This window comes from Janthinobacterium sp. PSPC1-1 (genome assembly GCF_049897625.1).
GTDB classification, from domain to species: domain Bacteria; phylum Pseudomonadota; class Gammaproteobacteria; order Burkholderiales; family Burkholderiaceae_D; genus Janthinobacterium; species Janthinobacterium tructae.
The window spans coordinates 171806-229476 of record NZ_JAFCWP010000008.1 but is presented as its reverse complement, the minus strand read 5'-3'; the positions used below and the strand labels follow the sequence as shown (position 1 = coordinate 229476).

General features: G+C 63.1%; 50 protein-coding genes and 1 tRNA gene (2 of these 51 running past the window's edge). 38 read left to right on the top strand and 13 right to left on the bottom strand.

Going from position 1 to position 57671, the window contains the following annotated elements; translation table 11 throughout:
- The 3 genes in view from ACP7EG_RS23145 to ACP7EG_RS23135 are tightly spaced (each overlapping or abutting the next) and all read right to left on the bottom strand, a layout consistent with a single transcriptional unit that may run on beyond the window.
- Window positions 1-173: the beginning of a TolC family protein gene (locus tag ACP7EG_RS23145; protein WP_426089464.1), read on the bottom strand. Its footprint begins 1105 nt before the window's first position; 173 of the gene's 1278 nt are visible here — the first part of the coding sequence; the start codon lies at window positions 171-173; its stop codon lies beyond the left edge, outside the window.
- Window positions 160-3264: an efflux RND transporter permease subunit gene (locus ACP7EG_RS23140; RefSeq protein ID WP_426089463.1), complete on the bottom strand. Its 3105-nt coding sequence runs from the start codon at window positions 3262-3264 to the stop codon at window positions 160-162. Before ACP7EG_RS23140 ends, ACP7EG_RS23145 begins: the two co-directional genes overlap by 14 nt.
- Window positions 3257-4381: an efflux RND transporter periplasmic adaptor subunit gene (locus ACP7EG_RS23135; RefSeq protein WP_426089462.1), complete on the bottom strand. Its 1125-nt coding sequence runs from the start codon at window positions 4379-4381 to the stop codon at window positions 3257-3259. Before ACP7EG_RS23135 ends, ACP7EG_RS23140 begins: the two co-directional genes overlap by 8 nt.
- 228 nt (window positions 4382-4609) lie before the next feature.
- Here ACP7EG_RS23135 and ACP7EG_RS23130 point away from each other — a divergent pair, with 228 nt between their 5' ends.
- Together ACP7EG_RS23130 and ACP7EG_RS23125 are read left to right on the top strand one after the other, a co-directional pair.
- Window positions 4610-5290 carry a response regulator transcription factor gene (locus tag ACP7EG_RS23130; protein ID WP_426089461.1) on the top strand — a complete coding sequence of 227 codons (681 nt, stop codon included), beginning with the start codon at window positions 4610-4612 and terminating at the stop codon, window positions 5288-5290.
- The gene (locus ACP7EG_RS23125) at window positions 5283-6680 is read left to right on the top strand and encodes a sensor histidine kinase (RefSeq protein ID WP_426089460.1); all 1398 of its coding nucleotides are present in this window, start codon (window positions 5283-5285) and stop codon (window positions 6678-6680) included. The genes ACP7EG_RS23130 and ACP7EG_RS23125 overlap by 8 nt, the downstream gene beginning before the upstream one ends.
- Here the strand turns inward: ACP7EG_RS23125 and ACP7EG_RS23120 are convergent.
- The 4 genes from ACP7EG_RS23120 to ACP7EG_RS23105 all read right to left on the bottom strand — a co-directional run bounded on the left by ACP7EG_RS23120 (window position 6672) and on the right by ACP7EG_RS23105 (window position 12413).
- The gene (locus ACP7EG_RS23120; protein ID WP_426089459.1) at window positions 6672-6980 is read right to left on the bottom strand and encodes a hypothetical protein; all 309 of its coding nucleotides are present in this window, start codon (window positions 6978-6980) and stop codon (window positions 6672-6674) included. The genes ACP7EG_RS23125 and ACP7EG_RS23120 overlap by 9 nt on opposite strands.
- Window positions 6980-7699: an MgtC/SapB family protein gene (locus tag ACP7EG_RS23115; RefSeq protein WP_426089490.1), complete on the bottom strand. Its 720-nt coding sequence runs from the start codon at window positions 7697-7699 to the stop codon at window positions 6980-6982. The genes ACP7EG_RS23120 and ACP7EG_RS23115 overlap by 1 nt, the downstream gene beginning before the upstream one ends.
- A 364-nt stretch (window positions 7700-8063) precedes the next feature.
- Window positions 8064-11177: an efflux RND transporter permease subunit gene (locus tag ACP7EG_RS23110; RefSeq protein ID WP_426089458.1), complete on the bottom strand. Its 3114-nt coding sequence runs from the start codon at window positions 11175-11177 to the stop codon at window positions 8064-8066.
- Window positions 11178-11180: 3 nt separating this feature from the next.
- The gene (locus tag ACP7EG_RS23105) at window positions 11181-12413 is read right to left on the bottom strand and encodes an efflux RND transporter periplasmic adaptor subunit (RefSeq protein ID WP_426089457.1); all 1233 of its coding nucleotides are present in this window, start codon (window positions 12411-12413) and stop codon (window positions 11181-11183) included.
- Window positions 12414-12807: 394 nt separating this feature from the next.
- On the opposite strand from ACP7EG_RS23105, the gene ACP7EG_RS23100 reads away from it, so the two are divergent.
- Entirely contained in the window at window positions 12808-15330 is a 2523-nt protein-coding gene (locus ACP7EG_RS23100) for a sensor domain-containing protein (RefSeq protein WP_426089456.1), read from the top strand.
- Here the strand turns inward: ACP7EG_RS23100 and ACP7EG_RS23095 are convergent.
- Complete coding sequence (locus tag ACP7EG_RS23095; protein ID WP_426089455.1) at window positions 15327-16289, bottom strand: endonuclease/exonuclease/phosphatase family protein; 963 nt, start codon at window positions 16287-16289, stop codon at window positions 15327-15329. The genes ACP7EG_RS23100 and ACP7EG_RS23095 overlap by 4 nt on opposite strands.
- A 37-nt stretch (window positions 16290-16326) precedes the next feature.
- Here ACP7EG_RS23095 and ybaK point away from each other — a divergent pair, with 37 nt between their 5' ends.
- From ybaK to ACP7EG_RS22985, 22 genes are all read left to right on the top strand, one after another.
- Complete coding sequence (gene ybaK / locus ACP7EG_RS23090) at window positions 16327-16818, top strand: Cys-tRNA(Pro) deacylase (protein ID WP_096237741.1); 492 nt, start codon at window positions 16327-16329, stop codon at window positions 16816-16818.
- Window positions 16819-16915: 97 nt separating this feature from the next.
- A complete protein-coding gene (plsY, locus tag ACP7EG_RS23085) occupies window positions 16916-17560 on the top strand; it encodes a glycerol-3-phosphate 1-O-acyltransferase PlsY (RefSeq protein ID WP_426089454.1) in 645 nt (214 codons plus the stop codon).
- Window positions 17561-17650: 90 nt separating this feature from the next.
- Entirely contained in the window at window positions 17651-18316 is a 666-nt protein-coding gene (locus ACP7EG_RS23080) for a DsbA family oxidoreductase (RefSeq protein WP_426089453.1), read from the top strand.
- Window positions 18317-18386: 70 nt separating this feature from the next.
- Window positions 18387-18677 (top strand): DUF427 domain-containing protein, encoded by a 291-nt coding sequence (locus tag ACP7EG_RS23075; protein WP_426089452.1) that lies wholly within the window; start codon window positions 18387-18389, stop codon window positions 18675-18677.
- A 37-nt stretch (window positions 18678-18714) separates the two neighbouring features.
- A complete protein-coding gene (locus tag ACP7EG_RS23070) occupies window positions 18715-19680 on the top strand; it encodes a DUF2157 domain-containing protein (RefSeq protein ID WP_426089451.1) in 966 nt (321 codons plus the stop codon).
- Window positions 19677-21338: a GDYXXLXY domain-containing protein gene (locus ACP7EG_RS23065; protein ID WP_426089450.1), complete on the top strand. Its 1662-nt coding sequence runs from the start codon at window positions 19677-19679 to the stop codon at window positions 21336-21338. Before ACP7EG_RS23070 ends, ACP7EG_RS23065 begins: the two co-directional genes overlap by 4 nt.
- 102 nt (window positions 21339-21440) lie before the next feature.
- Entirely contained in the window at window positions 21441-22673 is a 1233-nt protein-coding gene (locus ACP7EG_RS23060) for a metal-dependent hydrolase (protein WP_426089449.1), read from the top strand.
- Between the two features lie 111 nt (window positions 22674-22784).
- Entirely contained in the window at window positions 22785-24536 is a 1752-nt protein-coding gene (locus ACP7EG_RS23055) for a cation:proton antiporter (protein ID WP_426089448.1), read from the top strand.
- 92 nt (window positions 24537-24628) lie between these two features.
- Entirely contained in the window at window positions 24629-25537 is a 909-nt protein-coding gene (locus tag ACP7EG_RS23050; RefSeq protein ID WP_426089447.1) for an ion transporter, read from the top strand.
- A gap of 49 nt (window positions 25538-25586) precedes the next feature.
- The gene (locus ACP7EG_RS23045; RefSeq protein WP_426089446.1) at window positions 25587-26567 is read left to right on the top strand and encodes a 3-oxoacyl-[acyl-carrier-protein] synthase III C-terminal domain-containing protein; all 981 of its coding nucleotides are present in this window, start codon (window positions 25587-25589) and stop codon (window positions 26565-26567) included.
- A gap of 10 nt (window positions 26568-26577) precedes the next feature.
- A complete protein-coding gene (locus tag ACP7EG_RS23040; RefSeq protein WP_426089445.1) occupies window positions 26578-27615 on the top strand; it encodes an NAD-dependent epimerase/dehydratase family protein in 1038 nt (345 codons plus the stop codon).
- The gene (locus tag ACP7EG_RS23035; RefSeq protein ID WP_426089444.1) at window positions 27608-28438 is read left to right on the top strand and encodes an MBL fold metallo-hydrolase; all 831 of its coding nucleotides are present in this window, start codon (window positions 27608-27610) and stop codon (window positions 28436-28438) included. The genes ACP7EG_RS23040 and ACP7EG_RS23035 overlap by 8 nt, the downstream gene beginning before the upstream one ends.
- On the top strand, window positions 28435-29730 hold the full coding sequence (locus ACP7EG_RS23030) for a F390 synthetase-related protein (protein WP_426089443.1): 1296 nt from the start codon (window positions 28435-28437) through the stop codon (window positions 29728-29730). The genes ACP7EG_RS23035 and ACP7EG_RS23030 overlap by 4 nt, the downstream gene beginning before the upstream one ends.
- A complete protein-coding gene (locus tag ACP7EG_RS23025) occupies window positions 29727-30365 on the top strand; it encodes a phosphatase PAP2 family protein (RefSeq protein ID WP_426089442.1) in 639 nt (212 codons plus the stop codon). Before ACP7EG_RS23030 ends, ACP7EG_RS23025 begins: the two co-directional genes overlap by 4 nt.
- Window positions 30362-31477, top strand: coding sequence for a sterol desaturase family protein (locus ACP7EG_RS23020; protein ID WP_426089441.1), 1116 nt, complete (start codon window positions 30362-30364; stop codon window positions 31475-31477). Before ACP7EG_RS23025 ends, ACP7EG_RS23020 begins: the two co-directional genes overlap by 4 nt.
- A complete protein-coding gene (locus ACP7EG_RS23015) occupies window positions 31474-32589 on the top strand; it encodes a fatty acid desaturase family protein (protein ID WP_426089440.1) in 1116 nt (371 codons plus the stop codon). The genes ACP7EG_RS23020 and ACP7EG_RS23015 overlap by 4 nt, the downstream gene beginning before the upstream one ends.
- A gap of 66 nt (window positions 32590-32655) precedes the next feature.
- Window positions 32656-33213: a GbsR/MarR family transcriptional regulator gene (locus ACP7EG_RS23010; protein WP_096237725.1), complete on the top strand. Its 558-nt coding sequence runs from the start codon at window positions 32656-32658 to the stop codon at window positions 33211-33213.
- Complete coding sequence (locus ACP7EG_RS23005) at window positions 33210-33854, top strand: DUF4166 domain-containing protein (RefSeq protein WP_426089439.1); 645 nt, start codon at window positions 33210-33212, stop codon at window positions 33852-33854. The genes ACP7EG_RS23010 and ACP7EG_RS23005 overlap by 4 nt, the downstream gene beginning before the upstream one ends.
- Window positions 33851-35311, top strand: a complete 1461-nt coding sequence (locus ACP7EG_RS23000) for a TIGR01777 family oxidoreductase (RefSeq protein ID WP_426089438.1) — start codon at window positions 33851-33853, stop codon at window positions 35309-35311. The genes ACP7EG_RS23005 and ACP7EG_RS23000 overlap by 4 nt, the downstream gene beginning before the upstream one ends.
- Before the next feature lie 66 nt (window positions 35312-35377).
- Window positions 35378-36772, top strand: a complete 1395-nt coding sequence (locus ACP7EG_RS22995; protein ID WP_426089437.1) for an ethanolamine ammonia-lyase subunit EutB — start codon at window positions 35378-35380, stop codon at window positions 36770-36772.
- Between the two features lie 61 nt (window positions 36773-36833).
- The gene (locus ACP7EG_RS22990) at window positions 36834-38276 is read left to right on the top strand and encodes a pyridoxal phosphate-dependent decarboxylase family protein (protein ID WP_426089436.1); all 1443 of its coding nucleotides are present in this window, start codon (window positions 36834-36836) and stop codon (window positions 38274-38276) included.
- 11 nt (window positions 38277-38287) lie between these two features.
- A complete protein-coding gene (locus ACP7EG_RS22985) occupies window positions 38288-39520 on the top strand; it encodes an ATP-grasp domain-containing protein (RefSeq protein WP_426089435.1) in 1233 nt (410 codons plus the stop codon).
- Here the strand turns inward: ACP7EG_RS22985 and ACP7EG_RS22980 are convergent, their stop codons facing one another.
- On the bottom strand, window positions 39521-40456 hold the full coding sequence (locus tag ACP7EG_RS22980; protein ID WP_426089434.1) for a hypothetical protein: 936 nt from the start codon (window positions 40454-40456) through the stop codon (window positions 39521-39523).
- 83 nt (window positions 40457-40539) lie between these two features.
- Here ACP7EG_RS22980 and eutC point away from each other — a divergent pair, with 83 nt between their 5' ends.
- Window positions 40540-41328 (top strand): ethanolamine ammonia-lyase subunit EutC, encoded by a 789-nt coding sequence (gene eutC, locus ACP7EG_RS22975; protein ID WP_426089433.1) that lies wholly within the window; start codon window positions 40540-40542, stop codon window positions 41326-41328.
- Here the strand turns inward: eutC and tsaD are convergent, their stop codons facing one another.
- Window positions 41329-42369: a tRNA (adenosine(37)-N6)-threonylcarbamoyltransferase complex transferase subunit TsaD gene (tsaD, locus tag ACP7EG_RS22970; protein WP_426089432.1), complete on the bottom strand. Its 1041-nt coding sequence runs from the start codon at window positions 42367-42369 to the stop codon at window positions 41329-41331.
- 209 nt (window positions 42370-42578) lie between these two features.
- Here tsaD and ACP7EG_RS22965 point away from each other — a divergent pair, with 209 nt between their 5' ends.
- Window positions 42579-42986 (top strand): nitrite reductase (NAD(P)H) small subunit, encoded by a 408-nt coding sequence (locus ACP7EG_RS22965; protein WP_282409793.1) that lies wholly within the window; start codon window positions 42579-42581, stop codon window positions 42984-42986.
- 117 nt (window positions 42987-43103) lie between these two features.
- Here ACP7EG_RS22965 and ACP7EG_RS22960 read toward each other — a convergent pair whose 3' ends face one another.
- Window positions 43104-44165 carry a 3-deoxy-7-phosphoheptulonate synthase gene (locus ACP7EG_RS22960; protein ID WP_426089431.1) on the bottom strand — a complete coding sequence of 354 codons (1062 nt, stop codon included), beginning with the start codon at window positions 44163-44165 and terminating at the stop codon, window positions 43104-43106.
- Window positions 44166-44360: 195 nt separating this feature from the next.
- Between ACP7EG_RS22960 and ybiB the strand changes: the two genes are divergently transcribed.
- The 11 genes from ybiB to ACP7EG_RS22905 all read left to right on the top strand — a co-directional run bounded on the left by ybiB (window position 44361) and on the right by ACP7EG_RS22905 (window position 56884).
- Entirely contained in the window at window positions 44361-45353 is a 993-nt protein-coding gene (ybiB, locus tag ACP7EG_RS22955; RefSeq protein WP_426089430.1) for a DNA-binding protein YbiB, read from the top strand.
- A gap of 56 nt (window positions 45354-45409) precedes the next feature.
- Window positions 45410-46624: an NAD(P)/FAD-dependent oxidoreductase gene (locus tag ACP7EG_RS22950; RefSeq protein WP_426089429.1), complete on the top strand. Its 1215-nt coding sequence runs from the start codon at window positions 45410-45412 to the stop codon at window positions 46622-46624.
- A gap of 150 nt (window positions 46625-46774) precedes the next feature.
- Entirely contained in the window at window positions 46775-47380 is a 606-nt protein-coding gene (locus tag ACP7EG_RS22945; RefSeq protein WP_426089428.1) for an FxDxF family PEP-CTERM protein, read from the top strand.
- 155 nt (window positions 47381-47535) lie between these two features.
- A complete protein-coding gene (gene rpsU / locus ACP7EG_RS22940; RefSeq protein ID WP_008451879.1) occupies window positions 47536-47748 on the top strand; it encodes a 30S ribosomal protein S21 in 213 nt (70 codons plus the stop codon).
- A 194-nt stretch (window positions 47749-47942) separates the two neighbouring features.
- Window positions 47943-48395: a GatB/YqeY domain-containing protein gene (locus ACP7EG_RS22935; RefSeq protein WP_058049818.1), complete on the top strand. Its 453-nt coding sequence runs from the start codon at window positions 47943-47945 to the stop codon at window positions 48393-48395.
- 138 nt (window positions 48396-48533) lie between these two features.
- Window positions 48534-50330: a DNA primase gene (gene dnaG, locus ACP7EG_RS22930; protein WP_096237713.1), complete on the top strand. Its 1797-nt coding sequence runs from the start codon at window positions 48534-48536 to the stop codon at window positions 50328-50330.
- 464 nt (window positions 50331-50794) lie between these two features.
- Window positions 50795-53035 (top strand): RNA polymerase sigma factor RpoD, encoded by a 2241-nt coding sequence (rpoD, locus tag ACP7EG_RS22925; RefSeq protein ID WP_219132863.1) that lies wholly within the window; start codon window positions 50795-50797, stop codon window positions 53033-53035.
- Window positions 53036-53146: 111 nt separating this feature from the next.
- Window positions 53147-53225: transfer RNA gene (locus ACP7EG_RS22920), tRNA-Ile, on the top strand.
- A 560-nt stretch (window positions 53226-53785) separates the two neighbouring features.
- Entirely contained in the window at window positions 53786-55075 is a 1290-nt protein-coding gene (locus ACP7EG_RS22915; RefSeq protein ID WP_426089427.1) for a hypothetical protein, read from the top strand.
- A 435-nt stretch (window positions 55076-55510) separates the two neighbouring features.
- Window positions 55511-56092: a hypothetical protein gene (locus ACP7EG_RS22910; RefSeq protein ID WP_426089426.1), complete on the top strand. Its 582-nt coding sequence runs from the start codon at window positions 55511-55513 to the stop codon at window positions 56090-56092.
- A 456-nt stretch (window positions 56093-56548) separates the two neighbouring features.
- Entirely contained in the window at window positions 56549-56884 is a 336-nt protein-coding gene (locus ACP7EG_RS22905; RefSeq protein WP_426089425.1) for an FKBP-type peptidyl-prolyl cis-trans isomerase, read from the top strand.
- Between the two features lie 16 nt (window positions 56885-56900).
- Here ACP7EG_RS22905 and ACP7EG_RS22900 read toward each other — a convergent pair whose 3' ends face one another.
- Together ACP7EG_RS22900 and ACP7EG_RS22895 are read right to left on the bottom strand one after the other, a co-directional pair.
- Window positions 56901-57377 carry a DUF2726 domain-containing protein gene (locus ACP7EG_RS22900; protein WP_426089424.1) on the bottom strand — a complete coding sequence of 159 codons (477 nt, stop codon included), beginning with the start codon at window positions 57375-57377 and terminating at the stop codon, window positions 56901-56903.
- Between the two features lie 97 nt (window positions 57378-57474).
- Window positions 57475-57671, bottom strand: the end of a protein-coding gene (locus tag ACP7EG_RS22895) for a YjjG family noncanonical pyrimidine nucleotidase (protein ID WP_426089423.1). Its footprint extends 517 nt past the window's final position; the window shows 197 of its 714 coding nt (coding positions 518-714); its start codon lies beyond the right edge, outside the window; it ends in the stop codon at window positions 57475-57477.

Below are 57671 nucleotides of genomic sequence, written 5' to 3'. Positions count from 1 at the left end.
CGCAGGCCGGCGATGCCGATGCCGGCCTTGGCCGAGCCGATGCTCTCGTTCTGCGCTTTCAGCTCCAGGCTGTGCGTTTCCACGGCGCTCAGGTAGGTGTCGAAGGTCAGAGGCGCGGCGATGATGGCGGGCGAGATCAGGCAGCCGGCCAGGATCAAGTTAAAGCGTGTCATGGGATGCTCCATCAGTGTGGTTACGGCGTTGTTCCAGATGCGCCTCGATCAGGTAATACAGGGCCGGCAACAGCAGCAGGGTGAGTGCCGTCGCCGTCACCAGGCCGCCGACCACTACGGTGGCCAGCGGGCGCTGCACGTCGCTGCCCAGGCCGGTGGCCAGCATGGCCGGCGTCAGGCCCAGCGCGGCCACGGTGGCCGTCATCAGCACGGGACGCATGCGGTCGCGCGCGCCTTCGAGAACGGCATCGCGCAGGCTCTTGCCTTCGTCGGCGCGCAAACGGTTGATCTGCGCCAGCATCAGCACGGCATTCAATACCGCCACGCCGAACAGGGCGATGAAACCGACGGCGCTCGAGACATTCAAGGTCATGCCGCGCAGGTGCAGCGCGGCCAGGCCGCCCAGCATGGCCAGCGGCACGGCCAGCAAGACCAGGGCCGGCTGGCGCAGGTTGCGGAACTGGCCGAACAGCAGCAGGAACATGGCGCCCAGGGTCATCGGCAAGATGATGGCCAGGCGGCTCTCCGCGCGCTGCAGGTTTTCAAACTGGCCGCCCCATTCGACGCCGATGCGCTGGTGCTCGTCGGCGACGGTCCTGGCCACCAGCGGGCGCGCTTCGGCCAGGAAGCCGGCCAGGTCGCGTCCGCGGGCGTTCAGGCGCACGATGATGTGGCGCCGTCCCATCTCGCGCACGATTACGCTTTCGCCCGAAGTGGTGCTGATCTGCGCCACCTGCGCCAGCGGCACCTTGGCGCCGTTGGCAGCCGTCAGCATCAGTTTGGCGATGGCGTCCGGACTGGAACGTACCTCGGCGGGGAAGCGCACGGCGATGTCGTAGCTTTTCTCGCCCACGTACACCTGGCCGATGGGTGCGCCGCCGATACCGGTCGAGATCAGGTCGGCCACGTCGGCCGCGTTAATGCCGTAGCGGGCCGCCTTTGCCCTGTCCAGCTCCACCTTCAGGTTGGGCAGCGGCGGCTCCACGTCCACCGCCACGTCGGAGGCGCCACGGACTGTTTTCAGCGCTTGCGCCACCCTGCCGGCGATGCCGCGCACTTCGTCGAGGTCGTCGCCGAATATCTTCACCGTCAGGTCGCTGTGCGCGCCCGACAATTTATCCTGCACGCCGTCGATCATCGGTTGCATGAAGGCCACCGTGTAGCCGGGCATGCGCGCGAAGCGCTCGCTCATTTTGGCGATCAGCTGCTGCTTGTTCATGCCCGACTTCCAGCTTTTATAGGGATGCAGGCCTACGCTGACCTCGATGTGCGACGGCGTCCAGTAGTCGGTGCCGTCGTCGTTGCGCCCCGTTTGCGTGACGATGGTCGACACTTCCGGGAACTCCAGCGCGGCGCGGCGCAGTTCGCTGGCCATCTCGGATGCCTTGTCCAGGGTGATCCCGGGCGGCATCTGCACTTGCAGCCATAACGAGCCTTCATCGAGATAGGGCAGGAAGTCACGCCCGATGCTGCCGCCCAGCAGGGCCAACCCTGCCAGCGACGCGGCGCACACCATCGCCACCCAGCGTTTCTTGCCCACCATGCGCTCGAGGAAGCGGCCATATGCTGCCGCCAACTGTTCCAGCACGCGGTTATGGAAGGTGCGGCGCGGCTTGCGCAATGCCAGCCAGGCCAGGCCCGGTATCAGCACCAGCGCCACCACCAGCGCGCCCACGAGTGCCGCACCGACCGCATACGCCATCGGCGAGAACAGCTTGTATTCGATGCGCTGGAAGGCGAACAGGGGCAGGTAGGCGGCGATGATGACGGCCATGCCGAACATGATGGGGCGCGCTACCTGCAGGGTCGCCTCGATCGCGTCATGGATGGTGAGCGGGCGCTCCTGCTCGCGCTCGCGGCGGCGCAGCATGTTTTCCAGCACCACCACGGAGCCGTCGACAAGGATGCCGAAGTCGATCGCGCCCAGCGACAGCAGGTTGGCGGGAATTTTAAAATGGTGCATGAAGATGAAGGCGATCAGCAGGGCCAGCGGAATCGTCAGCGCCACGATGGCGGCCGCGCGCGGGCTGCCCAGGAACAGCAGCAGCACCAGGGCGACCAGCAGCATGCCTTCGCCCAGGGTGTAGCCCACCGTGTGCAGGGTGGCGTCGATCAGCGCGCTGCGATCCAGGTAGGCGACCACCTTGACGTCTTTCGGCAGCAGATTGTTATTCAAATCGTCCACGGCCGCATGGATGCCCGCCAGCGCCTCGGACGGGTTGAAATCCTTCAGCAGCAGGGTGATGCCTTCGATGGTGTCGGGATTGTTGTCCTTGCCGAGGATGCCACGCCGCTCCACGTTGCCGTAGGCGAGCTTGCCCAGGTCCTTCACCAGCACGGGTATGCCATTCTTGCTGCTGACGACCACGTTGCCCATGTCGTCCAGCGAATGCAGCAAGCCCACGCCGCGCACCACGTATGATTGCTGGCCGCGGTCGATGACGCTGCCGCCGCCGCTGATGTTGTTGGCGTTGATGGCGTCCTTCACCTGCGCCAGCGAGAGGCCGTAGCTATCCAGTTTTGCGGGATCGAGTTCCAGCATGAATTGCGTCGTCAGGCCGCCGAAATTGCTGACGTCGGCCACGCCGCGTACTTTTTGCAGGCGCGGGATGACCGTCCAGAACTGCAGCTCCGACAGCTCGCGCAAGGAGCGCGTTTTCGATTCCAGCGTGTAGCGGTAGATTTCGCCCGTGGGCGAAGTGTAGGGGTCGAGCCCCGGCTTGGCGTCGTACGGCAAGTTCACGCTGGCCAGGCGCTCCTGCAGCCGCTCGCGCGTGAAGTAGCCATCGCTGCCATCCTCGAACACGACCGTGATCAGCGACAGCGCGAACAGGCTGCGCGTGCGCAGCACATGCATGCCGGGCGTGCCCAGCAAGGCGCGCTCCAGCGGTATCGTGATCTGCTGTTCGATTTCCTCGGCGCCCAGGCCCGGCACCTGCGTGACGATCTGCGAGGTGACGTCGGCGATGTCGGGGTAGGCTTCGATGGGCAGCTGCTTCCAGCAATACACGCCGTACAGGGTCACGCACAACAGTACCAGCCAGACGATGCCGCGCCGCTGGCAGCAGGTGGCGATGAAACGATCAACCATTGAGCAGCACTCCTTCCTTGACGACGATGCGTTCGCCCGCCTTCAGGCCGGAGACGATTTCCACCTGGTCGCCCCGGCTGGCGCCCACCTGCACCACGCGCGCCTCAAAACGCAGCGGGCCGCGTTCGACCATCACGCGCGTCACCAGACCGCTTTGCAGCAGTGCCGCCGCGGGCACCATCAGGCCGTGCCGCGTGGCGCCGGCGAAACCGGCGTGGGCGAACATGCCCGGCTTGAAAATGCCGCTGCGGTTGTCGATGGCCACGCGCACCTTGACGGTGCGCGTCTCGCTATCGAGCACGGCGCCCACATAGGCGACCTTGCCCTCAAAATCTTTGCCGGGCCAGGCGTCGAGCGTGATGCGGGCCGCCTGGCCCACGGCCACCTGTGCCAGGTCCCTTTCGGCCACGTTGGCCGACAGCCACACGGTGGACAGGTCGGCCACCGTCATGACGGGCGCGTTGATATCGTTCCAGTAGCCGCCTTGGGCGCCGCTCATCTCGATCACGGTGCCGGCGATCGGCGAGCGCAGGACGTAGTCGCGGCGCGAGCCGCCGGCGCTGGCGCCGTACTGGGCCAGCTTGTCGGCGCTGGCATGCGCATCGCTGTTGGCCTGGTCGAAGGCCGCCTGGGCAGCCTCGTAATCCTTGTGCGCGGCGATCTCCGCCTCGAACAGGGTCTTCTGGCGCTGCAGTTCCTGGCGCGCCTGCAGCAGGGCGGACTTCGCCTTGCTATCGTCCGCGTGCGCGGCGCTCAGCTCCGCCGAATCCAGGGTGAACAGGGCATCGCCGGCCTTGACGCTGTCGCCCAGGGCGCGCTGCAGGCGCGTGATGCGGCCCGACAGGGGCGGCGTGATTTTCACCAGCTTTTCCGGCATGGCTTCGATGCTGCCCGGCGCATCGGTCTGCGTGGCGATTTCCTGTTCCTGCACGGGCGCGATTTGCAGGCGCTGGCGCAGTGGCGACGTTTTCGGCACCGTGATGGTGCCGTCGTCCTGGTGCATCGACTGGACGGGCGGCGTGGCCGCCGCCATCGGTTTGGCGCAGCCGGCCAGGGCCGAGCAGGCGAGAGCGAGGGCGCAGCTGGCGCCCAGGGCGTTGCGGGTGGTCGTGTTCATCCCGTGTTTCCTTGTTATTGATGGTGATGGGGCATGCGTGGATGCCGTGCCCAGGCGGGCGGTCAGAGGGGAGCGCGGGCAGCGATATGACAGCGCCGGAAAAGCATAGCAATGTCGTCCTGAAGAAGCTCCCAAGAACGCCTGAATCATTCTTCAGGTTCGGTCGCGCCAGGGCCTGGCGCGTTAAAATGCGCGTATGGAAAACATAGCGCTCGATGAAAGGCAGGCATGAGAATCCTTCTGGTGGAAGATGACCGCAAGGCGGCGCGCCTGCTGGCGCGGGGCTTGCAGGAAGAGGGCTTCGTCGTCGACGTGGCGCACAGCGCCGAGGAGGGCGAGGACGAAAGCTATGCGGTCGCTTACGACTTGATCGTGCTCGACTGGATGTTGCCGGGCAAACAGGGCATCGACTTTTGCCGCGATTTGCGCGCGCGCGCCATCCAGACGCCCGTGCTGATGCTGACCGCGCGCGACGCCACGGCCGACCGCGTGGCGGGCCTGAACATGGGCGCCGACGATTATCTGACCAAACCGTTCGAGTTCGAGGAACTGCTGGCGCGCATCCGCGCGCTGCTGCGCCGCTCCGACATCAGCCGCCCGCTGGTGCTGGCGCTGGCCGACCTGACGCTCGATCCCGTCAGCCACCAGGCGACGCGGGCCGGCGCGCCGCTGGTGCTCACGCCCAAGGAATATGCGATTCTGTTGATCCTGCTGCGGCACACGGGCGAGGTGGTCAGCCGCGCGCGCCTGGCCGAGCAGATCTGGCAGGCGGACCTGATCGGCATCGACAACCTGATCGATGTCCACGTGCGCAATCTGCGGGGAAAAGTGGATGCGCCCGGCCTGCCGCCCTTGATCCACACGGTGCGCGGACGCGGTTTCCGCCTGGCGGAAAACAACGGTGGCTAGCTTCCGCAAGCGCCTGCTGCGGGTGCACCTGGCCGTCATCCTTGCCATCGTCGCCTGTACCGCGCTGGCCGGCTACTGGGGCCTGTCGCGCGCCGTGCATGGCCAGCTCGATGCGGCCCTGCTGGCGCTGGCCGAGACGGAAATGGCCATGCTGCCGGCCGCGCCGCGCCAGCCCGTGCAGGTGCACGAGGTGGCGTCGGGCCTGGCGCCGCCTTCCCTGACGCGGCTCGACCGCCTGGTGCAGATCATCGATGGCGAAGGCCGCGTGCTGGCGCGCAGCCGCAACCTGGAGGCGGCGCAGCTGCCGGCGTCACCCATTCTGCTGGCGCGCCTGGCGGCTGGCGAGACCGTCTTCGAAACCCTGCCCAAGTTCGGCGAGGAGCCGCTGCGCATGGTTTCCATCCCCGTACCCGCGTCCGGTGCGCTCCTGGCGGTGCAGGTGGCCGGTTCGCTCGATGACGTCAACCACGTGCTGGCCGCGGCCACCGTGCTGTTTGGCGCCATGGCGCTGGCCTTGCTGGCCGCCGTTGGGCTGGCTGGCGAAATGCTCACGCGCCGCGTGCTGGGTGCCATCGACGACGTGGTGCAGCAAGCGCATTCGATCGGCGAAGCCAGCCTGCACCAGCGCCTGCCCCATCCCGGCACGCAAGACGAGATCGGCCGCCTGGTCGATACCCTGAACGCCATGCTGGAGCGCCTGGAACACGGCTACGATGCGCAGCGGCGCTTCACGGCCGACGCCTCGCATGAATTGCGCTCGCCCCTGTCGCGCCTGCGCACGGAAATCGAAATCACCTTGCGCCGCCCGCGCGACACGCCCGAGTATGTCGATGCGCTGGCGTCCTGCCTCGATGAAGTGCAGCGCCTGACGACCCTGGTGGAAGAACTCTTGATGCTCACGCGCCTGGACGTGGGCCAGGAGCGCAATGCCGTGGAAACCATTGCACTCAATCCGCTCGTGCGTGCGGCCGCGCAGCGCCTGGAAAAGGCGGCAGCGCAGCGCGGCATCCGCATCGTCTTCGATGCAGGCGTGGCCGTGCACGCGCGGGTGGCGGCCGGCCCGGTGGATCTGGTGCTGGCCAATCTGCTGGATAACGCCGTGAAGTTTTCACCGCCCGACAGCGTCATCACCGTCTATGTATCGCGCGAGGGCGAGCATGTGCTGGTGGGTGTGAGCGACGCTGGACCGGGCATCGGCGTGGAAGACTTGCCGCATCTGTTCGAACGCTTTTATCGTGGCGCCAGGGCGCGCGCGGGCGAGGCGCCCGGCTTCGGCCTGGGCCTGGCCCTGTCGCAAGCCATCGTGCACGCGTATGGCGGCAGTATCGAGGCGCAGAACCGCCCCGGTGGCGGCGCGCTGTTCCTCCTGCGCCTGCCCGCTTCAAACTGAGGGCAGCACGCCTTCCCAGCGCACCTGCCGCACTTGCGGCCAGGCGCCCGCGCGGTTGACGAAGCGCACCAGTACGGCGCGCTGCGCGGCCTGGCACAGCACCGTGGCGATCAGCTGCACCACCTGCCTGGCCTCGTCCCAGCTGCGCAGCATTTGCGACGGGGCCAGGCCCGCGCCCTTGAGTTCGGCCAGCAGCAGGCGCACCACGTGGTCGGCTTGCGCGGCCGGACAAGTGACGGTCAGGCGGTAGGTGGCCATGGCAGGACCGCGCCTGGCAAACCAATGGAAAAAATTTTTCATCACACTCCCCGCTCGGCGACAAATTCCGCGTTATTCACCAGCGCCCAGCGCACGGCCGAGACGCTGCCTTCCAGGCTGACCTGGCTGACGATCTGCTCCAGCAATCCCAGGCTGGACAAGGGCGTGAGCAGGTCGGCGCGCACTTCGATGCGCCCGGCCTGCGCCGCGTCCTCGCTGTGCAAGGATTGCAGCATCAGCGCCGGCATGCCGCTGATCAAGCGCAGCATCAGCTTGCGCACCTGCACTTCCTGCTCCGCCTCGCACACGGCCGTGACGCGGTAGATGCTTTCCGTCTCGATGCCCGCTTCGCTGCCGTGCGCATTGATGCGTTGCGCCAGGTGGCGCAGCACCAGGTTGGCGACCAGCACGAAGCCCGTGCCGATGGCCGCTTCCAGCGCGAAACCGAGGCCGCACAGCACTCCGATGGCGGCCGAGCACCACAGGGTGGCGGCCGTGTTCAGGCCGCGCACCGTCATCCCTTCACGCATGATGACGCCGGCGCCCAGAAAGCCGATGCCCGACACCACCTGCGCGGCGATGCGCAGGTGGCCATCGGGATCGCCTTCGAGCACGGAGACCATCACGAACAGCGAGGCGCCGACGGATACCAGCGCGTTCGTGCGCAGGCCCGCCATGCGCTGGCGCAGCTGGCGTTCGGCGCCGATCATGGCGCCCAGGCTCAATGCCGCGGCAACGCGCAGCGCAAAATCAAATACCACCATCAGTTTCTCCCGGCTGGGGAGGAACAGGCGAGTGCAAGGGCGAAGACAATTCGCCCCGAAAGGGGGCAGCAGGCGATAACGGTGGAACGATGAGGAGGGAAGTGGCAGCGAATGGACATCGCCGCTGGTAAAACCGCACCTTGCCATGGGCCAGGCGGGCGGAATGCGCGCGTCTTGCCTAAGGCCGATCGCCGATGGTCAATCGACTACTGTCACTGGAACAAGCACCCACGAGTCACTCCATATCATTGATAACGGGGGACAGTCTAGCCAGTGGGGCCGCTTTGGTCAACTGAAGCTCTCTTCAGGAAGCCGCCGCGTCGTCCCCGCCAATGCGGGGACGGTGAAGGCGACCGGTCTATCAGTGGGCGTGTGCTTTGCCATCGTCGGCGGATTCAGCATGTTCGCTGCCGCCGAAAAAGCGTGCGGCGCGCTTGCCCAGGCTGTCGAGGTAGGTGTAGGCGACGGGCACCACCACCAGCGTCAATAGCGTCGAGGTAATCACGCCGCCGATGACGGCGCGGCCCATGGGCGCTTGCGATTCGCCGCCGTCGCCCATGCCGATGGCCATCGGCAGCATGCCGAAGACCATCGCCAGGGTCGTCATCAGGATGGGGCGCAAGCGCACTTGCCCCGCTTCCATCAACGCTTCGAACTGTCCCAGGCCCTCGCGCTGGCGCTGGTTGGTGAAGTCCACCAGCAAAATCGCATTCTTGGTGACCAGGCCCATCAGCATGATGAAGCCGATCACGGAGAAGATGTTCAGGGTGCTGCCCGTAATCAGGAGAGCCAGCAGGACGCCGATCAGGGACAGCGGCAGCGACACCATGATGGCGATCGGCTGCAAGAAGCTGCCGAACTGCGACGCCAGCACCAGGTAGATGAAGATCACGGCGATCCCCAGCGCCATCATCGCGCCGCCCATGGTCTCGGCCATCTGCTGCGCATTGCCGGCCACGTCGAAGCGCACGCCGGGTGGCAGGTCGATGGACTTGATGGCCTTCTGCACGTCGGCGTCGACGTCGCCGGCAGGGCGGCCCTGCACGCCCGCATAGATGGCGACGCGGCGCTGCAAGGCCTGGCGTTTCAGCACTTGCGGGCTGGACGACGGTACGAATTCGACCACCTGGCGCAGCGGAATCATGACCGGCTTGCCATTCGCATCGAGCTTGCTGGACGCCAGCGACAGGTCGGCCAGGTCGGCCACTTTCTGGCGGCCCGACTTGGGCAGCTGCACGTTGACGTCATAGTTTTGCCCGTCGGACGCCAGCCAGTGGCTGACCGTGTCGCCCGCCACGAACGGACGCAGGGCATTGCCGATCTGCTGCACCGACAAGCCCAGGTCGCTGGCCAGTTCGTTGTTGATCTTCACCGTGGTCGACGGGTTGGCGCCTTCCTGGCTGTATTCCATGTCGGCCAGGCCCTTGATGGTGCGCATCTTGTCCATCAGGCGGTGTGCCACTGCATCGAGCTTGCCTTCGTCCGTGCCCAGGATGGCGATGAAGATGGGGCGGTTGCCGACCGACAGGGTGATGCCGGCAATCGGCGCCAGGCGTTCGCGGATCAGCTTTTCCAATTCCTGCTGCGAGCGGCGCTTGTGCGTCTTGATGTCCGTCAGCTTCAGGTTCACTTCGGCCGTGTTGCGGCCTTCCTCCGTGCCGATATTGGCCACCAGGCTGTCGATCTCGGGAAATTCCTTCAGGGCCGTTTCGATCTGGTGCACCTTGGAATCCGTGTAGGCGAGGCTGGAGCCGACGGGCGTCTTGAAGCGCAGGTTGACCCAGCCCTGGTCCGTTTCCGGGAACATTTCGCCGCCGATCATCGGCACGAGCATCAGGCTGCCCGCGAACAGCGCGACGGCGGTGGCCAGCGTGGTCTTGCGCCAGCGCAGGGCCACTTTCAATACCTTGCCGTACCAGACGTGCAGGTGGTCGATGCCCGTCTCGATCCAGGCCATGAAGCGGCCCAGCCACGGCACGTACTTGAAGCGGTCCTTGACGGGGTCGCGCCAGACGGACGACAGCATGGGGTCGAGCGTGAAGCTGACGAACAGCGAGACGAGAACGGCGACGGCCACGGTGATGCCGAACTGCAGGAAGAAGCGGCCGATGATGCCGTCCATGAAGGCGACGGGCACGAACACGGCGACGATGGCGAACGTGGTGGCCATCACGGCCAGGCCGATTTCATTGGTGCCGTCGTTGGCCGCCTTGTAGTGGTTCTTGCCCATGCCCAGGTGGCGCACGATGTTTTCGCGCACCACGATGGCGTCGTCGATCAACAGGCCAATGCACAGGGACAGCGCCATCAGGGTCAGGAAGTTCAGGGTAAAGCCGAACGCCTTCATGGCGATGAAGCTGGCCAGCACGGAGATCGGCAGGGTCAAGCCCGTGATGATGGTCGAGCGCCACGAGTGCAGGAACAGGAAGACGATCACCATGGTCAGCACGGCGCCTTCGATGATGGTGCGCTTGACGTTATTGAGCTGGCTTTGCACGCGTTCCGACTCGTCGTCCAGCACGCGCAGGGTGATATCGGGCGGCAGGGTCTTTTGCAGGTCCGCCGCCACTTTCAGGATGCCGGTGCCCACTTCGACCACGTTGGAGTCCTGCACCTTGGTGATTTCCATGGTCACGGCTTGCTGGCCGTTCATGCGCGAAATCGACAGTTCTTCCTGCTCGCCGTCGACCACGGTGGCCACCTGGTCCAGGTAGACGGGGCCGATGGCGCGGCGCGCGACGATGATCTTGCCGAATTCGCGCGCATCCTTGATCTTGCCTTCCACGCGCACCAGTTGTTCGGCCGCACCATGGCTGATGGAGCCGGCGGGCAAATTGGTATTCGTCGCCTGGATGGCGCGGATGACTTCATCGACGCCGATGCCCTGGGCATTGAGTTCGATCGGCTTCATGCTGATGAGGATCTGGCGCGCGCGCAGGCCGCGCAGCTTGACTTGTCCCACGCCGGCCACCCCCTGGAAGCGCTTGCTGATGATCTGCTCCGTCATGGTCGACAGCGAGCGCAGGTCATGCCCGCTCGACGTCAGCACGATGGTGGCGATGGGGCGCTCGTTGTCGCCTTCGGCGCGCGCGATAAACGGGTCCTTGGCTTCCTTCGGGAAGCGCGGGCGCACCAGGGCCACCTTGTCGCGCAAGTCCTGCATGGCCTTGTCCATGTTGGTCGACAGCTCGAATTCCAGGTACACGCCGGCGCGTCCTTCCCACGAGTTGGCGCGGATGGTCTTGATGCCGCTGACGGTGTTGACGGCGTCTTCGATGGGGCGCGTGATGTCGTTTTCCACGGCTTCCGGCGAGGCGCCCGGGTAGTTCACTTCAATGGCGGCGAACGGAAACTGCACGCTGGGCATGCTTTCCACGCCCAGGCCCCGGTAGGAAAATATACCGAGCACCACCAGCGCCACCATGACCATGGTGGCGAAGACGGGGTTTTGAATACTGACTTTGGTCATCCACATGGCTTAATCCTTCCGTGCCAGCACGGCCGCCGGTGCAGCAGGGGCAGCGGCGGGCGCGGCGAAGGTCACGCTGTGGCCAGGTTTCACGCCATCGAGTTTGGCGATGATGACTTTGGCGCCCGGCACCAGGCCGGATTTGACTTCCGCATAGCCTTCATCCTCGTTGCGCAGTCCCAGTGTGACGGGTTGGGCGACGACCTTGTTGTTCACCAGCGCGTACACGACGGGGCCCTGCTTTTCATGGCGCACGGCCGTCAACGGCACCAGCGGCGCCACGGGCGAGCGCTCGGTGACGATGCTGCCCTTGGCGAACATGCCGCCGCGCAGCGCGCCATCGCCATTGTCGACGGCGATGTAGACCAGCATGGCGCGCGAGCCGCTCTCGGTGGTGGGGTTGATGCGCGTGACCTTGCCGGCAAAGTCGCGCGCGCCGAAGCCGTCGACCTTGAAGTGCACGTCCTGGCCCAGCTTGATGCGGGGAATGTCCGCGCTGGGCACGGGCGCTTCCAGGGTCAGTTGCGCCAGGTTGACGATGGTGTAGACGGGCATGTCGGGCGAGACTTTTTCGCCGGCCTGCAGATGGCGCTTGCTGACGATGCCGGCCATCGGTGCGCGGATCACCGTGTCGGCCAGCGCGATGCGGGCGATATCGACCATGGCGGCGGCGGACTTGACGTTGGCGCGCGCCAGGTCGACGGAGTTTTGCGTCGTGTCGTAGGCCGTCTGAGAAATGTATTTTTGCTTGAGCAGGGCCTGGCTGTTCGCCTCATTCTTGGCCGCCATGGACAGGCGCGCCTGCGCTTCGTCGAGCATGGCTTGCTGCTGCGTCAGGCGGGCGCGCAGGTCGGCCGCATCCAGGCGCACGAGGATTTGCCCGTTGGCCACTTGCTGGCCTTCCTGCAAGGTCGTTTCCTGGATCACGCCGGAGACCTTGGCCTTGATGGTGGCCTGGGTCACGGGCGCCAGCGAGCCGGACAGGGGCAGGCTGATGCTGAGGGCGCGCGCATCGATGGCGGCCACGTCGCCCTGCGCCAGTTCATGCACGGGCGTCTTTTCCTGTTCCTTCTTCTTGCTCGCTTGCTGTTCGGCCGCCTTGGCCGCCTGTTGCTTCGACTGCATCACCGTCCAGCCGCCGCCGGCCAGGCCCAGCACGACCAGGATCAGCACGGGGGTACGCCAGCGCCGGCGGCGCGTGGCGGCAAGGGGAGAGGCGGGGGGCAGGGTCTCGTTTTTCATAGATTTTTTTTCAGGAGCGGCGCAGGGGCTCGGCGCCAGGTCTCGGTACGGACCCGGCCTGTCGCTGGCCGGGAGGGAATTCGGGTAGCGCATCGCCGTGGCGGCCGCAGGCAGCACGCCTGCCGCTGCGGCCGTTCACGGCGATGCGCATGTTGCCACTTTAGGAAGATTCAAGTCCGGCCGCCATCGCCGTGCGACAGATTGCACAAAATCGGGGCTGAAATGCAAAAAACGGCGACCAAAGACCACTGCCAGCATGCATGCCGCGCACGTCACGATGCTTGCGCATGCTCAAGAAGCCGATTCGCCAGCGCGCAAGAATGGTCGGGATGGTTGCGCCACCGGACAGGCCACACGCCGCCGGTTGCCGCGTCGCCACGCCACGGGGGGCCTGATGTCTGATCGGATTGTCGGAGCCGCGCCGTCGCCGGGGCGCCTGCTTGCCGCTGCCGAACCGCAGGCGGGGCCGGCCGCCAAGGCACTCGACTTGCTGTCCATCATCGTCGCCGCCGTCGAACAGGCGCCTGGCCTGGCCGTGCGTGGCATCGACCGCGACGGCATCGTGCGCTACTGGAGCACCGGCGCGGCGCGCTTGTATGGCGTGGCGGCCGAGTTGGCGCTGGGCCAGCCGTGGGCCAGGGTGGCCGCTTCGCTGCCGGAGGCCGCCAGCCTGGCCGAGGAGGGGGCCGGCGAACTGGCGGCCGTGTGGGAGAGCGGCAAGGCGCGCAGCACACGCCTGTGGAAGCTGGACGCCGATGGGGCCGCGCCACGCTGCATCTGTTCCACCGTGTTTCCCGTCATCCAGGCCGGACGCGTGCGGCAAGTGGTGTGCATCGATGTCGACATCACGGCCAGCGGCCAGGATGGCGCCGCGCTGGGTGCCTTGCTGCTGATGGGCGACAATTTTCGCCAGCTGTACGACAAGTCCGCCGACGCCATCGTATTGCTGCGCGACGAGTACATCGCCGAAGCCAATCCTGCCGCCATTGCCCTGTTTCAATGTGAAGACCGGCCACGGCTGCTGGGGCGCCGCCTCAGCGACTTTTCGCCGCTGCGCCAGCCCGATGGCGCATTGTCGTCGTTGCGCGGCACGCAGTTGGCGGCGCAAGCCCACGCCGACGGCAACTGCCGCTACGACTGGCGCTATCAGACGTGCGCGGGCCAGCTGTTCTGGGGCGAAGTACTGCTCACTTCCGTCACGCTTGACCACACCTATCTGTTTTACGCCGTGATCCGCGATATTTCCTCGCGCAAACTGGCCGAGCGGGACCTGTACTTGTCGATGCAGGTCATCGAGCATGCCAGTGTCGCCATCGTGGTGATGGACCCGCAGCAGCGCGTCGTCAGCATGAATCCCGCGTACAGCGAAATCAGCGGCTACAGCCTGGACGACATGCTGGGCAAGCCTTTCGTCCAGCACGGCGTGGAGCCGGACGCGCCGGCTTTTTTCGACCATGTGTGGGACGAAGTCGAGGCCAACGGCTATTGGCAAGGCGATATCGCGGGCCAGCGCAAGGCGGGCGGGCGCTATCCGGCCTGGCTGTCGCTGACGGCCATCCGCGACAGCCAGGGGCAATTGAGCAATTACCTGGCCATCCTCAGCGATATCAGCGAGCGCAAGAAAAACGAGGAGCACACGCGCCACCTGGCCGAGCACGATTTCCTGACCGACTTGCCGAACCGGGTGCTGCTGCTGGACCGGCTGTCGCAGGCGCTGGCGGCCGCGCGGCGCAAGCTGAGCATGCTGGCCATCCTGTACCTGGACCTCGACCACTTCAAGCACATCAATGACAGCATGGGCCACCACGTGGGTGATTTGCTGCTCAAGGAAGTGGCGCGGCGCCTGGTGCGCTGCGTGCGCGGCGTCGACACCGTCAGCCGGCATGGCGGCGATGAGTTCGTCATCATCCTGGCCGAGGTGGGCGGCATCGACCAGGTGGCCCATGTGGCGTCCAGCCTGCTGCATGCCGTCACGCAGCCCTATCAGTTGGGCGAATACGAACTGCAGGTGTCGACCTCGATCGGCGTGGCGATCTTTCCCAGCGATGGCGACAGCATCGACACCCTCGTGCACAACGCCGATATCGCCATGTACCATGCCAAGGAAAGCGGGCGTAACAATTTCCAGTTTTTCAATGCCGAGATGAATGCGCAAATCGTCGAGCGGGCCAGCCTGGAGCAGGGCTTGCGCGCCGCGCTGGGCCGCGATGAATTCATGCTGGAGTTCCAGCCCGCGCTCGATGTCGCCAGCGGGAAAGTCGTCGGCGCCGAAGCGCTGTTGCGCTGGCGCCACCCGCAACTGGGCGTGCTGCCGCCCGAGCGCTTCATCGCCGTGGCCGAGGAGTGCGGCTTGATGGTATCGATCGGCAACTGGGTACTGCAGCAAGCTTGCCGGCGCGCGCGCGTCTGGCACGATGCGGGCCAGGCCTGGCGCGTGGCCGTGAACCTGTCGCCGGCGCAATGTCTGCACAATAATTTATTGCTCAGCGTGCAAGAGGCGCTGGCCGTGTCGGGTTTGCCTGCCGCCTGCCTGGAACTGGAAGTGACGGAGTCCTTGCTGATGAAGGGCGGCGCGCGCCTGGCCGGCGTGCTGGCGCAGCTGCGCGCGCTGGGCGCCAGGCTGGCCATCGACGATTTCGGTACCGGCTATTCGCGCCTGGCCAATCTGCGCCATTACCCGGTGGATAAACTCAAGATCGATCCATCCTTCCTGCCCACCGCGGCCGGCGAGTCTGACACGGCCGTCGCCGCCACCATCATCGCCATGGCGCGCGAACTGCAATTGACGGTGATTGCCGAAGGCGTGGAAACGGCGCAGCAGCTGGCTTATCTGCGGGGGCAGGGCTGCCAGCAATACCAGGGACGCTATGCCAGCGCGCAAGTCGCGGGTAGTGTTCTGGCGAAATTATTGAACTAGTCAATATTTCCCAGCAACTTGATGCGCGCCAGCACCTGGCCATGGTCGGAGGCGTGTGGCAGGCCCAGCAGTAAATGGTCGTTGAGATAAGTCACTTCCTGCAACACCCCGATGGCGCGCGGCGAGGCGTGATGAAAATGCTCGGATACGAGGATGTGGTCGATCGTCATGTAGGCGCTGTCGTGGATATTCGTGTAACCCACGTGGCGCGCCGCATCCTGGCGCAGCTGGATGGCGTTGGCGTCATACAGGCGCGCGCGCATTTCCATGCCTGGTTCGCACGGCGCGCCCGCGCCCATGACGATGGCCGTAGTGACGGCATTGGCGATGTCGTTGAAGTCGCCGAGCACGATGCGGGGACGGCTGCTGTGGCCCAGTTCGCTTGCCAGCACGCGCAGGGCCACCGCTTCCGCGCCGCGCCGCTGCAGCGAGCGCAGGTTGGCCAGTGCGTAGGCGGCCGCGTCGTTGCCGTCGCCATGGCGGTAGTCGGGCCGGCGCGATTTCAAGTGCACCACGACGACGTCCGTGAGTTGTCCGCCCGGCAAGATAACCTGCACGTGCAGCGGTGCGCGGGCGAAGCGGCAGGTGTTGTCATCGGCGGACACGCTCACGCCGGCCGGGAAACTCGCCCAGGTGACACCGGCGCCGGCCAGCGGCAGGCGCGACACCAGCGCCACCGTGGGCAGCATGCGTCCTGCCGCATCCATCGCATCGTGGCCGGCCAGGGTGGCTGTGCGGTAATGGCGCGTGCGCGACAGCACGTCGCGCAAGGCCGCTTGCGAGAAAATTTCCTGGAAGCCGATCACGTCGGCGTCGAGCAGGTCGATTTGCCGCGCCGTCCATTCCGCCTTGGCTTCATATTGCGCCGGGCTCAATGGCTCCAGGTTGTCATACAATTTCGCCCCGGCGGGGGCAAGGTTGCAGACATTGAATGTGGCAAAGCGGATTTCTTGCTGCATAATTAGCACTCCTCACTGAACGATCAGCGTATCACGCATGGCTAAAAAAGAGCATATTTCCGAAACTCAGGCGACGCAGCTGCTGCGCAAGCATCAGGTTTCCTTCGATGAACACCCATATCCCTACGAGGAGCACGGCGGCACCAGCGTCTCGGCGCGCGAGCTGGGCGTGCCCGAACATGCGGTGATCAAGACCCTGGTGATGCAGGACGAGACGGCCAAGCCGTTGATCGTGCTCATGCATGGCGATTGCAAGGTGTCGACCAAGAACCTGGCGCGTGGCATCGGCTGCAAGTCCGTCGAGCCTTGCAAGCCTGAGGTGGCGCAGCGCCATTCCGGCTACATGATCGGCGGCACCTCGCCATTCGGCACCAAAAAAGCGATGCCCGTGTACGTGGAGCAATCCATCCTGGACTTGCCGCGCATCTACATCAATGGCGGGCGGCGCGGTTTTCTCGTCTCGCTGGCGCCGCAGGTACTCATGGATTTGCTCAATGCCAAGCCGGTGCAGTGCGCGTTGCAGGATTAAGGAAATCGTCCAAAGCCTGTTGCGGGGCATGGAGCATGGTGTATATTCTGCTGCGCCAGCCTCGACGCTGGTGCAATAAACATAATAAAGGGAAGAAATGAATCCAGTAATCACAACCGTGGCAATGACAGTGGCCGCTTACTTGCTCGGCTCGATATCGTTTGCCGTGGTGATGAGCAAGGTCTACGGCATTGCCGATCCGCGCACCTATGGCTCGAAAAATCCGGGCGCCACCAACGTGCTGCGCAGCGGCAACAAAGGCGCCGCCGTCATGACCCTGCTGGGCGATGGTGCCAAGGGCTGGCTGGCCGTGTTCCTGGCCGATCATTTTGCCAGCGCCCTGGGCGTGGGCGACACGGCCGTGGCCCTGGTGGCCATCGCCGTCTTCCTCGGCCATCTGTGGCCCGTGTTCTTCCGCTTCGTCGGCGGCAAAGGCGTGGCCACGGCCCTCGGTGTGTTGCTGGGGATTAATCCCTGGCTGGGCCTGGCGACCCTCGCCACCTGGCTGATCATCGCCTACGCCTTCCGCTATTCTTCGCTGGCAGCGCTGGTGGCGGCCCTGTTCGCGCCGTTTTACTATGGCTTGCTGTTCGGCCTCGATCCCATCTTGCTGGCTGTCATCGTCATGAGCGTGCTGCTGGCTTACCGCCACAGCCAGAACATCGCGAACTTGCTCTCTGGTAAGGAAAGCAAGATCGGTGGCAAGAAGGACGCGGCCAAGGCCGCTGGCAAGAAGAAGTAAGCGCTTGATTTCCCGCGGCCCGCACGCATATGCTGTGCTTGCGGCGCCGCGCGGTGCGGCCGCCACCGACTCGCGCAAAGGCTGCCCACCATGAGTTCCACTCCCGCCACACCCGTTCCCATCCGTATCGACTTCGTTTCCGACGTTTCCTGCCCCTGGTGCGTGATCGGCCTGAAATCGCTGGAGCAAGCCTTGGACAAGCTGGACGGTAGCGTCCAGGCCGAGATCCACTTCCAGCCCTTCGAGTTGAACGCCAGTATGCCGGCCGAAGGCGAGGATATCGGCGAACACATTGCCCGCAAATACGGTTCCAGCCCGGAACAGATGGCGCAGTCGCGCGAAGCGATCCGCGCGCGCGGCGAGCAGTTGGGCTTTACCTTCGCAATGGACAAGCGCGGCCGTATCTACAACACGTTTGATGCGCACCGGCTGCTGCATTGGGCCGGGCTCGAAGGGCGCCAGAAGGCACTCAAGATGGCGCTGTTCGATGCGTATTTCACACAGGGCCAGAATCCGTCCTCGCACGAGGTGCTGCTGGCCGTGGCCGGCAAGGTGGGCCTCGATGGCGTGAAAGCGGCCGAGGTGCTGGCCTCCGATGCTTATGCGGACGAGGTGCGCGCGCAGGAGCGGTTCTACCAGCAGAACGGCATCAACTCGGTGCCTGCCGTCATCATCAACGAGCGCCACCTGATTTCCGGCGGCCAGCCTCCCGAAGTGTTTGAGCAAGCCTTGCGCCAGATCATCGCTGGCGCTTGAGCGGGGCGCCAATGGCGCGCGCCATGGCAGACTTTTTGCGCTACACTCGGCGCAGAGGGAGGATAGTCAAATGCCAACAGCCAGCTGGAATGGCGCCGTCATCGCGCAAGCCACCGATGCGCAGGTGCAAGTCGTTGAAAACAATATATATTTTCCTTTGTCCAAGGTGACGCAGGAGTACCTGCGTCCCAGCAGCCACACCAGCATCTGCCCGTGGAAGGGCACGGCCAGCTATTACGACCTTGTCGTCGATGGCCAGACGAATGCCAACGCCGCCTGGTATTACCCCCAGCCCAAGGACGCCGCGAGGCAGATTGCCGGCCACGTCGCCTTCTGGCGCGGCGTGAGCGTCGAGCGCTGACCTGACGCTCCCTATTTCCTGACAAAGAAAGCAGACGATGGATTTACGCCTCGCCGTGTACCAACTCGCCTCGGCCAACGCGCTCGATGCCCAACAAACCCGGCAGTTGCAGGAAGTGGCCGGCTTCCAGCGCGAACCCGCGCGCCTGGCCTACTGGCTGCCGCGCGGCGTGGCCGTGCTGGGCGCCGCACTGCTGGGCATGGGTTTGATCTGCTGGGTCGCCGCCAACTGGGAAGACCTGGGCCGCATGGGCCGCTTTGCCCTGCTGCAGGGCGTGTTGGCCGCCACCTGCGTGGGCGCCTTCGCCGTGCCCAAGGCGAGAGTCCCTTTGTTGCTGCTGGCCTTGCTGGCCATCGGCGGCCTGTTCGCGTATTTCGGTCAGACGTACCAGACGGGCGCCGATCCGTGGCAGCTGTTCGCCCTGTGGGCCGCGCTGGCCTTGCCCCTGTGCCTGGTGGCGCGCAGCGATGTGCTGTGGACGCCGTGGATGCTGATTTTTTCGACGGCCGCCGCCCTGTGGATGCAGGCGCATGCGCACCACAGCTGGCGCATCGCTTCAGCCGACTTGTCCATTTTCGTCAGCGGCTGGCTGGCCGTGCTGCTGGCTTGTGCGTTCGTCTCGCCCCTGCTGGCGCGCTGGACGGGCGCGGGCAGCTGGGCCTTGCGCCTGGGCCTGGTGCTCGCCACCATCCTTATCACGGGCACGGCCGTCAGCGCCCTGTTCGGCAGCGAAGTCGAATCGCCGTACTGGGCCGGGCTGGGTTTGCTGGCCATCGCCGCCGTCCTGCTGGCCACGCGCAGCTTGTTTGACGTGTTCGGTCTGAGCGCCGTCGCGCTGGGACTGAACACCCTGCTGGTGTGGGGGCTGGGATACATGCTGTTCAATGGCGGTGGCAATGGCGATGGCATCGGCAGGCTGGTGATACTGGGCTTGTTTGCGGCCGTGCTGCTGGCGCTGACCGTGCAAGGCATTTTGTGGCGCACGCGCCAGGAGGCGGCATGAGCAATATGAACAGTCAGCGAGCCGATGCGCTCGCCACCTTGATCGACGACGCCACGCGCGCCGGCCTGCTGCCGCCCGGCGCCGCCCGGCCGCTGCAGGATGTAAGGCCGTGGCCGCTGGTGCTGATGACGGCCTTCGGCGCCTGGCTGGCCGCCATCCCCCTGGTCCTGGCGCTGGGCGCGGGCCTGGAGAGCATCGTGCGCCACGGTCCCGGCGCGTATGTCGTGGCCGCCATCGTGCTGGTGGTGGCCGTGCTGCTGATCCGCACGCGCGGCGTGGCGCTGTTTGTCGAGCAGCTGGCCGTGCCCTGTCTGCTGGTGGGCGGCAGCTTGCTCGGTTATGCCCTGTACCGCGATTGTTCCACGCAGATTGCCTCGCTGCTGCTGTGCCTGGCCTGCCTGGTGGTGGCCGCCGCCTTGCCGCGCGATTGGCTGCGTGTGCTGCTGGGACTGGTCGCCTGCGGTTTGCTGGGACTGGGCATCATCGATAGCACGCGCGACTGGATTTTCGAGAACGATCCAACGCAACTGTATCTGGCCTGGATGCTGGCCCTGGCACTCTGGCTGGGCGCGCACTGGCTGCAGAAGCAGGCCTTCAACGATGGCCGCGGCGCGCCCGTCGCCGCCTTCCTGGAATCGCTGTCGACGGGGTGGGTATTGGCCATCTTGCTGGGACTGGTCTTCTGGTCCGGCATGACCTTCATGCTGGGCGGTGCGCTGGGCGGTGGTGTTGCCGGCGACGTGGCGCGCGAAGTAAGCCGGCACCAGACCAGCGCCTGGTATGCGCAGGCGTTAAATGGGGTGTCGCTCGTGCTGGCCACGGCGGCCGCTGCCTGGACGGGATGGCGCTGGCCGGCCTTGCGCCAGTTGCCCGCCATCGGCGTGGCGCTGGTGCTGGTCGTGCTGGCGTGGTTCATGCCGGCGCTCGGGCCCGTGCTGCTGGTCCTCGCATACTGCGTGACGAGCGGGCGCACGCGCGTGGCCGTGGCGGCCGCGCTGGCGGCGGCGTGGGTCATCGGCAGCTTTTATTACCAGCTGGCCTGGCCGCTGGCCAGCAAGGCGGCGCTGCTGGCCGTGGCCGGCGCCGTGCTGTGCGCCCTGTCGTGGCTGGCTACGCGCGGCGCCGTGCTGCACCTGGTGGAAAGCAAACCATCGGCCGTGGCTGCCCAGAGCCGCAATGTCCGTCTCGGCGTGCTGGGGGGCTTGTTGCTGGTGCTGCTGGTCGCCAATGGCGGCATCTGGCAGAAAGAGCAGCTGATCGCCAAGGGGCAAGCCATCTTCGTGGCGCTGGAACCCGTCGATCCCCGCTCGCTGATGCAGGGCGACTACATGCGCCTCAATTTCGTCAACCTCGGCGTCCTCAGCACCCTGGCCAGCGTGGACCGGGCGCCCGGCCGGCCCCTCGTGGTGGCCAGGCGCGATGCGCGCGGCGTGGCCGAGCTGCTGCGCCCGTACACCAAAGAGGCGCTGGCGCCCGGCGAATTCCTGCTCGAGCTGACGCCGAAGGATGGCAACTGGGTGCTGGTCAGCGATGCCTGGTTCTTCAAGGAAGGCGAGGCGACGCGCTGGGAAAAGGCTCGCTATGGCGAGTTCCGCGTGATGCCGGACGGGCGCGCCTTGCTGGTGGGTATGCGCGGGGAAGATTTACAGGCACTCTAGCCGCTTGATTGAACAAACCCAATGGCAGAATCCGGGGTCGTACCCTGAGGGTACGACCCCAGCCTTTGCTCTTGGGGTGGCCGCATCCTGTAAAATTGCCCTATGGATAATATTACGCATTCGGTCATCGGCCTCGGGGTCGGCGAACTGGTACACCGCAGCCTGCCGCCCGAGCCGCAGGCCCCCGCACAGCGCACCCGGCGTGCGCTGTTTCTCTTTACAGCCTGGTTTGCCAGCAACGCGCCCGACCTGGACCTGGTGCTGACCAAGCTGCTGCCGCGCCCGTTCGGCTACATGTTGCACCACCGTGGCCACACGCATACCTTGCTGCTGGCCTTGCCGCAGGCGCTGCTGTTGCTGGCACTGCTGTGGCTGCTGTGGCCCGGCGCACGCCGCCTGTTGAAGGACAGCGTGCCCGCCCGGCTGGGCCTGGCGGCCTGCTTGCTGCTGGGATTCTGCTTGCATATGGGCATGGATTTCCTCAATTCCTATGGCTTGCACCCGTTTTATCCATTTGACAGCCGCTGGCTGTATGGCGACATGGTTTTCATTGTCGAACCCATGTTCTGGGTGCTGCTGGGCGTGCCCGTGATCATGTCCTTGCGCTACGGCATCGTCAAAAGCGTGCTGCTGGCCGCCCTGGCGGCGGCGCTGTGTTTCTTCACCTATAAATCCTACTTGGCGCCCGCTTCGCTGGCTGTCTTGCTGGGGCTGGGCGTGGTGCTGGCCGTGCTGCAAGGGCGGGCCGGCGAGCGGGGACGGGGAGCGCTGCTGCTGGCCTTCGCGCTGGCCGCCACCTTCATCGGCACGCAGGGCGTGGCCTCGGCCATCGGCCGTACGCGCATCGAGGCGGCCGTGCAGCGGCTGGATCCCGGCACGCGCGTGTGGGATGTGGCGATGACGGCGTTTCCCAGCAATCCCCTGTGCTGGATTTACGTTTCGCTCGACAGCAAGACCGACGTGTACACCTTGCGGCGCGGCACCCTGAGCCTGCTGCCCGAGTCGCTGGCGCCTGCCGCCTGCCCGGCCGGGCTGGCCGAGACGGGCAAGCAAGGACAGCAGTTGGCGCCCGGCATCGCCGTCTCCGCGCAGGCGGCGGGCAGTCTGGCTGCCTTGCGCACCTTGCAGGAAGACAATTGCTATGTCGACGCCTGGTTCCGCTTTGCCCGCATGCCCAGATTGAATGCGGACAAGCTGACGGATGTGCGTTTCAACCCCGGCATGCTGCCCAATTTTACGACCGTGGAGCTGCAGCAGTTCCGCAGCCGCCCGTGTCCCGCCTACGTGCCGGGCTGGGACCGCCCCCGTGCCGACATGCTGGCACCGCCGAAATAGAGAACGGATGTGTTGCTCTTAGGCAAAAAATATCGCGTGTGGGCCTGCTTCGCCGTGGCCCAGCATGCGACACTACCAATTCAGCAAGAATGATATTTAGTTAGGACTATTTTGGAAGAGCAACACGCCTTACCGTATTTGCGAGAAACCCTGCTGTTTCTCGCCCTGGCCGGGATTTTTATTCCGCTATTGCAACGCCTGAAAGTTAACCAGGTGCTTGGTTTCCTGGCCGTCGGTGCCCTGTTCGGCCCGTTCGGCTTCGGCCTGTGGGCCGGTGAATTCACGTGGCTGACGTATTTCTCGTTCGTGCGTGCCGAGCAGGTCAGCGGCCTGGCAGAGCTGGGCGTGATGTTTTTGATGTTCATGATCGGCCTGGAACTGTCGACCGAACGGCTGTGGGCGCTGCGGCGCTGGGTGTTCGGCGCGGGCGTGGGGCAGGTGGCCGTCAGCGCCTGCCTGATCGGCGGCGTCGCGTATTACTTCGGCCTGTCGCTGGAAGCGTCCATCGTGCTGGGCCTGGTGCTGTCGCTGTCGTCCACGGCCGTGGTGATGCAGCTGCTGACCGACCAGCGCTCGCTGCAGACGCCGGCCGGCCAGGCGGGTTTTTCCATTTTGATGTTCCAGGATTTGATGGTGGTGCCGCTGTTCATCCTGATCGACGTGTTCGCCAGCGGGCGCAGCGACGACCTGGCGTATCTGCTCAGCTTTGCGGCCGTGAAATCGGCCGGCGCCATCCTGCTGATCTATCTGCTGGGGCGCAGGGTCATTCGCCCGCTGTTCCAGTTTTTCGTCAAAAAACGCCAGCCGGACGTGTTCATGGCCCTGACCTTGCTCAGCACCCTGGGCATCGCGGGATTGACGTATCTGGCGGGCCTGTCGATGGCGCTGGGCGCCTTGCTGGCCGGCTTGCTGCTGGCGGAGACGGAATTTCGCCACGAAGTGGAAGTGACGATCGAGCCCTTCAAGGGCTTGCTGATGGGCTTGTTCTTCATGTCCGTGGGCATGCAGATCGACGTGCGCGAAATCCTCAAGTCGCCGATTTTGATTCCCTTGGCCGTGCTGAGTCTGTTTGCGGTGAAAACCCTGGTCATCAGCGTGATTTTCCGCATCGGCGGCTTTCACTGGGGGCGCGCCGTGGAAACGGGCGTGCTGCTGGGGCAGGGTGGCGAATTTGCCTTTATCGTCGTCGCGTATGCGCTGGGTACCAAGCTGATCGGTCCGCAGGTGGCGCAGTTCGTCATGCTGGTGGTGGGCCTGAGCCTGTTTGCCACGCCGGCGCTGGCCAAGGCGGCGCGCGCGTTCGGCAACTGGTGGGAGCGGCGCCACCACCATCAGCTGGCCGACCTGGCGCACGGCGCGCCGCCGCCGCAGGGCAGCACCGTCATCATCGCCGGTTTCGGCCGGGTGGGGCAGTTGCTGGCGAAGGTGCTGACGGAACAGGATATCGCCTATGTGGCGATTGAAAATGATGCGCGCCTGGTGACGACCCTGCATCCGCGCGGTTTCCCCGTGTATTTCGGCGATGCGTCGCGCGCGGAACTGCTGCAAAAAGTCAATGCGGACCGGGCTGCTGCCGTGGTGCTGACCATGGACCATGCGGCCTCCGTGCTGCATGCCGTGAAATCGATCCGCCGTGAATATCCGCAGCTGCCCGTGTATGCGCGCGCGCGCGACGAGGCGCATGCGGTGGCCCTGATACAGGCGGGCGCCACCCTGGTCGTACCCGAGGCGCTGGAGTCGGCGCTGCAGCTGACGGCTACCGTGCTGCACACGGTGGGCTTGTCGGAGGCGCGCACGACGGACATCGTGCAAGCCGAACGCGACCGGCGTAATGCCGTGTTGCTGGCGAAGAAGTTGTCGTAGTGTTGTTGTAGTGAAAGCTGTAGCGCAACCGTGCGTGTCGCCGTGCTTTGTAAATTATCTATACAATAATAGTATATGAGCACACTACCCACATGAAAGCCGCGACGAAGAGCGCAGCGGCACCCTTGACGCCGCAGCAATTGGCGGCGCAGGAAACGCAGCAAAAATTTGGCAAGCCCGAGCGGGGCTGGCGCGAGCAGGTGTACACCGTCATTTTCGAGGCGGAAACGCGCACGGGCCGCGCCTTCGACCTGCTGCTGATCGCCGCCATCCTGATCAGCGTGACGGTGGTCGTGCTCAGCAGCGTCGCCTCCGTGGCCGAGCGTTATGGCACCTGGCTGACGGCGCTGGAATGGTTTTTCACCATTTTATTTACCATCGAATACTTTGCCCGCCTGGCATGCCTGCAGCATCCGGTGCGCTACGCCAAGAGTTTTTTTGGCGTCATCGACTTGCTGGCCATCGTGCCGACCTACATCGGCTTGCTGCTGCCGGGCGCGCACGTGCTGATCGACGTGCGTATTTTGCGCCTGCTGCGCATGTTCCGTATCCTCAAGCTCACGTCCTATGTGCATGAATACACGGTGCTGGGGCGGGCCTTGCTGGCCAGCCGGCGCAAGATCCTCATTTTCTTGTCTTTTGTCATGATGGTGGTCTTTCTGTTGGGTACTGTGATGTATGTCGTGGAAGGGCCGGATCACGGCTTCAGCAGCATTCCCACGTCGATATACTGGGCCATCAGCACCATGACCACGGTGGGTTTTGGCGATATCACGCCGCGCACCGACATCGGGCGCACCATCGCTTCGCTGATGATGCTGCTCGGCTGGGGCATCCTGGCAGTGCCTACCGGCATTATCAGTGCCGAAATGACGGTACAGCGCAGTTCCAAGCTGGTGACCACGCGTACCTGTCCCACGTGCCTGAAAGAAGGGCTCGATGACGATGCCAATTTCTGCAAGAACTGCGGCGTTGCATTGCCGCCGCTGGCACGCGATTAGCTGATAAACCCTTCATCAACCGTATTTACTTTACTTTGTTAAGGCAAACATGATTCCAGTTCGCCTGATCGCGACGGGCAAAGCCGTGCCGTCGCATAGCGTCACTTCCGAAAGCCTGGACCTGAAATTGGGCCACCCGGCTGGCTACACCCTGCGCAAGAGCGGCGTGCTGTCGCGCTTTGTCGCCGCGCCCGATGAGTCGCAAAGCCAGCTGGGCGCCGCCGCCCTGCTCGACGCGCTGAAGAACGCCAGCCTGCGTCCATCCGACATCGACTTGCTGATCTGCGCCTGCGGCGTGCCCGAGCAAGCCTTGCCGAATACGGCCTGCTTCGTGGCCGAGCATGCAGGCTTGCCGCCCGGCACACAAAGCTTCGACGTCAACGCCAGTTGCCTCAGTTTCATGGCCGCTTTCCGCGTGGCCGCGTCCATGCTGGCCGGCGGCGCCTACCGGCGTATCGCCATCGTCTCGTCCGACCTCGCTTCGCGCGGGGTCGACTGGAGCGAGCCGGAAGCGTCGATGATCTTTGGCGACGGCGCCGCCGCCGTCATCGTTGAGCGCGGTGACGGCAGCGCCGGCATCCGCGCCTACAAGATGGGCACGTATCCGGAAGGGCGCCGCTATTGCGAAATCCGCGGCGGCGGCACCGAGCGCAACCCCCGCAACGGCTGCGAACCGGGCGACTATCTGTTCCGCATGGATGGCAAGGCCGTATTCCGCCTGGCCGTCAAGGTGATGCCGGATTTCCTGGCGGAACTCATGCAGGAATCGGGCGCCGGACTGGAAAAAATCGATGTGGTCGTGCCGCACCAGGCCAGCCCGCTGGGGCTCGCGCATGCGGCGCGCATCCTCGACGTTCCCGATGCTAAAATCATCAAGATCTTTGAAACGCACGGCAACCAGGTGGCTGCCTCCTTGCCCACCGCCCTGCACGAGGCGGTGATGACGGGGCGGGCCGTGGCCGGCCAGCGTTTGCTGATGATGGGCACGGCCGCAGGCCTGACCATCGGCGGCATGATTCTTGATCTGTGAAGGTGGTGCGATGAGGCGGATACTGGTCACGGGAGCGACGGGGGGCTTGGGGCGCAATGCCGTGCGCACCCTGCTGGCGCAGGGCGTGGAAGTACGCGCCACGGGCCGCAACGCCGCTGTCGGCCGTGAACTGGAGCGCATGGGCGCGCAATTCGTGCCGCTCGATCTGGCGCAAGCCTCGCCGCGCCAGGTCGACGAGCTGGTGCGCGGCATGGACACCGTCTGGCACTGCGCCGCGCTGTCCTCGCCATGGGGCGCCGAGCGCGACTTCATCGCCGCCAACGTCACCGCCACGGGCCAGCTGCTGCGCGCGGCCGCCAGTCAGCACGTGGCGCGCTTCGTGCACATCTCCACACCGGCCATGTATTTCGATTACCGCAACCGCTACGAGGTGCCGGAAACCTTCCGCCCCGACGCGTTCGTCAACGCCTATGCGCGCTCCAAGGCAATGGCGGAAAAGCTGGTGCAGGAGTCGGTCGACCGGCATCGCGGCATGACGTGCGTGATCCTGCGCCCGCGCGCCATCTTCGGCCCGTACGACCAGGTACTGATCCCGCGCCTGGCGCGCGTGCTGCAGGAGCGCGGCGGCAAGCTGCCGCTGCCCAATGGCGGCGCGGTCAGCATCGACATCACCTATGTCGACAACGTCGTGCACGCGATGTGGCTGGCCACCGTGCACAAGACCATCGCTTCCGGTGCCGCCTTCAACATCACGAATGGCGAACCGGCGCGCCTGTGCGACATTTTGCGTACCTTGTTCTGCGAGCACCTGCAGCAGCCGTTCCAGATCGTCAGCGTGCCCTACCGCGTGCTGGCGCTGGCGGCCCGCCTGATGCAGTTCGCTTCGCGTTTTACGGGGCGCGAGCCATCGCTCACGCCCTACAGCATCGGCGCGCTCAGTTTCGACATGACGCTCGATAATGCCAAGGCGCGCAAGGTGCTCGGCTACCGTCCCATCGTCAGCCTGCAGGAAGGCATCGCCCTGACGGCGCAGTGGATGCGCCAGGAAGCGGCGGCGCACAAGGTAGGCAAGGAACGCAATGGCTAGCATCACCGCATTTCGCGTCGGCCATTGCACACATCCTTCGTGCATGGTCTTGAAAGGCAGCGGGCTGGCCAGCCGCTGCTTCCCCTCGCGCGCCTATCTGATCGAAACGCGCGCGGGCCTGTACCTGTGGGACACCGGTTACGCCGAGCACTTCCGCGCCGCCACGTCGAAAGGCGTGTACCGCCTGTACGCGTGGGTGACGCCGATTTCCTTCGACGAGAATGAATCCCTGCAGGGCCAGCTGCGCGCACACGGCGTATCGCCCGGCGACATCCACACCTTGCTGCTGTCGCACTTCCACGCCGACCATATCGCCGGCCTGCGCGACTTTCCCGGCGCGCGGCTGATGGCCTCCCAAACTGGCTGGGACGCCGTGCGCGGCCTGTCCGGCGTGGCTGCCGTGCGCCAGGCCTTCGTGCCCGAGCTGCTGCCGCCCGATATTGCCGACCGCCTGGCTTTTGTCGAAAGCGTGCCCGAGACGGCCTTGCCGGCGGCCCTGCTGCCGTTTACGCACGGGCGCGACGTCAGCGGCACAGGCGAGATTTACATCGTCGACCTGCCCGGCCACGCCATCGGCCATCTGGGTGCCTTCGTGCTGCAGGACGGCGGCTGGACCTTGCTGGCGTCGGACGCGGCCTGGGTGCCGGAGAGTTTTCAGCAGCTGCGCGGGCCGTCCGAACTGTCGTTCATCATCCAGCACAAGCGCGCGCCGTATTACGCCACCCTGAACCGCTTGCACCAGTTGCACCAGTCGGGCAATGCGCAGATCCGCATCACGCATGAAGATACGCTCGATTATTTACCTGTGGCGGGCCGTCCGTGAAGCGTATTGTCTGGTTATTGCTGTCGTACTGGCGCACGCGCCGCCTGCGCTTTACGGATCGCGTGCAGCTGGACGCCTACCAGCAGGAGCAGCTGGCGCGTTTCATCGGCACCCTGTGCGCGCGCAGCCGCTATTTCGCTGCCTATCGCGCGCTGCCCCTGGCGCAGTGGCCCACCATGAACAAGGCGCTGATGCTTGAGCATTTCGACGCCATGAACACCGAGGGCGTCACCTTGGCGCAGGCGATGGACGCGGCCATGGCGGCCGAGCATAGCCGCGACTTCACGCCCGCCGTGGGCGACATCACCGTGGGGTTATCATCGGGCACTTCGTCGCGACGCGCCGTGTTTACCGTCAGCCCACGCGAAAAGGCGCAATGGGCAGGCGTGATGCTGGCCAAGGCGCTGCCCGACGGCCTGTTTTCCGGCGAAAAAGTCGCGCTGTTCCTGCGCGCGAACAGCAATCTGTACACGGCCGTGCGTTCGCCGTGGCTGACCTTTGCGTTCTACGACCTGTTCGAACCGTTCGACAGCCTGTGCGCGCAGCTTGCGCGCTATCAACCTTCCGTCATCGTCGCACCGGCCCAGGTGCTGCGCCAGCTGGCCTTGCGCGTCATCGACGGCAGCCTGGCGCTGGCGCCGAAAAAAGTCATCTCGGTGGCCGAAGTGCTGGAAGCGCAGGACCGCGCACTGATCGTGCAGGCGTTCGGCGCCGTGCATGAAATCTACCAGGCCACCGAGGGTTTTCTCGCCAGCAGCTGCGAACACGGCGTGCTGCACCTGAACGAGGAATATGTGCACATCGAGCCGCAATGGCTCGATGCTGAAGAACGTCGTTTTGTGCCCGTGATTACGGATTTTACGCGCATCACGCAGCCCATCGTGCGCTACCGCTTGGACGATATTTTGCTCGCGCGCGCCACGCCATGCCCGTGCGGCCGCGCCACGCGCGCCATCGATGGCATCGAAGGGCGTTGCGACGACCTTCTGCTGCTGCCGTCCGCGCGCGGCGGCGCCCCCGTCGCCGTGTTTGCCGACGTGTTGACGCGCGCCTTCGCCCAAGCCTTGTCGGCGGACGCCGACTACCGCCTGGTGCAGCAGGGCGACAGCGCCTTGCTGCTGCATGCGGCCCTGGACGACGCCGGCCTGGCGGCCCTGCGCGCACATCTGGCAGCGGTGCTGCGCGGCCTGGGCGTGGCCGTCGACAGCCTGGCCTGGACGGTGAGCGGCGAACTGCCTCCCTTTGACCCCACCATGAAACGGCGCCGCATCCGGCGCCTTGCAAGCGCATGAACCCTTCTTCCATGACCGTACGCAGCCGGTTGCTGCATTTGCTGGCCGGCTGGGGCAGCGTCGGCCTCGTGTATTTTTCCAGCGATGTGCTGCAAGGGCAGGGCGTGCTGCTGCCGGAAACGGCCATCGACCGCGCCATTCCCTACAGCGATGCCGCCATCTGGCTGTATCTATCCTTCTTCATCCTGATCCCGTACGCCTATCTGGCGGCCGATGCGGCGAGAGTGCGCTGGCTGGCGCGCGCCATGGCGCTCTCCGCGCTGGCGTGCGGCGTGGTCTTCCTGCTGTATCCAACCACCCTCGCGTATCCGCCCGTGGGTGACGGGAATGCCTGGAGCACGCAGGCGCTGCGCATGCTGCAGTCGGCGGACTCCGCGCAAAACTGCCTGCCGTCGCTGCATGGCGCCCTGACATTGCTGTGCGTGTGGGCCTTGTGCGACAAACGCCACCTGCTGCGCTCCGCGCTGGCCCTGGTGCTGGGCGTGGCCATCTGCTACGCCATCATCGCGCTGCGCCGGCATGTCAGCATCGACCTGGCCGCCGGCCTGGCTGTTGGCATCGCTGGCGGCATGCTGGCGAAAATGCAGGTATTCTGGCTTACCCGCCGCGCCATTTCCACTGAAACCGCATCATGATGAATCCCTTTGCCCTGTCGTTTTTGATCATGCTAGCCTTTGTGCTGGCCGAACTGCTGATCCTGAAATGGGTGCGCAAGACGCCGGTGCCGTGGAAAGACGTGATTTTCAATCTCAATTCCGGCCATATCCTGATGTGGGTCTTCCGTGGCGTGGAAGTGGCCGCGTTTGCCCTGCTGCTGCGCCATGTGAACCTGCACATCGTCGACCAGTGGCCCGTGGCCGTGCAATGGGTCTTCGCTTTTTTTGCCTGGGACCTGTGCTTTTACTGGATGCACCGGCTGCACCATAAAATCCCTTTGCTGTGGGCCGTGCACGTGGTGCACCACCAGGGCGAGCATTTCAACCTGTCGCTGGGCGTGCGCAATTCCTGGTATTCGTCGCTGACGAATTTCCCCTTCATCGCCATCCTGGCCGTGCTGGGCGTGCCGCTGGAAATCTTCCTCGTCGTCTCGTCACTGCATTACACGGTGCAGTTCTACAACCACAATGCGCTGGTGAACAAGTCCGGCATCCTCGACAAGTTCATGGTCACGCCGTCGCACCACCGCGTGCACCACGGCACGGATAAACGCTACATCAACCGCAATTTCGGCGGCACCCTGCTGCTGTGGGACAGGCTGTTCGGCAGCTTCCAACCGGAACTCGATGGCGTGGAAATGCGCTATGGCGTGAAGGGCATGACACCCACGCACAACCCCCTGTTGGCCAGCAACGGCAAATTATTTACATGGCTGCGCGCGCGCTTTCCCCACTGGCAGTCGCGCGGTACTTTCCACGTGCCCGAGCTGTTCATCGGCATCGGCGGCGTGATCCTGTTTGGCTTGGTGATTTATTACGTCAACCACGAAGCGGCGCTGGCCGGCGCGCAGCAGGCCATCCTGTTCGCCTTGATTTTTGGCGGCACCCTGGCGCTGGGCGGCCTGTCCGATGCGCGCCGCTGGGGCGCCATCGCCTGGGTCGCCATCGCGCTGGCCATGCCGGTCCTGTATCTGGGCTGGTATGGCGCGCGCGACGCGTGGGGCATGGTGTTTTTGGCCGCGCTGCTGGCGCATGGCCTCGACGGCGCGCGCCGCCTGTGGTGGCCGGCTGCGGCAGGGACGCGCGCGTGACGCCTGTGCCTTCCTTGCCGCCGCTGCGCTTCCAGCCCGCGCGCGATTCCGCCTTCCGCCGCGAACTGCGCGCGCGCGCCGATGCCTATCTCGCCAGCGAAGGAAAGCACCGCTTTGGCGACGCGCGCCTGCATGCAAAGACCGTGTTCCTGGCCGCGCTGACGGCGGGGCTGTATGCGTTGGCCTTGAACGCCGACAGCACCTGGCCGTTTGTCGCCAGCTATGTCGCCTGCCTGGTCGCGGCCATGACGCTGGCCATGAATACCCTGCATGACGCGGCCCACAGCGCCGTCTTCCGCCAGGGACGCCTGAACCGCATCCTGATCCGCCTGGTGGGCTTGCCCGTGGGCGTGGACACGGATTTCTGGACCATCCGCCATGTGCACTTCCATCACACGTATGCGAACGTGGAGGGCTATGACCTCGACACGGAACCGAATCCCTTCCTGCGCCAGACACCGTTCCAACGCTGGTCGCCCCAGTACCGCTATCAATACCTGTACTGGCCCGTGGTGGCGGCCCTGTCGCTGCCGTATCTGAACTGGTATGGCGACTGGCTCGATCGCTTCGGCAAGACGCCCGTGGCCGCGCACAGCCGCTTGCAGGGCTGGCGCGGCTGGCTGTCGTTCCTGGGCTGGAAGCTGGGCCACGTGGCGCTGGTGCTGGCGCTGCCCATGTGGGTGCTGCAGCAGCAGGGCATAGCCTGGGGCGTGGTGCTGGGCGCGTATTTCGTGGGCCAGATGCTCGCCTCGTGCGCGCTGGTGGCGCTGATCCTCGGCACGCACTGGGCCGAGGTGGAGTTTTTCCAGCCGGGCCCCGATGGCACCTTGCCGCACGACTGGTACCAGCACACGTTTTACACGGCTTGCGACTGGACGCCGCAACCGCGCCGTTTGCGCTGGCTCGGCTACTGGCTTGGCGGCTTGAATTTGCACCTCACGCATCATCTGTTCCCCACCTGGAACCACCGCCACTACCCGGCGCTGGCGCGCATCCTGGCCGAACTGGCGCCCCGTCACGGCCTCGTCTACCGCGAACTCGGTTATGGCCAGCTGCACGCCTCGCAGCAAGCCTTCCTGCGCGCCATGGGCCAGCCGCCCGCAACTTCCTGATGAATCGCGCTTGACTGGATTTCTGTTTCGTCTTACATTTCTGCAACGACAGAAATAAGAGAAATCATGGAATTAAGCCCGACTACTCAGAAATACATCCTCCACTGGGGGGAGATGGGCACCCGCTGGGGCGTCAACCGGACCGTGGCGCAAATCCACGCGCTGCTGTTCCTGGCCAACGAACCCTTGACGGCGGAAGACATCGCGGCCAGCCTGAACGTGGCCCGCTCGAATGTCAGCAACAGCCTGAAGGAATTGCAAAGCTGGGGCCTGGCGCGCATCACGCATGTGATGGGGGACCGGCGCGACCACTTTGTCGCCCTGCAGGATGTGTGGGAGATCTTCCGCGTCATCATGGAAGAGCGCAAGCGGCGCGAGATCGACCCCACCCTGACGGTGCTGCGCGAATGCGCGATCGAGGGCGAGCAGGATGCGGCGATACCGCCGGAAACGCTGGCGCGCATGGGCGAGGTGCTGGCCTTCCTGGAAATGCTCAGCAGCACCTACAGCGACTATAAAAACCTGCCGCCGGCGACCCTGCAGCGCATGCTGTCCATGGGCGGCAAGGTGGCCAAGTTCCTCAGCCCGGACGACAAGCCTGGCAAGCCAGGTAAAAAACCATGAATGGCCCGTCCGAAGGAGAGCTGTTCAGGAAGGTCATGGGCGAGCAGTGGCTGACGCTGCACCCGGACATCCGCCGCCGCTTCGAGAAAAATCCCGCACCGGGCCAGCCCCTGTACTACCGGGGCGAGCTCAGTGAGCTGACCAGTTCGCGCCTGGGCAAGGTACTGGGCTGGCTGACGCGCCCCTTCATCGACGGCGCCCTGATTCCGTATGACGATCACGACTTCCCCGTGGATATCGAAGTCTATTCGCGTCCCGCTTGCCCCTTCATCTTCAAGCAGCGCACTTACCGCCTGCATGGCCGCGCGCCGATCCGCTTCACGTCCTACATGGCCGAAAGCGCAAAAGGTGAAGTGCTCGAATACGTGGGCCTGGGCCTGGGCATGAAGCTGCTGTTGCACGTCGAGGATGGCAACCTGCATTTCACCAGCGACGGCTATTTTTGGGAACTTTTCGGCTGGCGGATGCCGCTGCCCGGCGTGCTCACGCCCGGCAAGACCTATCTGTGCCACCGCAACGACACGCCGCAGCAGTTCAACATCCGCATCGAGATCCGCCACGCGCTGTTCGGCACCACGTTTACCCAGGTCGGCGTGTTCCGTGAAAGCGCCGCGCCCGCCCTACACAAGGAGACACCATGAATACACATCTGCTGGCCCTGCAACTGATGGCGGCGCAAGGCTGCCTGGGCGCCTTCGACACCATCTACCACCATGAAGTCACGGAAGCGCTACCGCAAAAGGCCTCGGCGCGCCTGGAATTGACCATCCACGCGACGCGTGCGCTGATCTACAGCCTGCTGTTCGTCGGCCTGGCCGCGTGGGAATGGCATGGCGCCTGGGCCTGGGTGCTGGTGATCGTGTTTGGCGTGGAAATCGTGCTGACCCTGTGGGATTTCGTCGTGGAAGACCAGACCCGCCTCTTGCCTGCCACGGAGCGGGTCACGCACACGGTGCTGGCGATCAATGCAGGCGCCTTCATCGCCCTGCTGGCCCTGAATAGCAGCGAGTGGGCGAACCTGCCGACGGCCCTCGTGTGGCAGCCGTATGGCTGGCTCAGCGTCTTCCTCGCCCTGTGCGGCGTGGGCGTGGGCCTGTCCGGCCTGCGCGACGCGTATGCGGTCTGGCAACTGGGCCGGCGCAAAGAGGTGGAGGAAAAAGAGACGGAGGATTTGCAGTTTGCCAGTACACCGCAGTCCGTGCTGGTAACGGGCGCCACGGGTTTCATCGGCCAGCAGCTGCTCAGCGCCTTGCTGGCCGACGGTCACGCGGTGACGGTGCTGACGCGCCAGCCGAAACAGGCCGCGTGGACCTTCGACGGCCAGGTGCGCTGCATCCGGTCGCTGGATGAACTATCGGATGCGCAGCGCATCGACATGGTGGTCAACCTGGCCGGCGCGCGCATCGTCGGCAAGCGCTGGACGGACGCGCGCAAGGCGGCCTTGCGCCGCAGCCGCGTGGCGCTGACGCAGGAACTGGTGGCGTGGATCGCCCGCGCGCAGCACAAGCCGCGCGTGCTGCTGTCGGCGTCGGCCATCGGCTATTACGGCGTGCAGCCGCAGGGCGACGCGACGGAACTGGCTGAAGACGACGCGCCGCAAGCCATCTTCATGTCGCAGCTGTGCCAGGAATGGGAGGCGGCCGCGCGCCAGGCGGAGAAATTTGGCGTGCAGGTGGGCTGCATGCGCTTTGGCCTCGTCTTCGGCCACCAGGGTTCGCTGCCGCAGATGCTCTTGCCGATCCGCTTCGGCGCGGGCGGCCCGCTCGGTAGCGGCAAGCAGTGGGTATCGTGGGTGCATGTGCGTGACGTGATCCGCGGCATCGCCCATCTGGCACGCCGCAGCGAACAGGGTGCCGTGAACGGCGCGTACAACTTCTGCGCGCCCGAAGCGATCGAGCAGCGTCGCTTCGCCCAAGTGGCGGGCGCGGTGCTGCACCGCCCCAGCATCATGCCCACGCCAGCCTTCCTCATGCGCGCCTTGCTGGGCGAGCAGGCCGACTTGCTGGTGGAAGGTCAAAGGGTCGCCCCGCGCCGCTTGCTGGCCGACGGCTTTGTCTTCCGCCATCCGCAGCTGGAAGGCGCGCTGCGCAGCCTGTAGCCTGGCGTAGAATAGGGCATGCTCCGGGGTCAGACCCGGCGGGTCTGACCCCATCAGGAGACGCCCATGCCCTCATTCAGCCATACGATAGACAGCCATGTTTACCAGTTCGCCAGCCTGAAAGAGCTGCTGGCCAAGGCCACGCCGCTGCGTTCGGGCGACGTGCTGGCGGGCGTAGCGGCCGCCAGCGCGCGGGAGCGGGTGGCGGCGCAGCTGGCGCTGGCGGAAGTGCCGCTGTTGACCTTCCTCAATGAGGCGCTGGTGCCGTACGAAGACGATGAAGTCACGTGCCTGATCATCGATAGCCATGAGCGCGCCGCGTTTTCCCCCATCGCGCACCTGTGCGTGGGCGACTTTCGCGACTGGCTGCTCGACGACGCGACGGATACGGCCATGCTGGCGCGCGTCGCCGCCGGCATCACGCCCGAGATGGCGGCCGCCGTTTCAAAAATCATGCGCCTGCAGGACCTGGTGCTGGTGGCCAGGAAATGTAAAGTCGTCACGGCCTTTCGCAATACTCTGGGTCTGGATGGTTGCCTGTCCACGCGGCTGCAACCGAACCACCCGACCGATGACGCCACGGGGATTGCCGCGTCGATCCTCGACGGCCTGCTGCTGGGCAGCGGCGACGCCGTGATCGGCATCAATCCCGCTACCGACAATGTGGCGCAGGTGGTCTCGCTGCTGCACCTGCTCGATGCCGTCATCGACCAGTACCAAATCCCCACCCAGTCCTGCGTGCTCACGCACATCACCAATACCATCGAAGCGATACGCCGCGGCGCGCCCGTCGACCTGGTGTTCCAGTCGGTGGCGGGTACGCAGGCGGCCAACCGCAGCTTCGGCATCGACTTGTCCCTGCTGGCCGAGGGACAGGCGGCGGCCCTGTCGCTGGGGCGCGGTACCGTGGGCAACAACGTCATGTATTTCGAGACGGGGCAGGGCAGCGCCCTGTCGGCCGGCGCGCATCACGGCATGGACCAGCAAACGTGCGAAGCGCGCGCGTATGCGGTGGCGCGCGCGTATCAGCCGCTGCTGGTCAATTCGGTGGTGGGCTTCATCGGCCCCGAGTACCTGTATGACGGCAAGCAGATCATGCGCGCGGGGCTGGAAGACCATTTCTGCGCCAAGCTGCTTGGGCTGCCCATGGGCTGCGACGTGTGCTACACCAACCATGCGGAGGCGGACCAGGACGACATGGATGCCTTGCTGACCATGCTGGGCGTGGCCGGCTGCAATTTCATCATGGGCGTGCCGGGCGCGGACGACATCATGCTCGGTTACCAGAGCACCTCGTTCCACGATGCCCTGTATGCGCGCCGCGTGCTGGGCCTGCGTCCGGCACCCGAATTCGCGGCCTGGCTGGCGCGCATGCAAATCACCGATGCGCAGGGCCTTTTGCGCACGGCGCTGGCACCGGCCTTCCAGGCGGCCCTGCATCGCCTGGGGTCGCAAGTGTAAATTGACGCCCTGCGCTGCTGCGCTGGTGCGATAATCGGCAATCTCCCCATCCGACGCCAACATGCTGCCACCCGACCCCGATTCCCTCGACCCGCAGGACTGGGACGCCTTTCGCGCGCAAAGCCACCAGATGCTCGACGATATGCTCGACTATCAGCAGCAGATCCGCCAGCGGCCCGTTTGGCAGCCGGCGCCCGACAGCGTGCGTGCCCGCTTCGCGCAGCCGCTGCCACGCGCGCCGGGCGCACTGGCCGACGCCCACGCCAGCTTCCTGCAGGACGTGCTGCCCTATGCCGTTGGCAACGTGCATCCCGGTTTCATGGGCTGGGTGCATGGCGGCGGCACGCCAGTGGGCATGCTGGCCGAGATGCTGGCGGCGGGCCTGAATGCGAATGTGGGTGGGCGCAACCAGATGCCGGTCGAGGTGGAGCGTCAGATTTCGCGCTGGATGGCCGAACTGTTCGCCTTTCCGGATACGGCCAGTGGCATTTTCGTGACGGGCACCTCGATGGCCAACCTGATGGGCGTGCTGGTGGCGCGCACGCAGACGCTGGGCGTGGCCGCGCGCCAGCAAGGCTTGCAAGGCGCGCCTCTGGTGGCCTACACCTCGGCCGCCGCGCATGGCTGCATCGCGCAGGCCATGGACCTGTCGGGCCTGGGCACGGCCGCCTTGCGCCGCGTCGCCGTCAATGGGCGCCAGCAGATTGACGTCGCTGCCTTGGCCCATGCCATCGCCACGGACCGCGCGGCGGGCTTGCGTCCCTTCTTCATCGCCGGCACGGCCGGCACCGTCGACACGGGCGCCATTGACGATTTATCGGCGCTGGCCGCGCTGGCCGCGCGCGAACAGCTATGGTTCCACGTGGATGGCGCGTATGGTGCTCTGGGCATGCTCTCGCCCCAGATAGCCCCCCTGCTGGCCGGGATCGAACTGGCCGATTCGCTGGCCTTCGATTTTCACAAGTGGGGACAGGTGCCGTATGACGCGGGCTTTTTCCTGGTGCGCGACGGCGCGCGGCACATGGCCGCCTTTGCCGCGCCGGCCGCGTACCTGCGGCGCGAGGCGCGAGGCCTGGCCGGCGGCTCGCCATGGCCCTGCGACTTCGGCCCCGATCTGTCGCGCGGTTTCCGCGCCCTGAAAACCTGGTTCACCTTCAAGGTGCATGGCGCCGAGCGCATGGGTGCGGCGATCGCCCACACCTGCGCGCTGGCGCGCTACCTGGCAGAACGCGTGCAAGCCACGCCGGAACTGGAACTGCTGGCGCCCGTGACGTTGAATATCGTGTGCTTCCGCCATCGCGGCGTGGCCAGCGGCGATGGCGACGCCTTCAATGGCGAGATCGTCGCCGACCTGCACGAGTCGGGGATCGCTGCGCCATCGACCACCACCATCGGCGGCAAGCTGGCCATACGCGCCGCCATCGTCAATCACCGCACGCGTGCCGAGGATATCGACGCGCTGCTTGCGGGCGTGCTGCGCTTCGGCGCGGCGCGCCTGTCTTGAAGGGAATGTCCATGTACGATTTGATGCAACACGCGGCCACGCCGTATTCGCCGCTGATCGGGCTGGCGCCGTTGATGCGCCACGCCTTTCTGCGGCACGACCTGGCGCCGCTGGGTGAAGCGCTGCTGGCGCGCGCGCAGGCGCACCCCGAGGACGCGCATGCCTATATGGATTTTTCCATCGTGCTGCAGCTGAAAGGCCAGCGTGAGATGGCGCTGGCCGTACAGGCGCAGGCGATCGAACTGCAGCAGTTGTATGTACTGCCCGCGCAAGCCCCGGCATCCGGGCCGGGCATCAAGGTGCTGATGCTGACGGGGCCGGGAGACCTGATGTCAAATACGCCGATTGAATTTCTCGTCGAGCAGTCTGACGTGACGCTCGAACTGCTGTATGTCACGGCAGAGGGGGCCTGGCCGGACGAAGTGCCGCAGCATGACGTGCTGCTGGTCGGTGTGGCCGAATCGGATGCGAACCAGCCCTTGCTGGCGCGCCTGGCGCAATTCGTGCGGGACTGGCCGCGCCCCGTCGTCAACCTGCCGCAGCATATCGCGCATACTTCGCGTGATGGCCTGTGCGACAAATTGCAGGGCCTGGCCGGCGTGGCCATGCCGCGCACGGCGCGTATCAGCCGCGAACAGCTGGCAGCGCTTGCGTCCGGACAAATACCGCTCGACGCGGTGCTTCCCGGCGACGCCTTTCCCCTGATTGTGCGTCCTCTCGGTTCGCATGCTGGCCATGACCTTGAAAAGATGACGCAGGCGAGTGACTTGCTCGCGTATCTGCAAAGCGTCGACGCCGAACGTTTTTATATTTCCCGCTTTGTCGACTATCGCAGCGAGGATGGGCAGTTCCGCAAGTACCGCATCGTGCTGATCGACGGCTTGCCATATATCTGCCACTTCGCCGTCTCGTCGCACTGGATGATTCACTACCTGAACGCGGGCATGGATGAAAGCGCGGCCAAGCGCGCCGAGGAAGCGCAGTGCATGCTGAACTTCGAACATGCGTTTGCGCGGCGCCACGCTGCCGCACTGCGCGCCATCGATGCACGCATGGGCATGCCCTACCTGGGTATCGACTGTGCCGAAACCCGCGACGGCGAGTTGCTGGTCTTTGAGGCCGACAACGCCATGATCGTGCATGCCATGGATGCCGAAGAGATGTATCCGTACAAGCGTCCGGCCATGCATAAGGTATTCACTGCTTTTCGCGCCATGCTGGCGCGGGCGGCGGCCGGTAACTGATCAGCTGCCGAGCAGCTGCTCCAGCAGCCGGCGCTTGGCCGCGCTGCGCCCGGCCTCCCAGTAGTTGTCGAACTGCAGTAGCAGTTTGCCATCGCGGTGAATGCGGATGCACTGCGGTTTGCCCAGCATGATGGCGTGCACGTAGCTGGCGAATGACTCGGCAAAGTCTTCATGCATGCTGGTGGCCGCATACAGGGTGGCGAAGTTCGCGCCGCGCAGCTGCGCGTAGGCGTCCGGCATCTGGCTGGCGGCCAGGCGAGGCGCCTGGTAGTACGCGATATCGCCACGTAGCGGGAAGTCGTTTCCGGGCAGGGGCACGACCTCTTTCTCCGGCGTGATGCGCCAGGCCAGGGGCAGGTAAAGGTAGTCGTCCGTCTCGCGCATGGCCTGCGCATCGTTCCACCATTCTGGCAGCAAGCCCCTGCCAGCCGCCAGCACATGACCGAATTCATGCAGCAGCAGGTATTGCAGCGCGCCTTGGCGGTGATCGTCCTGCGGCGCGGCGATCTGCGCTTCCAGGCGGTAGCCGTGCACTGGCGTGAACGGCGTATTTTCTTTCCAGCTCGCCCAGGCATTCGCCGTGCGCGCCTCGAACGCATCCACATCGAGCGCCACCACCACGCCCAGGATCACCCCTTCGGCGCTGGCGACGATATCGCTGATGGCCGAGGAACCCAGTTGCCGCGCAAAACGCACGCCCAGCAGCACGCCATCGAGCAGGGCCAGCACGCAAGCCGGCATGCCGGCCATCGCCGCGCGCACATCGGCGTGAAAGTCGGCACGCACTTCTGTCGAGGCAGGCTTCGCGGCCACGCCGATGGACGCATTGACTTGCGCTACATGGGCGATGATTTCATCCTGGGCGGGACCGAGACGCTCAAGCAGGGGCAAGTCGTATTGCTGGTCCCACAGCGTGGCATCGGCTGCAACAATCATGGTACTCCTCGAATGGATAGGGACGGTGATAACATGCTTAGCGGCGCAGTGTAGCAAGGATACGCATGCGCGGGGAGGATGACATGGCTGACAAGCACACCTTTGGCGACAGTTCCTGGCAAGCCCTGCGCCGGCATACGGCGGCGCGCATCGCGCTCGGGCGCCACGGCGTCAGCGTGCCGACCAGCGCGCAGCTGGCGTTCCAGCTGGCCCACGCACAGGCGCGCGACGCCGTGCACCTGGCGCTCGATGGCGAGGCCCTGGCACGCGCCTTGGCCGCGCAAGGGCAAGACTGCGTGCAGCTGCACAGCGCCGCCACCACGCGCGCCGAGTATCTGCAACGCCCCGATCTTGGGCGCCGGCTCGACGACGTTTCACGCGCGCTGCTGGTGGCCGGTGCTACGCGAGTCGACCTGGCGCTGGTGGCGGCCGATGGCCTGTCGGCGCTGGCGATACAACGCCACGCGGCGCCGTTCCTGGCCGCCTTGCGCGCACGGCTGGCGGCAGAAGCGTGGACGCTGTCGCCGGTGTACGTCGTGGCGCAGGGGAGGGTGGCCATCGGCGACGAGGTGGGGCAATTGTTGCAGGCGAAGGCTGTGCTGGTGCTGATCGGCGAGCGGCCGGGCCTGAGTTCCCCGGACAGCCTGGGCCTGTATCTGACGTGGGCACCCACAGTGGGCTTGCTGGACGAGCGCCGCAACTGCATCTCGAACGTGCGTCCCGAGGGCCTGGCGTATGCGCAAGCGGCGTACCGGCTGCACTACCTGCTGGCGCAGGCATTTACCAGACAGTTGTCGGGCGTGGCATTGAAGGATGAAACGCTGGAAGAGGGCGCGGCCCTGGCGGGCTCGCGCAACTTCCTGCTGGAGTGATCAGACTTCGCGGATTTCGTCCAGCGGCCAGCGCGGGCGCACATTGAACGAGTAATCGTACTTGGCGGCGTTTGGGTTGATCTGCAGGCGCATGGCGCCGGCAAAGGCGATCATGGCGCCGTTATCGGTACAGAATTCCAGCTCCGGGTAATACACCTTGAAACGCTTCTTGGCGGCGGCCGCGTTGAGCGAAGCGCGCAGCTGCACGTTGGCGCCCACGCCGCCGGCGATCACCAGGCGTTTCAAGCCCGTGTGCTTGAGGGCCGCCACGCATTTGGCCGTCAGCACGTCGACGATGGCGTCGACGAAGCCGCGCGCGATATTCGCCTTGTCCTGCTCGCAGATATTGGCGATGACTTTTTCTTCATGGTTCTTCACCACCGTCAGCACGGCCGTCTTCAGGCCGGAAAAGCTGAAATTGAAATCCTTCGAGTGCAGCATCGGGCGCGGCAGCTTGTACGCCAGCGGGTCGCCGAATTCGGCCAGGCGTGAAATGGCGGGGCCGCCCGGATAACCGAGGCCCAGCAGCTTGGCCGACTTGTCGAACGCCTCGCCAGCCGCATCATCGAGCGTTTCGCCCAGCATCGTGTACTGGCCCACGCCATCAACGCGCATCAGCTGCGTGTGGCCGCCCGACACCAGCAGCGCGATGAAGGGGAATTCCGGCGGCTCGGATGCCAGCAATGGCGATAGCAGATGGCCTTCCAGGTGGTGGATGCCCAGCACCGGCTTGTTGATGGCCAGGCCCAGGCTGCAGGCGACGGAGGAACCGACCAGCAGCGCGCCGGCCAGGCCCGGACCTTGCGTGTAGGCGATGGCATCGATCTCGGGCAGGGTGATGCCGGCCTTCGTCAGGGTCTCTTCCAGCAGCGGGATGGCGCGGCGGATATGGTCGCGCGACGCCAGTTCCGGCACCACGCCGCCATATTGCTCGTGCATGGCGACTTGCGAATAGAGGGCGTGCGACAGCAGGCCGCGTTGCGTGTCGTACAAGGCCAGGCCGGTTTCGTCACAGGAGGATTCGACGCCAAGAACAATCATGAAGGTGCTAAATAGGGAGGAGTAATCCGCCATTGTAAAGGAAAGCCGGGCAGTCCAGCGTGCGGCCGGCGCACCATTTCGGCGGCAGTGTGCACTTGCGCAGTGCGCCGCAGTGGTGTTTTGCTCCCGATTTCCCCCTTTTTTTGCCTGTGTTGGCACTGGCACCGCTTTTGCTTAGGCAAGCGTGTGCCTTTTTCAAGGAGCTAGCAATGCCGGAACAATGGAAAATGATTTGCCGCCTCAAGGACATGCCGCAGGCGGGCGCGCGCATGGTGCAGCGGGGACTGGCGTGGCAGGACTTGCCGGGCGTGGCGCTGTTTCGCGCGGCTGACGATACGGTGTACGCGCTGCTCGACACGGTGCCCTGCCTGGGCGGTCCGCTGGCGCACGGGGTGCTGATGGAGAAAAACCTGATGGGGCCGAAGAACAGCTGGATCATCGAGCTCGATTCGGGCCGCCTGGTGGCGCCCGTGCAGGGCATGGCGCGCACGTACGCCGTGCGCATCATGGACGGGCGCATCTACCTGGACGTCAATGAACTCAATATCCCGGCCAGCAAGGCCGAACAGGCGCTGGCGGGATCGTACGCCGTGCTGCCGCATGTGCAGATGGCGTGATATGCCTGGTGGTGGTGTCGGCTTACGCGCTGCGCGCCAAGCCGACCTGTGGCCGGCCGGGTAGGTCGGATTAGGCCCACAGGGCCGTAATCCGACAACATTGTTGGCCGTAATATTTTACGCCGGGCGATTGACCAAATGCGCATGCGCATCGCGCAGCATGGTCGCCGTCGTGTCCCAGTCGATGCAGCCGTCGGTGACGGAGCAGCCGTAGGTCAGTTGCGACAGGTCTTGCGGGATCTTCTGGTTGCCGCCAACGATGTTCGATTCGATCATCACGCCCACCAGCGAGTGGTTACCCTGGCGGATCTGGTTGACCACGTCGGCCATCACCAGCGGCTGCAGTTCCGGCTTTTTATAGCTGTTCGCGTGCGAGCAGTCGACCACCAGGTTGGCCGGCAGCTTGGCCTTGGCCAGCGCCTGTTCGGCGATGGCGATCGAAACCGAATCGTAGTTCGGGCGGCCGTCGCCGCCGCGCAGCACCACGTGGCCATACGCGTTGCCGCGCGTGCGCACGATGGCGACATTGCCTTCGGCGTTAATGCCCAGGAAGGAGTGCGGGTGCGCCGACGACAGGATCGCGTTGACGGCGATGCTGATGTCGCCATCTGTGCCGTTCTTGAAGCCGACTGGCGTCGACAGGCCGGACGACATTTCACGGTGCGTCTGCGATTCCGTGGTGCGCGCGCCGATGGCGGTCCAGGCGATCAGGTCGCCCAGGTATTGCGGCGAGATCGGGTCCAGTGCTTCGGTGGCGGTAGGCATGCCCAGTTCGCACACGTCGAGCAGGAACTTGCGCGCCTTTTCCATGCCTTCGTTGACCTTGAACGAATCGTCCATGTACGGGTCGTTGATATAGCCCTTCCAGCCCGTGGTGGTACGCGGTTTTTCGAAATACACGCGCATCACCAGCAGCATCGTGTCCTTGACTTCCTCTTGCAGCGCTTTCAGGCGGCGTGCGTAATCGAGGCCGGCGACGGGGTCGTGGATCGAGCACGGACCGACGACGACGAACAGGCGCTGGTCCTTGCGGTCGATTATGTTGCGCAGCGCTTCGCGGCCGCGGCTGACGGTGTCGAAGGCACTCTCCGACAGCGGCAGTTTGGCGTGCAGTTCGGCCGGTGTCGGCATGGGCGCGAAGGAAGTGACGTTGATATTTTCGATGTCTGGCGTATTCATGATTCTGGCTCGGCTTTCGCTATTGCGTTCTTTAAGAGGCAATAGTGTAGCGGAAATGCGGCCTGGCGGCGTGGCTGGCCGCCAAATGGCAGCGGATGAGTTGTTATTGTGGCAGGCTGCGCTTCCTGGGGCGCCACGCCCGCGCTTCCGCTCGCCCGGCTGTTGCATCGGCGCCAATCCGTGTAAGCTGGCGCCATGACGACTGTTTCCATCCCCCATACCGATGTGGCCGGTGAGCCATTCCCCGCTGCACGTTTCATCAAAGAAATAGGACGCGGCAAGAACGGCGCGCGCAGCATGACGCGCATGGACGCTTGCGCCCTGTACCGCGCCATGCTCGAGGGCCGCGTGTCGGACCTGGAACTGGGCGGCATTTTGTTGTCCATGCGCATCAAGGGCGAGTCCGTGGACGAGATCGCCGGTTTCCTCGATGCGGCCGAAGCGTCGTTCACCCCGCTGGCCGCGCCGGCCGGTGAATTTGCTCCGATCATCATTCCCAGCTATAACGGCGCGCGCAAGATGGCCAATCTGACGGCCTTGCTGGCGCTGCTGCTGGCGCGCGCGGGGGCGCCCGTGCTCGTGCATGGCGTGACCAGCGACCCGGGCCGCATCACCACGGCCGAAGTGCTGGCCGCGCTGGGCGTGCCCGCCTCGGCGGACCATGCGCAGGCCGAGGCCGCCATGATGCGCGGGGAAGCCGCCTTTTTGTCCATCGAAGCGCTGGCGCCGCGCCTGGCACACATGCTGTCGCTGCGGCGCGTGCTGGGCGTGCGCAATTCCACGCATACCCTGGTGAAGATCATGCAGCCGTTCGCCGGGCCGGTTCTGCGCCTGGTGTCGTACACACATCCGGAATACCTGGAAATGCTCGGCGAATATTTCCTGACCGCCTCTGATCCCGCGCGCGGCGACGCTTTCCTGATGCGCGGTACGGAAGGCGAGACGGTGGCCAACGCCAACAAGGCGCAGCAGATCGACTGGTTTCACGGGAGCGAACGCACGGTGCTGGTGGAAAAGCAGTTGCTGGTCGAGGAGTTGCCGCATCTGCCCGCCGAGCGCGATGCGGCTACCACGGCCGTCTGGATCGCCGCTGTGCTGCGCGGCGAGGTGCCCGTGCCGCCGTCGATCGCCGGGCAAGTGGAGCAATGCCTGATGGCATCGCGGCAGATTGCTGCACGGCCGCGCTAGCCGCGTCGCCGCAGTTTACAATGGCGTCTTTGTAATCAGCGGTGAGCGGAATTCTTATGGCAAAACAATTTGATGTGGCAGTGATCGGCGCGGGCGCGGCCGGCATGATGTGTGCGGCTGTTGCCGCCCAGCAAGGCAAGCGCGTGGTGTTGATCGATCACGCGGCCAAGCTGGCCGAAAAGATCCGCATCTCGGGTGGTGGACGGTGTAATTTCACCAATATTAACGCCACCCCGCAAAATTTCCTCTCGGAAAACCCGCATTTCTGCAAGAGTGCGCTGTCGCGCTACACGCCGCAGGATTTCCTCGCGCTGGTGAAAAAATACCGTATCGGCTACCACGAGAAGCACAAGGGCCAGCAATTCTGCAATGAATCGGCCGAGCAGATCATCGACATGCTCAAGGACGAGTGCGCCGCTGGCGGCGTGCACTGGCGCATGCCGTGCAAGATTGATAATGTTGCCCAGCAAGCTGACGGTGGCTTCGTGCTGCAGACGGATAGCGGCGACATCGAGACGGCCAGCATCGTCATCGCCACGGGCGGGCTGTCGATCCCGAAGATCGGCGCCACGGATTTTGCCTACCGCATCGCCAAACAATTCGATCTGATGATGGTCGAGCCGCGTCCGGCCCTGGTGCCGCTGACGTTCGATGCGGACAACTGGGCGCCGTTCGCGGAACTGTCCGGCATCGCCCTGGAAGTGGATGTGGAAACGGGCAGCCTGAAAGGACGCAAGGCAACGGGCGCGCGTTTCCGCGAAGATTTGCTGTTTACCCATCGCGGCCTGTCCGGTCCGGCGATTTTGCAAATTTCCAGCTACTGGCTGCCAGGCGAGCCCATCGTCATCAATCTGCTGCCGGAAGTGGACGTGGCGCAGACCCTCATCGAAGGCAAGGGTACCCTGAAGAAGCAGTTGGGCAATATCGTCGCGCAATGGCTGCCGCAGCGCCTGGCTGACTGCTTGCTGGCCGTCAACGGCCTGGCGCCGGATGCGCGCATCGCCGACATGCCCGACGCCCAGCTGCGCAAGCTGGGGCAGGCCATCAATGCCTGGTCCATCGTGCCGAACGGCTCCGAAGGCTACCGCAAGGCCGAAGTGACACGGGGCGGCATCGACACGCGCGAACTGTCGCAGCAGACAATGATGGCCAATAAAGTGCCGGGCCTGTACTTCATCGGCGAAGCGGTGGACGTGACGGGCTGGCTGGGCGGCTACAACTTCCAGTGGGCCTGGGCCTCGGGCGTGGCGGCAGGAATTGCCTTGCAGTAATACTTGGTTGTTGCGTGGCCGCAGTTTGTGACCGCAGGTGATAATTTTCTTGACTTCAATGAAACGGTGTTGAATACTTGGCATGTAAATTGACTTCCAGACATTTTCTGTGTCTGATGGCAATTAAATAAACATTACCCTGGAGTCACCATGAAACGCCTGATCGCCGCCGCTGCAGTTGCCTTGCTCAGCACCAGCGCCTTTGCCAGCACGCCCGTGCTGAGCAATGGCGGTTTTGAAAACAATACCGTCGGTGGCGGCTATGTCTATGGCGACGTGGCGCCGGGCTGGAGTTTCACCGGTGGCGCCGGCGTGTCGGCCAGCTACACGGCCTGGAATGGCGTGGCGCAGGAAGGTAACGCCTTTGCGTTCCTGCAAAACACGGCATCGGTCTCGCAAAGCTTCGTCAGCGCGGGCGCGGCCAATTACACCTTCGCCTTCAACCTGGCGCTGCGCCCTGGTTACGACCAGGGCCAGTCCGTGACGGTCAGCCTGGACGGCACGCAACTGGGCCAGTATGGCGTGAGCAACACGGGCTGGACCAGCTTCAATGTGAATGCGCTCAACATCGGCGCAGGCAGCCATACCTTGAGCTTTGCCGGCACCAATCCGGGCAATGCCCGCGATACTTCGGCCTTCCTGGACGGCGTCAGCATGAATGTCAGCGCCGTGCCGGAACCCGGCACGTATGCCATGCTGCTGGCTGGCCTGGGTTTGCTGGGTTTCATGGCGCGCCGCCGCAAGATGGCCGTTTAAGCGATGCTGCCGTCCGGATGCGTGGTTTACGCCACAACCGGGCGGCAATCTCAGGCGACAAGCCGCACGCAAGCGGGGGAGGGGCTTCCCTTTCCGAATAAAAGCTGCTACTATCTATCTCTTCCTATACACCACCTCAACGGTTTGAATTTTACATGACCACTATTCGCCTTAAAGAAAACGAGCCGTTCGAAGTCGCAATGCGTCGCTTCAAACGCACCATCGAAAAAACGGGTCTGCTGACCGAATTGCGCGCACGCGAATTCTACGAAAAGCCAACAGCTGAGCGCAAGCGCAAGCTGGCAGCTGCTGTAAAGCGTCATTACAAACGCATCCGCAGCCAACAACTGCCGAAAAAATTATTCTAAGACTGTTCAGTCAGAACCAACCCGGGTAGTTCGGCGCATTGTTCGCCACGGGTTTTGTTTTGATTCGCCTGGAGTGATACTTCAGATGAGTCGCATACCCGCTCCGGTTCGCCGCAGCGGGTTTTCGCTTTTGTGGCTGCCTGCTTGGAGCGCACACATGAGTATCGACCCCACTTACCAACACGAGGATTGCCATGAGCTTGAAAGAACAAATTACCGAAGACATGAAAAACGCCATGCGCGCCAAGGAAGCGGGCAAGCTGGGCACGATTCGCCTGTTGCTGGCGGAAATCAAGCGCAAGGAAGTCGACGAGCGCATCGAATTGACGGATGCCCACGTGACGGCCATCGTGGAAAAAATGATCAAGCAGCGCAAGGATTCGATCACCCAGTTCGAAGCCGGTGGCCGTGCCGACCTGGCCGACATCGAAAAAGCCGAGCTGGTGCACCTTGCGGGCTACATGCCTGCCGGCCTGTCGGATGAAGAAGTGGCGGCCGAAGTGGCTGCCGCCGTGGCCGCCTCGGGCGCCGCCGGTCCACAAGACATGGGCAAGGTCATGGCCATCGTCAAGCCGAAGCTGGCCGGTCGCGCCGACATGACGGTGGTGTCCGCCCTGGTCAAGAAAGCCCTGACGCCGGCAGCGTAAGCATGTCATAGTAGTAATCTAGTAATCGGCTGCCGGCCCATGCTGGCAGCCGCTCAAATCGCCCACACGTTGACCTGGCTCAACCTCAGGCCACGTGCGGTAGTATAGTCTGACCTATAACAAGACCCGCCCTAGCCAGTGATACCTCAATCCTTCATTTCCGATTTGCTCAACCGCGTCGATATCGTCGATGTGGTGGGCCGCTATGTGCAACTGAAAAAAGGCGGCGCCAATTTCATGGGCTTGTGCCCGTTCCACAGTGAAAAATCGCCCAGCTTTACCGTCAGCCCCACCAAGCAGTTCTACCACTGCTTCGGCTGTGGTGCGCATGGCACCTCGATCGGTTTCCTGATCGAGTACTCGGGCATGGGCTTTGTCGATGCCGTCAAGGACCTGGCGCAGAACGTGGGCATGGTCGTGCCGGAAGCGGATGACAAGATCCCGCCAGCCCAGCGCGCGCAGATCCAGGCGCAAAGCATGGCCCTGTCCGACGCCATGACGCAGGCCTGCGATTACTACCGTGGCCAGTTGCGCCACGCGCCGGAAGCCATCGCCTACCTGAAGAACCGGGGCTTGACGGGCGAAGTGGCCGCTCGCTTCGGCATGGGTTTTGCGCCCGGCGGCTGGGACAATTTACGTTCCGTCTTCCCCGATTACGACGTGACCGCCCTGGCCGAGGCCGGTCTCGTGATCGACAAGGTCGATGAAGAGGGCAATAACCGCAAGCGCTACGACCGTTTCCGCGAACGCATCATGTTTCCGATCCGCAATACCAAAGGCCAGGTCATCGCCTTTGGCGGGCGCGTGCTCGACCATGGTGAACCGAAATACCTGAACTCGCCGGAAACCCCCTTGTTTTCCAAGGGTTTCGAACTATATGGACTGTTCGAGGCGCGCCAGGCCATCCGCGACGCCGGCTATGTGCTGGTGACGGAGGGTTACATGGACGTGGTGGCGCTGGCGCAGATGGGTTTCCCGCAGGCGGTGGCGACCCTGGGCACGGCGTGCACGCCCACCCACGTGCAAAAACTGCTGCGCCAGACCGATAACGTGATTTTCAGCTTCGACGGCGACAAGGCCGGCCGCCGCGCCGCCCGCCGCGCGCTGGAAGCGAGCCTGGCCCACGTGTCGGACAACAAGACCATCAAATTCCTGTTCTTGCCGTCGGAACACGATCCGGATAGCTATATCCGCGAATTCGGCACCGAAGGTTTTGAACAGCAAGTGCATGAAGCCATGCCGCTGTCGCAATTCTTGCTGAAAGAAGTGTCGGGTGAGCATGATCTGTCGGAGCCGGAAGGACGCGCCCGCGTGCAGTTCGACGCCAAGCCCCTGCTGCAACTGATGGCGCCGTCGTCCCTGCGCCTGCAGATCGTGCGCGGCCTGGCGCAGCTGACGCAGTCTACGCCGGCCGAGATCGAAGCCCTGTTCGAGCTGGCGAAACCCGTTGCCGTGGCGCGCCGCGCACCGCCGAAATCGGGTCGCCCCGTGCCCGTGGGCCTGGAATTGAAGATCATGCGCATGCTGGTGGCGCATCCGCCCCTGAGCCTGCGCATCGACGAGGCCGCCCTGACCGCTTTCCAGCACCTGGGGCCGGATGCAGCCCATAGCCTGGGGCAGTTGGTGGCCGTGGGCCAGGCGCTGGGCGAACATGGCAGTTTCGCTGCCTTGGCGCAGCAATTGAAGGAGCTGGGCAGCGAATACGACGAGATCATCGGCGAGATTGCGGCCGGCACGGAATCCGATTACGACAGCGAATTGTCGTGGCTGGTGAGTACCATCCGCGAGATCAAATTGAATGCTTTGAAGGCGGAATTGCAGCAATTGTTTGCGTCGGGTTTGCCATCGGAGAAAATTGGTGTACGCTACCGCGAAATCACGCAGGAGCAAGGCGAGTTGGAGCGCGAACGCGATGCCGAGTTGGTGAATCGCTAATCTTGCTCTGGGGGTATGACGCGCACTGGAAAAACATTTTTCGCGTGCTATAATTAAATGCTAAGTATTGTGTGCTTTGGCAAGCTAGTTCTGTTTCGTAAATAGTATTTGTTTTCAGTAAGTTAGGCTCTTGATCGGCGCGGTGGATCGTGTCGGCAGCCAGGGCCAACTGGCGTTTTCAGCGTTGCGGGCAAGGCTCGCAGACGCTGGCAAGCCGCGCCAGGCTCTCGCTCCCAACGCGGTCGATGCAGGAATTTTTGCCGAGGCGGCTGGCAACAGCCGGTGGACAGGAATTGCTGCGCTTCCCGCGGATCGTGGCCGATGAGGTGTAAGTAACGTAACAGTGTCGGATTTGCGTTGTCGGCAGGTTCGAAGATGGTGGTTCCCGCAGGTAGACAGGGAACTGGCAGCAAACTTTATCCTAATCCACCGTAAAGCAAGTCGTTGTGTAATCGAAAGCGCCTGTGCCAATCAAGAAACCCGAATCCAAAGCGGCTGTAAAGCCCACTAAAGTTACCACGAAAGCCGAAAAGGCGCTCGACCGGCCAGAAGCGCGCGTGACCAGCGCGCCCGTGGTCAGCCAGACCACCGACGCCGCCACCCTGGCGGCGATCGATACGTCCGGGTATGTCTTGCCGTCGGTAAAAGTGCCAGGCCGCCGCGGCCGCAAGCCAAAAGAATTCCAGCCAGAAAATGATGAAGTCGCCGCCCTGAACGCCGTCGAGCGGGCCGAACTGAAGGCCGTCGACAAGGCCAAGGCCAAGGACCGCAAGGCGAAAGAGCGCGCGCTGCTGAAAGACGCTTTCTCGTCCGACACGGAAGCGAGCGAGGAAGAACTCGAGCGCCGGCGCCAGAAACTCAAGACCCTGATCAAGTTCGGCAAGGAACGCGGTTTCCTGACCTACGCGGAAATCAACGATCACTTGCCAGAAAACATCGTCGATCCGGAAGCCATCGAAGGCATCATCGGTACCTTCAATGACATGGGCATCGCCGTCTACGAACACGCGCCCGATGCGGAAACGTTGTTGCTGTCCGATAACGTTGCCGTTGTCACCAGCGATGACGAGGCGGAAGCGGCGGCTGAGGCTGCATTGTCGACCGTCGATTCCGACTTTGGCCGTACCACTGACCCCGTGCGCATGTACATGCGCGAAATGGGCTCGGTCGAGCTGCTGACGCGTGAAGGCGAGATCGAGATTGCCAAGCGCATCGAAGATGGCTTGAAAGACATGATACAGGCCATTTCCGCCTGTCCCGTGACGATTGCCGAGATCATCGCCGCCGCCGACCGCATCGCCAACGAAGAGATCAAGATCGACGAAATCGTCGACGGCCTCGTCGATGAAAGCGAACCGGTCGCCGCCGCTCCTGTCGTGGCCGCTCCCGTCGAAGAAGACGAGGAAGAAGGCGAAGCGGAAGAAGAGGAAGTCGAAGAAGAGGAAGAGGCGAACGCTTCCGGCGCGGCCGGCTTCTCCGCCGAGCAGCTGGAAACCCTGAAACGCACGGCGCTGGAAAAATTTGCCGTCATTTCGCAGCAGTTCGACAAGATGCGCCGCGCTTTCGAAAAAGAAGGCTACAACTCCAAGCCCTACGCCAAGGCGCAGGAAGCCATTTCGCAAGAGTTGCTGGGCATCCGCTTCACGGCCAAGGTGGTGGAAAAGCTGTGCGACACCCTGCGCGGCCAGGTCGACGAAGTGCGCCATATCGAGAAACAGATTCTCGACGTGGCCGTGAACCGCTGCGGCATGCCGCGCGCCCACTTCATCAAGGTCTTCCCCGGTAATGAAACCAACCTCGACTGGGTCGATGGCGAAGTCAACGCAGGACACGCGTACAGCGCCATCCTGGGCCGCAATATTCCAACCGTCAAGGAACTGCAGCAACGCCTGATCGACCTGCAGGCGCGCGTTGTATTGCCGCTGCCGGACTTGCGCAACATCAACCGCCAGATGGCGGCCGGTGAAATGAAGGCGCGCAAGGCCAAGCGCGAAATGACGGAGGCCAACTTGCGCCTGGTCATTTCGATCGCCAAGAAGTACACGAACCGCGGCCTGCAGTTCCTCGATCTGATCCAGGAAGGCAATATCGGCCTGATGAAGGCCGTCGACAAGTTCGAGTACCGCCGCGGCTACAAGTTCTCGACGTATGCCACTTGGTGGATTCGCCAGGCCATCACGCGCTCGATCGCTGACCAGGCGCGCACGATCCGCATTCCCGTGCACATGATCGAGACGATCAACAAGATGAACCGCATCTCGCGTCAGATCCTGCAGGAAACGGGCGCGGAACCCGATCCGGCCACCCTGGCGATCAAGATGGAAATGCCAGAGGACAAGATCCGCAAGATCATGAAAATCGCCAAGGAACCGATCTCGATGGAAACGCCGATCGGCGACGACGACGATTCCCACCTGGGCGACTTCATCGAGGACAACAACACCCTGGCGCCGGCCGACGCAGCGCTGCACGCGTCCATGCGGGGCGTGGTCAAGGACGTGCTCGATTCCCTGACGCCACGCGAAGCGAAAGTGCTGCGCATGCGTTTCGGCATCGAAATGTCCACCGACCATACGCTGGAAGAAGTAGGCAAGCAATTTGACGTGACGCGCGAGCGCATCCGCCAGATCGAAGCCAAGGCGCTGCGCAAGCTGCGCCACCCATCGCGCTCCGACAAGCTGAAAAGCTTCTTGGAAGGCAACTAGAAGCCAATAGGGCTTGACGTACGCCCCTGATACCCCTATCCTCGCGTGTCCGTTTCCAAAACGGCCGCGCGAGACGGGCATCAACAGCGCCGTCACGCCGCAGTCCCCCTTGGGCCTCTAGCTCATGCTTGGTTAGAGCAGCGGACTCATAATCCGTTGGTGCCGTGTTCGACTCACGGGAGGCCCACCAGAATTTGCAGCAATAGAATGAGCCCCGGCAGGTGACTGCCGGGGCTTTTTTCGTGCGCGAGATAATCACCGCAAGGTTTTGTTGTTCGCACGGGCTAGCTGGCTTCGTCACTATTTCCATCTTTATAGCAGTACGAAGCGCATAAGAGGCGTTGCGTACTTTGCCTGCCGTTCAATCTTGTATTTGCAATTGAGTACGTTGCAGGTCATCATTTTTTTCAATGCGGCCATGGTTGGGCTTGTGTCTGAATGGCGGACCTGACCCTGCCATTCTAATTTCATCTTATAGCGGTACGGAGTGCTTAGGAGGTGCTGTGCACTTTGCCTGCCGTTCGACCTTGTATTTGCAATTAAGTACGCTACAGGTCATTATCGTTGTTCAATGCGGCTATGGTTGGGCTTGTGTCTGAATGGCGGACCTGACCCTGCCACCTCATGAAGCAGATCCAATAGGACCTGAAAGAGCGGGGCTATGCAGAGTCATACGACCGTGTGGCAGCGTTTGCCAGGCAGTGAGAGGTGGGGCGAACAGAGTGGGGCAATTTTGCGAGCAAACGAACAGTGGTTGAAAAATTTATAGAATTGAGGTTTTTTATGGCGAGAGTAGAGTATTTGGCGATAATTCAAAAGGCAAAGACCTTTTGTGATTCTGACGCCGCATTTAATAATTTATTGCAGGTGGATTCTTCTATCGTTATTAAAAATGGGATTGTTTGCTTCGAGAATAATTTTTCTTGTAATTACAAGTTGGTCAGTGGGGATATAGCGGGTAGAGACCAACGATTCTTTCATATGCACTTTGATTTGAATGGTGAAATTGAAGAGAATTTAGTTGGGTTTACCAAATTTCTCAGGACTATAAAAATAATTCTATCAACTATAAATGCTCAAATTGCTACGCTTTGGGATGATATTTCATTTCATTATTCAAAGATTTCATATGTCGTAATTTATGAAATTGAGAATTTAATGAGGAAGTTGATATCTAATTTTATGCTTACTAAGATTGGAGTTCAGTGGATTGATGAAGCTGCTCCACAAGAAATAAAAGATATAATAGGTAAGGCAAAGCGCGCAGATAAAATTGATGTGTTGCATAATGTTGACTTTATTGATTTGGCAAATTTCTTATTGAAGCCTTATACCAATACGTCTGTAGATGAATTACATAAGAAAATTAGAGACAGTGTGGTTTTGGATGATTTTCAGTTGTTGGAATCATTGTTGCCAAAATCTAATTGGAATAGGTATTTTTCATCGCTTGTGAGCTGTGATGATATTTTTCTGAAGAAAATCTGGAATGAGTTATACGAGTTGCGCTGCATGGTTGCCCATAATTCAATAATTGGTAAGGCTCAGTATGATAATATAGTAAAACTATCGGGGCAATTAACCGATAAACTTGAAGATGCCTTAAAAAAACTACCTCAGGTCAAAGTCTCAGAAGCAGAAGCAAAAGAAATTGCAAGTAATGTATTTGAGAGTGCTGTTCAAGGTACATTTCTTCCAAGATGGCGAAGAATAGAAGCTGCTGTTCGAAACGCTGTACATGTTTGCAGACTAGAATCTCATGATTTTTTAAAGAATTGTGAAGCTCTGCATGCGCTCGGTGTATTTTCAGAGGTAGACCTAAATATGGTAAATGAGGCTATATTCCTTAGGCACGCTGTTTTACCTTATAATTCTGCTGAATCAAACTCAGTACTTGAAAATCGTTTAACTTATATTTTGAATCAACTATATGCGGTATTAAAATCGTCACAAAAACTGCAATCGATAAGAGATGAAAATTTTGTTCAATATTCGATGGCCGAATATGAACTGTCTTTGTTGCCAATAGATGATGAATAAATGATAAATTAGTATTTTCCACTTCGTGGGTTTTTTTGCCATATCGAGCATGTGTCTCATAATCCGTTGGTGCCGTGTTCGACTCACGAGAGGCCCACTAGAATTTGCAGCAAAAAAATCCCCGGCGGGTCACTGCCGGGGATTTTTTTATGCGCGAGACAATCGTCGCAAGGTTTGGCCGTTTGGATGGGCTGGTTCTGGCTTCGTCACTAATTTCATCTTATAGCGGTACGGAGTGCATAGGGGGTGCTGTCCACTTTGCCTGCAGTTCGACCTTGTATTTGCAATTAAATACGCTACAGGTCATTATCGTTGTTCAATGCGGCTATGGTTGGGCTTGTGTCTGAATGGCGGACCTGACCCTGCCACTCCTGCCACTCTACTAGTTCAAGACAGTAGTGCGTCTTTAAGTATAAATAAAAGATTGGATTTTAAATGGTTAGCTTCAATAATTTCCGCGTACTTGATGCGGAAAACGCAGACCTTGCTCGTGAACTGATTGATGCTTCGCCAGATCAGCGGTCTGACTTCTCGTCCTTTGTTAATCTTTGGATGGGTTTTAACGGCTGGATGGAGTGCGTGACTGACGCCGCCAACGATGCTGAAATGATTAATGCCCTTGTCAACCATCAACGGCTTTCCTCCGCATACGACGAACTTATGACAAGCCTTCCCCGTTTTCGTGATGAAGTGAACGTCTTCGCAGCTATGTGGCCAGTACTTAATGTGCGTGACGTTCGCCGAAAGCTAGGCCGAGATGCATTCTGGCGGTTGTCGCCGGCCGACCTCATGGATGAGGTCATAAGTGAAGGGGTTAAGCATCAGCCGCTGGGGTGGAGTGATGGAGATTTGCCAACTTGGCCGCAGTTACTAAGGACCGTATATGCTGTTAGATGCAATTTATTCCACGGGGCCAAATCACCACAGAACTTCCGCGACCATGAACTGGTAGTGGCCTGCGATAAAATCATTCGGATTTTTATCGAACAAACCGGCTGCTTCGAATGGCATGATTGAGTGGGCAAGGTACGCGACGTGTACTAGGCCAACCATGTCGGCGCATGCTTCGTGGCCACAGGCGAGGTAGGAAGCGAACACCTGAAAGGTGTGAATTGTTCTTGATGAGATGACGCCGCAAACCTGACTTGTAAGGTCACGCTTGACAAATGAGCGGTTGCGCTTTTCAATGGCATCCGTTCCCTCTCCGGTCTAATTGCTAGCTTCTGGTCCGCCTCTGGTCTCAAAAAGAAGGGTTTTTGTCTGAAGAATTTAGTTTGATCGTTGTAAAAACAATGACTTAGCGTTTAGTCTGCGCCGTAGTTCAAGGAACTCATAATCCGTTGGTGCCGTGTTCGACTCACGGGAGGCCCACCAGAATTTGCAGCAATAGAATGAGCCCCGGCGGGTAACTGCTGGGGCTTTTTTGTGCTGCCGTACAATCGCGGCATGGCGATTGATGAAGGATGAAACGAGATGACGGCTGAAGTGAAGATTGACGATATCGTCGTCGGTGATGGCAAGGCGGCGGCGCGTGGCGCGCTGATCACGGCGCATTACCGGGGCTGGCTGGAGGATGGCACGGAGTTTGACTCGTCGCACAAGCGGGGCGAGCCTTTCCGCTGTGTGTTGAGCAATAACAAGGTGATCCAGGGCTGGATTTTGGGTTTGCACGGCATGCAGGTCGGTGGCAAGCGCAAGCTGTGGGTGCCGGCGCATCTGGCGTATGGCGAGCGGCAGGTGGGTTTGATTCCGCCGCATTCCAATTTGATCTTCGAGATTGAATTGCTGGAAGTGCTGACGCGCGATTGATGTCTGGATGGTGTAATCAGGCAGATACGACGCCGGTTTTTTTCAGCAGCAGTTGCTCGACATCGGCGCGCAGCGCCTGCTGGGTGGGGAAGTTGGCATAGCGCAAGGTCACATAGCCGGCCAGCCTGAGCATGGCGTCGCGTTCCTTGTCCTGGCGTTCGCGGCCGGCGTGGCTGCTGTCGTCGAGCTCGATGACGGCGATGACATTCAGTTTCTTGCTGCACAGAACAAAATCGGCCACCTTGCGGTCGAAACGGTTTCTGTTTGCCCATCCTTTCGCCGTTACCAGCGCGGAAAACGCCACTTGCGCCAGCACCGTGCATTCCGGCAAGGCCGTCTGCAGCAGGTGGTACATCTGCTGCTCGCGTGCCGTCATGACGGGTTTGCTTTGCAGCCGCAGCGGCCTGCGCGACTTGCCAGTTTGGCGCTTGGCCAGCATGGCAAAGAACAGGATCAAGGCCGCGATGGCGAGCAGGGCGATGAAGGGCGGCATGGGCTGGCACCGGGATGGATGAGTCCTGATGGTACGCGAGTAGCGGCCTGTTTTCGTGCCGCTGCCAGCGTATTTCAGGTGGTGCGCTTGTGGAAGATCAAGCCTGTTTCAGCTTGACTTGCATCAGGTCCAGCACCGGCACGATCTCATGCAGGCTGGCCACTTCGCAAGTTGGGATGGCGGCCGAGGTATTGGCCATGCTGTCCGGGTTGAACCAGCAACTGTCGATGCCGTAGCGGTTGGCGCCGAGGATGTCGGCGTCCAGGCGGTCGCCGATGATGATCGTTGTTTCCT

Bases quoted from the DNA above. Each gene is read 5' to 3' on its own strand.
- ACP7EG_RS22905 (WP_426089425.1), top strand. From the start codon at position 56,549: ATGACGGCTGAAGTGAAGATTGACGATATCGTCGTCGGTGATGGCAAG.
- ACP7EG_RS23045 (WP_426089446.1), top strand. From the start codon at position 25,587: ATGATTCCAGTTCGCCTGATCGCGACGGGCAAAGCCGTGCCGTCGCAT.
- ACP7EG_RS23025 (WP_426089442.1), top strand. From the start codon at position 29,727: ATGAACCCTTCTTCCATGACCGTACGCAGCCGGTTGCTGCATTTGCTG.
- ACP7EG_RS22980 (WP_426089434.1), bottom strand. From the start codon at position 40,456: ATGATTGTTGCAGCCGATGCCACGCTGTGGGACCAGCAATACGACTTG.
- ACP7EG_RS22995 (WP_426089437.1), top strand. From the start codon at position 35,378: ATGCCCTCATTCAGCCATACGATAGACAGCCATGTTTACCAGTTCGCC.
- ACP7EG_RS23110 (WP_426089458.1), bottom strand. From the start codon at position 11,177: ATGTGGATGACCAAAGTCAGTATTCAAAACCCCGTCTTCGCCACCATG.
- ACP7EG_RS23100 (WP_426089456.1), top strand. From the start codon at position 12,808: ATGTCTGATCGGATTGTCGGAGCCGCGCCGTCGCCGGGGCGCCTGCTT.
- ACP7EG_RS23105 (WP_426089457.1), bottom strand. From the start codon at position 12,413: ATGAAAAACGAGACCCTGCCCCCCGCCTCTCCCCTTGCCGCCACGCGC.
- ACP7EG_RS22965 (WP_282409793.1), top strand. From the start codon at position 42,579: ATGCCGGAACAATGGAAAATGATTTGCCGCCTCAAGGACATGCCGCAG.
- ybiB (WP_426089430.1), top strand. From the start codon at position 44,361: ATGACGACTGTTTCCATCCCCCATACCGATGTGGCCGGTGAGCCATTC.
- ACP7EG_RS22900 (WP_426089424.1), bottom strand. From the start codon at position 57,377: ATGCCGCCCTTCATCGCCCTGCTCGCCATCGCGGCCTTGATCCTGTTC.
- ACP7EG_RS23065 (WP_426089450.1), top strand. From the start codon at position 19,677: ATGAGCAATATGAACAGTCAGCGAGCCGATGCGCTCGCCACCTTGATC.
- ACP7EG_RS23060 (WP_426089449.1), top strand. From the start codon at position 21,441: ATGGATAATATTACGCATTCGGTCATCGGCCTCGGGGTCGGCGAACTG.
- rpsU (WP_008451879.1), top strand. From the start codon at position 47,536: ATGACCACTATTCGCCTTAAAGAAAACGAGCCGTTCGAAGTCGCAATG.
- ACP7EG_RS23035 (WP_426089444.1), top strand. From the start codon at position 27,608: ATGGCTAGCATCACCGCATTTCGCGTCGGCCATTGCACACATCCTTCG.
- ACP7EG_RS23050 (WP_426089447.1), top strand. From the start codon at position 24,629: ATGAAAGCCGCGACGAAGAGCGCAGCGGCACCCTTGACGCCGCAGCAA.
- ACP7EG_RS23130 (WP_426089461.1), top strand. From the start codon at position 4,610: ATGAGAATCCTTCTGGTGGAAGATGACCGCAAGGCGGCGCGCCTGCTG.
- ACP7EG_RS23080 (WP_426089453.1), top strand. From the start codon at position 17,651: ATGAGTTCCACTCCCGCCACACCCGTTCCCATCCGTATCGACTTCGTT.
- ACP7EG_RS23120 (WP_426089459.1), bottom strand. From the start codon at position 6,980: ATGAAAAATTTTTTCCATTGGTTTGCCAGGCGCGGTCCTGCCATGGCC.
- ACP7EG_RS22910 (WP_426089426.1), top strand. From the start codon at position 55,511: ATGGTTAGCTTCAATAATTTCCGCGTACTTGATGCGGAAAACGCAGAC.
- ACP7EG_RS23140 (WP_426089463.1), bottom strand. From the start codon at position 3,264: ATGGTTGATCGTTTCATCGCCACCTGCTGCCAGCGGCGCGGCATCGTC.
- ACP7EG_RS23095 (WP_426089455.1), bottom strand. From the start codon at position 16,289: ATGCAGCAAGAAATCCGCTTTGCCACATTCAATGTCTGCAACCTTGCC.
- ACP7EG_RS23040 (WP_426089445.1), top strand. From the start codon at position 26,578: ATGAGGCGGATACTGGTCACGGGAGCGACGGGGGGCTTGGGGCGCAAT.
- ybaK (WP_096237741.1), top strand. From the start codon at position 16,327: ATGGCTAAAAAAGAGCATATTTCCGAAACTCAGGCGACGCAGCTGCTG.
- plsY (WP_426089454.1), top strand. From the start codon at position 16,916: ATGAATCCAGTAATCACAACCGTGGCAATGACAGTGGCCGCTTACTTG.
- ACP7EG_RS23020 (WP_426089441.1), top strand. From the start codon at position 30,362: ATGATGAATCCCTTTGCCCTGTCGTTTTTGATCATGCTAGCCTTTGTG.
- tsaD (WP_426089432.1), bottom strand. From the start codon at position 42,369: ATGATTGTTCTTGGCGTCGAATCCTCCTGTGACGAAACCGGCCTGGCC.
- ACP7EG_RS22935 (WP_058049818.1), top strand. From the start codon at position 47,943: ATGAGCTTGAAAGAACAAATTACCGAAGACATGAAAAACGCCATGCGC.
- ACP7EG_RS23135 (WP_426089462.1), bottom strand. From the start codon at position 4,381: ATGAACACGACCACCCGCAACGCCCTGGGCGCCAGCTGCGCCCTCGCT.
- ACP7EG_RS23075 (WP_426089452.1), top strand. From the start codon at position 18,387: ATGCCAACAGCCAGCTGGAATGGCGCCGTCATCGCGCAAGCCACCGAT.
- ACP7EG_RS22960 (WP_426089431.1), bottom strand. From the start codon at position 44,165: ATGAATACGCCAGACATCGAAAATATCAACGTCACTTCCTTCGCGCCC.
- ACP7EG_RS23010 (WP_096237725.1), top strand. From the start codon at position 32,656: ATGGAATTAAGCCCGACTACTCAGAAATACATCCTCCACTGGGGGGAG.
- ACP7EG_RS23000 (WP_426089438.1), top strand. From the start codon at position 33,851: ATGAATACACATCTGCTGGCCCTGCAACTGATGGCGGCGCAAGGCTGC.
- ACP7EG_RS23070 (WP_426089451.1), top strand. From the start codon at position 18,715: ATGGATTTACGCCTCGCCGTGTACCAACTCGCCTCGGCCAACGCGCTC.
- ACP7EG_RS22950 (WP_426089429.1), top strand. From the start codon at position 45,410: ATGGCAAAACAATTTGATGTGGCAGTGATCGGCGCGGGCGCGGCCGGC.
- ACP7EG_RS23005 (WP_426089439.1), top strand. From the start codon at position 33,210: ATGAATGGCCCGTCCGAAGGAGAGCTGTTCAGGAAGGTCATGGGCGAG.
- eutC (WP_426089433.1), top strand. From the start codon at position 40,540: ATGGCTGACAAGCACACCTTTGGCGACAGTTCCTGGCAAGCCCTGCGC.
- ACP7EG_RS22990 (WP_426089436.1), top strand. From the start codon at position 36,834: ATGCTGCCACCCGACCCCGATTCCCTCGACCCGCAGGACTGGGACGCC.
- ACP7EG_RS22985 (WP_426089435.1), top strand. From the start codon at position 38,288: ATGTACGATTTGATGCAACACGCGGCCACGCCGTATTCGCCGCTGATC.
- ACP7EG_RS22945 (WP_426089428.1), top strand. From the start codon at position 46,775: ATGAAACGCCTGATCGCCGCCGCTGCAGTTGCCTTGCTCAGCACCAGC.